Below are 56,609 nucleotides of genomic sequence, written 5' to 3' on the forward strand. Positions count from 1 at the left end.
ACCTGCTCAAGGACGGCTCGCGGCTGGCCGGCCGGTCGGGGAAGCTGGCCCGCCTGGAGGAACTGGCCGAGGAGATCGTCGAGGAGGGCGACAAGGCCCTGGTCTTCACCCAGTACACCGAGTTCGGCTCCCTCCTGCAGCCCTACCTGACCGCCCACCTGGACCGGCCGGTGCTGTGGCTGCACGGCGGACTGCCCAAGAACCGGCGCGAGGAACTGGTCGAGCGCTTCCAGCACGACGACGAGCCGATGCTGTTGCTGCTGTCGCTGAAAGCGGCCGGCACCGGCCTCAACCTGACCGCCGCCAACCACGTGATCCACGTGGACCGGTGGTGGAACCCGGCGGTGGAGAACCAGGCCACCGACCGGGCCTTCCGGATCGGCCAGAGCAGGAACGTCCAGGTCCGCAAGTTCATCTGCGTGGACACCCTGGAAGAACGGATCGACGAGATGATCGAACGCAAGAAGGCACTCGCCGACAGCGTGGTCGGCGCCGGCGAGGACTGGATCACGAACCTGTCCACCGAGCACCTGCGCGAGCTGTTCAGCCTCGGCCCGGAGGCCGTCTCGTGAGCGGGCGGGGGGCGTTCCGCGCGCCTGCCTCCGAGCCACCGGGCGAGGAGAGGGCATGAGCGGCACCGGCTGGTTCGAGGCCGCCCGGCCGATCCGGGTCGAAGGCGGCATCCGGGTGCGCAGCAAGCGGGGCTCGATCGGCGAGCAGTGGTGGTCGCGCCGGTTCATCGACATCCTTGAGCGCGTCTGCGACAGCGGAAGGCTCAGCCGGGGGCGTTCGTACGCGCGATCCGGCCAGGTCCTCGACCTGGAGCTCGCCCCCGGCCTGGTCAAGGCCCGGGTCCAGGGATCGAGGAGGACTCCTTACAAGGTCGGGGTCAAGATCACGGCCTACGACGCGGAGCAGTGGCGGGCTCTCACCGGGGCGCTGGCCGCGCAGGCCCTCTACCGCGCGAAACTGCTCGCCGGGGAGATGCCGGCGGAGATCGAGGATGTCTTCCGCCGGTGCCGCCTTCCGCTCTTCCCCACCGAGCGCGACCTGGGCATGGACTGCTCGTGTCCTGACTGGGGCTTCCCCTGCAAGCACCTGTCGGCTGTGCTGTACGTGCTGGCCGAGGCGTTCGACGACGACCCGTTCCTGGTGCTGGCCTGGCGGGGCATGGCCAAGGACGTCCTGCTCGGCGCCCTCCGCGAGACAGGCGGCTCCGGCGGGGAGGAGCCGGCCCGGCCGGGGCTGTTCGACGTGACCGACGCGCCGTTCGCCGAACGGCTGGCGGACTTCTACGCGCCCGGCGTCTCCCCCGCCCGCCTGCGAGACCGTACGGCACTGCCCGTCACCCCGCCCGACCTGCTGTTGCGCACCCTCGACCCGCCGCCGGTCACGGCGAGGCGGACCCCGATCCTGGACCTCCTCCGGCCCGCCTACCAGGCACTCGCCGAGCACGACGACGCCTGAGCCGTCGCGCCGGCCGCTCAGAGCCGGGAGCGACCCGTCACGAGCCTGTCCGGATGGTGCCGTGATCCGCCCCCACCCGGAAGCCCCGGGAACGCACCTTTTGGCAGGGTTGGATGTACGGGGTGCGTTGTGTGATGGTACGTCTATTCCCTGTGACCCGAAGGCTTCATGAGCTGGACGCGCTCCGCGGCTTCGCGGTGTGCGGGATCATGCTGGTCAACACCTGGCAGCACACCCGCGAGCAGCTCGGCGACCCGGGCCGGAACGCGGTCGACTGGGCGATCGACAACCTCCTGCAGAGCAGGTTCTATCCGATCTTCTCGTTCCTGTTCGGCCTGAGCTTCGTCCTCTTCCTGCGGTCCGCGGCCGCGCGGACGGACCACCCCCGGGTGGTGCTGCTGCGCAGGCTCGCGGTGCTGGCGTGCTTCGGCCTGGTCCACCAGCTCGTGAACCCGGGTGAGGTGCTCCTGCCGTACGCGATCTTCGGGGCGCTGGTCCTGCTGCCCGCCTCCTTCCTCCCCCGGCCGGGGGTGCCGGTGCTGGGGCTGGCCGTCACCGCCTGGGCGGTGCACGAGGGGGGCGGGATGAAGCTCATCCCGGGACTGTTCCTGCTGGGCATGGCCGTGATGGAGTATCCGCCGCCCGAGTGGCTGCTGCCCCCCTTCTTCGTGGTCACCGCCGCGCTCGCGGTGGGGCTCGGCTACCTGTGGATCCGCACCCTCGACGATTTCGGCCTCTTCTACCGGGGCACCTATCCGGCCGCCGGGCTGGCCGCCGCGGCGGCCTACTGCACCGGGCTGCTGCTGCTCCTGCGGTCCCGGCCACGCGGCGCGCTGCTGGCGGTCCTGGCCCCGCTCGGCCGGATGGCGCTGACGAACTACCTGGCCAGCACCGCGGTCATCCTGCTCGCGCTGCCGCTGCTCACCGCGGACCCGACCCGGATCACCGGGGTGCTGCTGGCCACCGGCGTGCTGGCGCTCCAGGTCGTCCTCAGCCGGATGTGGCTGGCCAGGTTCAGGTACGGCCCGCTGGAATGGGTGTGGCGCCGCCTGACATGGATGGAGCCGGTGCCGAACCGCCGGATAGGGTCGAACGCGTGACACGCATCGCCCTGTGCCAGATACCGGTCTCCGAGGAGCCCGCCGCCAACCTGCGCAGTGCCCGGCAGGCGCTGGAGCGGGCCGCCGCCGACGGCGCCGACCTGGCGATCTTCCCCGAGGCCACGCTCACCCGGTACGGCAGGCGGATCACCGACCTGGCCGAGCCGCTGGACGGTCCCTTCGTCACCGGCCTGGCCGAATCCGCCAAGGCCCACGGCCTGGCCGTGATCGCCGGAGTGTTCGAGCCGGGAGAGGACCGGGTCCACAACACCGCGGTGGCCATCGGCCCCGGAGGCGGGATCGAGGCCGCCTACCGGAAGATCCACCTGTTCGACTCCTTCGGCGCCCGCGAGTCCGAGCTGGTCGCGCCGGGCGGCGCCCCGGTCGTGGTGGAGCTGGCCGGGCTCCGGATCGGCCTGGTCACCTGCTACGACATCCGGTTCCCGGAGCTGACCCGGGCCCTGGTCGACCAGGGGGCCGACCTGTTCGCGGTGATCGCCGCGTGGGGATCGGGCCCGATGAAGGAGGAGCACTGGGTCACCCTGGTCCGGGCCCGCGCGATCGAGAACACCACCTGGGTGGCCGCGGTGGGCCAGGCGCCGAACCCGGAGGCCCGCGACGGCTTCGGGATCGGCCGGAGCATGCTGGTCGATCCGATGGGCGTGGTCCGCTCCGACCTGGGTCCCGCGCCCGCCGTGCGGACCTGCGAGCTGGACCCGCAGATCACGATTGCCACCCGGAATGCCCTACCGTGCCTGGAACACCGGCGACTGCCTCTCGGCAGATCGTAAAATGCGACCGTGAGTGAGCCACCTGGGCGTAGAACGCAGATGCAGAAGGTCATTCCGCCCCGGCTGCTCGTGCCCTATCTGGCCGGCAGGCGGACGGTGATCTCCGGATATGTCTACCGAGTGCAGGACTGTGCCCGGCTGACGACCCCCGCCGAGCTCTTCGCCGGGCTCGACCTGGGCTTCGACGGCTCGGAGCTGACGAGCACGGTCCCGGAGATCTATCTCATGCGCTGGTTCGCCCGCGACATGGACAGCTACGTCGTGCCGTACGGCCCGCACATGGGCGGCGACTGGAACGATTCACCGCCGTTCGCCGGGAACGGCTTCACGACCTCGCGCGAGCACGTCGTACCGCAGTTCCACACCACGCCGATGCCGATCCCGGCGGGAGCGGAGATCATCCACGTGACCGCCGACGAGGAGCGCCTCTTCGGCCTCTACGACGGACTGAGCTGGAGGCCGGCCTCATGAGCCCCGAGATCGAGCCGGTGGCCTCCGGCTTCGTCGCCCACTACGCCGAGCGGACCTACGCGGCCGCGCTCGGTCCCGGCGGCGACGAGGTCGTGCTGTTCAACGAGGAGGCCCAGGAGGGCTTCGAGGCCGCCTCCGGCTACTGGCGGACGGTGGTCGCCCGCGAGGAGCTCGACTGGCTGGTGCTGGTCCGCACGGTCGGCGCGTTCGGCGGCGAGCCGTGCCTCATCCTCGACGTCTCGGAGGAGAACGGCGAGGAGAGCCTGCACATCGCCTACACCGGGCACAGCGGCATGAAAGCCGAGGCGCTGGGCTACTGGATGGTCGACCACGGCGCCTACGAGGTCGTCGTCCCCCGTGACGAGGTCTTCTCCCTCCGGATCGAGCGCCTGCCGATCCCCATGGACCCCTCGCGGTCGGAGCCCTAGGGCGGGTGAACCGGCGGGACCTGTCAACCGGCGGGCCCCGCAGGTGTCTCGACAGTGTGATCGACCTTTCCGTCTCCACACCTCCCTCGTTCGCCGAGCTGTTCGCGGCGCACCATCTGTCGATGGTGCGGCTGGCCGGACTGCTCGGCGCCGACGACCCGGAGGACATAGCCCAGGAGGCGTTCGCCCGCCTCCACACACGGTGGTCGCGGCTGCGCGACGGCGGGGCGGCCCTCGCCTACGTGCGGTCCACCGTGTGCAACCTGACCCGTAACCGGCTGCGCCATCTGCGGCTGGTACGGCTGCGCCCGCTCGCCCCACCACCGGCCGCGCACAGCAGCGAGCACGTGGTCATCGTCGCCGAGAAGCACCGGGAGCTGCTGTCCGCCGTCGACCGCCTCCCACGCCGCCAGCGTGAGGCCCTCATCCTGCGCTACTGGCTGGACCTGTCCGAACGGGAGATCGCCGACGCGATGGGCGTCTCCCCCGGCTCCGTCAAGACACACACGAGCCGGGGCCTGTCCGCCCTCGGCAGGGCCCTCCGGGAGGAATCATGAGCGATCTCGAAGAGCGCCTGCGCGCCGCGCTCGACGCCCGCGCCGGCACGTACACCGCGGCTGCCGACGCCTGGCTGGGCGTGCGGCGCCGTACGCGCGGCAGGAGGCTGCGCCGCTGGGCCGCGGTCCCCGTCATGGCCGCGGTGGCCGCGGCGGCCTGGTTCGCCGCCGGCCTGCCGGCGGGAGACGGAGGTGACACGACCGCGGCGTCCGTGAGCGCTGCCGGGCAGTCGTTCGAGAAGGAGCTGCGGGACTATCCACCCATCGGAGAGGTGCTCGCGATCCCGCATCCGGACTACCCCGACGTCCCGATCCGTGCCTGGTACAGCCGCGGGAAAGAAGCCGGCCCGCTGCGCTTCTGCGGGGCGCGGCAGGTCACGGACGCGGGCGGCACCGTTTCCGTCTGCAAACCCGTCGAGCACTGGGACGGGGAGGAGGCCGGGAGGATCGGCGGCACGACCGGCAGCGTCCCCTTTCCCGCCGAGATCGTCGTCTTCGGCGCGGCCAAGGAGTCCGTCCACGCGGTCAAGGCGACCGTCGGCGGTGACCGGAGCTTCCCCGGCACCGTGATCCGCGGCCGGGGCATGCCGTTGCCCGTCTGGGCCGTCCGGTTCCCCGGCGACTCCCTCGGCACTCCTCCCGCCGTCAGCTATGTCTTCGCCGACGAGCGCGGGAAGCCGCTCCAGCGGCTGGACGACGTCATCACACCGGCCTGTCACAAGGACCGCGCTCCCGCCGGTGCGGGTGTCCCCCTGCCTGGCGGGATCAGCGCCCACCTCCACGCCGCCAACTGCCTGGTGTTCTGGCGCGACGGCATGCAGGCGGGGCTGGTCGGCGGCGACTCCCGCGCGACCTTGGGCGCCGGCTTGGAGCAGATGAAGGCCCCGGTCACCGTCTGGGTCGGTCCCGGGCAGGCGGTGGACAGCCTCTGGTACGGCTACACCGGCGCGGGGACGGCCCGGGTCGAGCTGCGGCTCCGCGGCGGCGAGCGGGTGTCCGCCGACACGATCGGCGCGTTCCCGGAGCAGGGCATCCGCCTGTTCGGGGGGGAACTTCCCGCCGGAGCCGACCCGAACCGGGACGGCGCCGTATATGTCGGCTTCGACGCGGCCGGCGACGAGCTCTGGCGGCATGAGGTGCCCCAGCGGAGACCCAGAGGAGCCCGCACACCCGCGCCCGGAGACTCCGGCCAGAACGGCCATGGTGGTCTTCGGGTCCCGCTCACCGGGACCCGATAGCGGACGATCGGCCGATCAGCCCCTGGCCGCCGTCGCCGTCGGCACCGTGGGGTTCGCCTCGGCGTGTCCTGCCATCCGGACCCGGGCGGCAGACCCCCGCACCGCCGGATGGAGAAGGCACGACAGGCAGCCGGGAGCCGACGCGATCCTCGCCGGCCACCCCCTAGACGCCGAGCCGCCGGTAGCGGGCCAGGCGGGTGGTGAGGCGGTCCGCGGGGGCCCGCCTCAGCAGGCCGGCGATCTCGTATTCGAGGGCGCCGGCCACCCGGCGGCAGAAGGCCTCCGGCTCGTAGGCGGCGTCGGGCAGCTCCGGGATGATCCGGTCCACGATGCCGTCGCGCCGCAGGTCGGTGGATTTCACGCCCTGCGCGGCGGCGATCTCCGGGGCGAAGTCCACGCTCCGGTACAGCAGCGCCGAGGACCCCTCCGGGGGCAGCGGGGACAGCCAGGCGTGCTGGGCGCAGAGCACCCGGTCAGCCGGGAGCAGCGCCAGGGCCGCGCCGCCGGCCCCCTCGCCGAGCAGCAGGCAGACGGTCGGGGCGTCGAGCACCACCAGGTCGGCCAGGGAGCGGGCGATCTCCGCGGCCAGTCCGCCCTCCTCGGCCGCCTTGGACAGCGCGGCCCCGGCGGTGTCGACCACGGTGACCAGCGGCAGGCCCAGCTCGGAGGCCAGGCGCATGCCCCGCCGCGCGACCCGGAGCCCGGCCGGGCCCAGCGGGGTCACGACGCGCCGGCGACTGCGGTCCTGGCCGAGCACGACGGCGGGGGCCGCGCCGAAGCGGGCCAGGGCGAGGAGCATGCCGGGGTCGTTCTCGCCCTCGCCGGTGCCGTTGAGCGGGGTGACGTCGGAGGCGCCGAGCTTGAGCAGCGCCCGCACGCCGGGGCGGTCGTCCCGGCGTGAGCGGCTGATCGCGTCCCACGCCTCGATCGGCTGGACGCGCTCGTCCGGCTCGGGCCCGCTCTCCAGCCCCTCGCGCGGAGCGCACAGGACGGCGAGCGCCCGGATCGCGATGCGCCGCGCGTCCTCGGCGGAGACGACCGCGTCGACCAGGCCGTGGGCGAAGAGGTTCTCGGAGACCTGCACGCCCTCCGGGAAGGGGTAGCCGTGCAGCGACTCGAACACCCTCGGCCCGAGGAATCCGATCAGCGCGCCCGGCTCGGCGGCGGTGACATGCCCCAGCGAACCCCAGGAGGCGAAGACCCCGCCGGTGGTGGGGTGGCGGAGATAGACGACGTACGGCAGGCCGGCTGCGCGGTGCGCGACCACCGCGGCGGTGATCTTCACCATCTGGGCGAAGGCCAGCGCGCCCTCCTGCATCCGGGTGCCCCCGGAGGCCGGGGCGGCCAGCAGCGGGAGCCCCTCGGCCGTGGCCCGCTCGATCGCGGCGGTCAGCCGCTCGGCGGCGGCCACCCCGATCGACCCGGCCATGAAGGAGAACTCGCAGACGACGACCGCGACCCGGCGCCCGCCGAGCAGGCCCTCCCCGGAGATCACCGACTCGTCGTATCCGGTCCTGGCCCGGGCCCTGGCCAGCTCCTCGGCGTAGTCCGACCCCGGCGCGGCCGGATCGGCGGGCGTCTCGTCCCACGACCGCCACGTCCCCGGATCGAGAACAGCGCCGATCAGCGTGCGGGCGTCGGGCCGGGTGAGGCTCATCCCCTGCCCCCGCGCGGCGGGATCCGCGTGGGACGCGCTCTCATCGTTCACGTTCCTCCAGCCACGCCAGGATCTCGTCGTTGTGCTGGCCCAGGGTGGGCGGGGCGCCGTGGCGGACGGGGGGCTCACCGTCGAAGCGGAGCGGCGGGCCGGGCAGCTCGATGGTGCCGAGCACGGAGTGGTCCACCTCGACGAGCAACCCCTGGGAGCGGGTCTGCTCCCAGGCGTAGACCTCGTCGATGGACCGGATCGCCCCGGCGGGCACGCCGATCTCGCCGAGCGCCGCCAGCCAGTGGGCCCGGTCGTGCTTGGCGAGCGCCTGCTCCATGTCGGCGATCAGCTCGTCCCGGTGCGCGAACCTCTCCCGGTTCGTCGCGTATCTCGGGATCCCGGGGTCGATGTCGAGCAGGGCGGCCACCTTCCGCCACTGCGCGTCGTTCGCCGCCGCAATCTGGATCATGCCGTCGGCGCAGTGGAACGCGCCGTAGGGGGCGATGGAGGCGTGGTGGTTGCCGTTGGCCCTGGGCACCTGGCCGCCGACCGTCCAGGCCGTGCCGTGATAGGAGTGCACGCCGGTCACGGCGGCCAGCAGCGAGGTCCGCACGACCTTGCCCCGGCCGGTCCGCTCGCGCTCGTAGAGGGCGGCGACCACGCCGTAGGCGCCGTGGATGCCGCCGAGCAGGTCGGCGATCGAGGCCCCCACCCGGTAGGGCTCGTCGGCGGACGGCCCGGTGAGGCTCATCAGCCCGGCCTCGCCCTGGGCGATCTGGTCGTAGCCTGGCCGCCCTCCCTCAGGACCGTCGTGGCCGAACCCGGTGATCGACAGGACGACCAGGCGCGGGTTGAGCTCGTGCAGCCACTCGACGGGGAAGCCCAGCCGGTCGAGGACCCCGGCGCGGAAGTTCTCGATCAGCACGTCGCTCTGCCGCACCAGGCGCTCGATCAGGGCCTTGCCCTCGGCGGACTTGAGGTCCACGGTGATCGACTGCTTGTTGCGGTTGGCGGCGAGGAAGTAGGTGGAGATGTCGCCGTCGGGGCCGACGAACGGCGGCCCCCAGCCCCGGGAGTCGTCGCCCCCGCCGGGATGCTCCACCTTGATCACGCGGGCGCCCAGGTCGCCGAGCATCTGTGCGGCGTGCGGTCCCGCCAGCGCGCGAGAGAGGTCGAGAACGACGATGTCGCCGAGTGCTCCGGGCATGATCAACCTCCTGTGGTGGTCGCCGAGCCTAGTCGAATCGGAGCGGGAAAGGCATCAGTCCCGACGTCGGCCAGCCTGCCAGGCGGCCCGCGCCGCTCCGCATCCAGGTCCGGCACGCGGGGATCCTCCCAAACGGGAGCCTCCCGTCTCCAGCCTGTCGCGCCCGTGTCCGGGCCGGAGCCCGCCGGCCCATCCCGCCCCTCCCCTTCCTCTCCGGAGGCGGGACGCCTGTCCGGCCCAGGCCGGCGCGCCTCCGTGCCCGGGATGCTGCCAGCATGAAGGGGTGGCTCTCATCGTCTCCTTCGGGGAAATCGCCGGCGCGATCCGGGAACTGCCGCCGTCGTGCGGGCCGGTCCGGGTCGTCGCGGTGGACGGTCCGGGCGGGTCGGGCAAGACGACCTTCGCCGGCCGGCTGGCGGCGGCGCTGGGCGCGCAGGTGATCCACAGTGACGACTTCCCCGTCCCGTGGGACGAGCCGCCCGTGGCGTGGTTCGAGCAGGTGGAGGAGCAGGTGCTCGGCCCGCTGGCGGCGGGGAGGCCGGGCGGGTACCGGCGCTACGACTGGGTCCGCGGCGTCTTCACCGACTGGGTGGACGTGCCGGTCGCGCCGGCGCTGATCCTCGAAGGGGTCAGCACCGCCCGGCGCGCGACCCCGGCCGCCCTCACCGTCTGGGTGGAGGTGCCCGGCGAGCTCCGGCTGGCCCGCGCCCTGGCCAGGGACGGCGCCTCCTACGCGGCGCAGTGGCGGGACTGGACACGCGCCGAGGAGGAGTGGTTCGCCGTCGACGGCACCCGCGCCCGCGCCGACCTCCTCCTCGACGGCGCCGCGGTGCCGGGCGAGTTCGTCAGGCTCACCTAGGGCTCCACCGGATCCGCCGCGCAGGGGGCGTCGCCGCAGACGTCGACCACCAGGCCGTCCCGGAGGAAGTGGGCCTTCTGCACGCGGGCGGCGGGGTCGTGACGCGGGTCCTCGTGGGGGTCGCGGCCGTACTCCGGGCCGAGCGGCGGGGTGTTGGTCGCCGGGGGCGCGGGGGCGCCGCTGTCCCAGACGACCAGCGCCGAGCCGGCGTACGGCCTGCGGGGCATGGACCTGAGCCCCCAGTACGGCGCCAGGTCGGGACTGCGCCCGGCGGCGAGGGCCGGCTGACGGATCCGGGCCCCGACCGTGCGGGCCTCCACCTCGGCCGTCACCGTGGAGACCTGGTGGTCGCCGAAGGCGACGTGCAGCAGCACGCGGTGGCGGGGCGAGCCGGCCAGCGGATCGTCGGTCAGGTGCTGGGCGTAGCCGTCCGTCTCCGCGCGATCCCAGAGCATCTGCATCAGCGCGAAGCAGATCTGCTGGGTCAGCCTGTCGGGGTAGGCGCCGTCCATCAGCCGCTGGAACGGCTGGAAGTCCACGCTGCGGTTGAGCAGCGTGCTGTAGTTCATCCCCGGCACCCCGAGCACGGCGTTGCGCACGTCGGGAGAGACGGCGACCAGCGCGCCGCCCGTGATGGCGCCCTGGCTGTTGCCGTCGTAGGCGAGATCGGCCCGCAGGTCGATCAGCGACCTGCCCCGCCCGTCCTGGAAGGCCGCGTGGCCGGCGAAACCGTCCCGGGTGATCATCGCCCGGCCGAGGAGGACGAAGTTCAGCAGGCTCTGCTGGAGCCGGTCGGTGACCGTGCCGAACCGGGAGAGGTCTCCGAACACGCTCGCCACGTGCTGGACGTCCTCGTCGGACATGCCGATCCACTTGGTGGCGCAGAACACGAAGCCGTGCTCCCCCGCCATCGCCCGCACGTTGCGGGCACGCACCTCGGTCGCCTTGCCGAGCAGGCCGTGGCCGTACAGGGAGGGGTGCGCGGGCCGCCTGAACGCCGAGCGCGGGATCTCGCACTGGTAGTGCGCCTTCACCGTGTCGCCGAGCGGGCGCGGCAGCCCGTCGGGCCCCCGGTTGAGGTTCGAGCCCGGCGGGCCGCCGGGCTTGTCGAGGTAGTTCGGGACCAGGATCTCGCCGCTGACCTCGCGGGCGATGTCGGGGTCCTGTTCGGGGGCGAGGTCGGTGACGGAGGTGACGGTGAACTTCGGCGAGCGGCCCCTGAGCGTGCGCAGTGCCCGGTCGCGCATGGTCAGGACGGGACCGGCGATGCCCTGCTCGCTGGCCACGGTGAAGTCCCAGGCCAGCTGGAGTCCCCTGGCGTCCACCCCGGCCCTGGACAGGTCTCCGAGCGTCCGGTGGAGCGCGTGCTGCCGTCCGGCGAGCGGGTCTCCGGCGGGGAGGTCGTCGGCCAGGAGCCTGGTGAAGGTCTCCGGAGCCGGCAGGTCCTCGCCCGCGGCGTTCTTCAGCCCGCGCAGGGCGACGGCGTAGCGGTGGCCCTCCTGGAAGTTCTTCGCCGGCCGGATGACGAGCGCCTGCCGGGCGGGGTCGGCGGCGCCCGCGTCGAGTTCCGCCCAGTACGGCCAGCGCTCCCCGGTCCTGGTGTCGACGATCACGATGGGGGCGTCGCGGCGCAGGGACCAGCCGATGTCGGTGACGGGTGCGGCGCCGGTCCTGGTCAGATCGACGCCGGGTAAGTGTGCCAGGAGCATGGAGCCCGGGGAGAAGCCGTCGGCCGCGTTCCACTGGGCCGGGTCGATCGGGGCGCCCGCCGCGTTGCGGGGCATGGCCTCGGCGGAGAGGTTCACCCGCAGTCCGGTGCGGGTGCGCGCGCCCGTGGTGAACCAGTCGTTGGGGAACGGCAGCAGGCACTCCGCGCCGGCGATCGGGTCGCAGCCGCCGGGGGGCGACGGGGCCGGGGTCGCGTGACCTGCGGCGGAATCGGGGCCGGCCCAGACGGGTGCGGCCGTCGCCGACGTCGCGGCCAGTACGAGAGCCGCCACCACTGTGCGCAGGCGCATGCGCCTCCTCCTCGAACCACGACTTGATCTAGCCGCAGCAGACCTCAGGAAGGCGTGCCCGTCAATGGAGGAGCGGCGAACAGGGTCTAAAACGTCACATTTCTCAGACGTCCGACGTCGTTGAGGACCCCGCCCCCGCCGCACGGAGACCGATGCGGCGGCGATCAGGGCCGGCACCGTACCGGCGAGGCTTGACGTGCGGCGGCGTCAGCCTTCATTATTTATCTACTTCATTAGTGAAAGGGTGTTGGCGGTGATCGAATTCCACCTCGACCGGGGGTCGGGGGTGGCGACATACCTCCAGCTCGTGCATCAGGTCCGGCACGCGCTCCGGCTCGGGGCGCTGCGGCCCGGCGACCGGCTGCCGACGGCCAAGGAGGTCGTGGCCCAGCTCACGATCAATCCGAACACGGTGCTGAAGGCCTACCGGGAGCTGGAGCGGGAGGATCTGGTCGTCGGGCGGCCCGGACTGGGCACGTTCGTGGAGCGGTCGCTGGGCGAGACGTCCATGAGCGACCGCGTGCGGCTACGCGCCGAGCTGGTCCAGTGGGTGCGCAACGGCCGCCAGGCCGGCCTGGGCCAGGAGGACATGCAGGCACTGATCGCCACGGTCCTGGGCGACACGTTCCGAGAGGAGATCGCGTGACCGCGCCGGCCGCGTTGGAGGCCACCGGCCTGGGCAGGCGCTACCGGCGGACCTGGGCGCTGCGCGACTGTTCGGTGGCGGTGCCGTCCGGGCGGGTCGCCGCACTGGTGGGACCGAACGGCGCGGGCAAGACGACCCTGCTCCACCTGGCCGTGGGCATGCTCGCCCCGACCACGGGCGAGGTGCGGATCTTCGGCCGGCCGGTCCGCGAGAGCATGGAGCGGATCGCGTTCCTGGCGCAGAGCAAGCCCCTCTACGCCGGGTTCCGGGTGGCGGAGATGCTGAGGTTCGGGCGCGAGCTCAACCCGCGCTGGGACGACGCCGCGGCCCGGCGGCGGCTGGCGGAGCTGGGCATCCCGCTGGAGCGGAGGGTCGGCGGGCTCTCCGGCGGCCAGCGGACGCAGGTGGCGCTGACCGTCGCGCTGGCCAAGCGTCCCGACCTGCTGGTGCTGGACGAGCCGCTGGCCGACCTCGATCCGCTGGCCCGCGACGACGTGATGCGCGGCCTGATGGCGGCGGTGGCGGAGACGGGGCTGACCGTGCTGCTCTCCTCGCACGTCGTCTCCGAGTTGGAGGGGGTCTGCGACTGGCTGGTCGTGGTCAACGGGGGCCGGGTCCAGGTCAGCGGCGACATCGACGAGCTGGTCGCCGGGCACCGCCTGCTGACCGGCCCCGCCGAGACCGCCGACGCGCTCGCCGCCCGGCTACCGGTCATCTCGCGGGGCGGGGCCGGGCGGCAGGCCACCCTGCTCGTCCGGGACGCCACGCCACCGCTCGACCCGCGCTGGACCGCCCGCCCGGTGAACCTGGAGGAGACGGTCCTGGCCTACCTCCGCGCCCCCGACCAGGCGACGCTCCCCCGGCCGTCTCTGGCCTCCGCCCGCTGACCCGTCCGGCCGGCCGCACGGACCCCCGCTCGCACGGCCGGCCACACGGAACCACCTGACCCGTACGACCGACCGCACGGAACCACCCGACCCGCACCGCCGACCGCACGGAACCACCCCGCTCACACGGCCGGCCATGCGGGATCACCCGGAACGACCGGGACACACCACCCGGAAAGGACTTCCCTCTTGCTCTGGCTGACCTGGCGGCAGCACCGCACGCAGATCCTGGTCACCGGCGGCCTGCTGCTCGCCCTGGGCCTGTTGCTGCTCGTCTCCGGCCTGCGGGCGACCGCCTACATCTCCGAACACGCCCCCTCCGGCTGCCCGGGCCCGGCCGCCGCCTGCTCGGGCGTGAACTCGACGATCTACGACGACTACTACCACCCGGTCTTCATGGTCTTCGGCCTGCTCCCCCTCGTCGGGTCCGCACTGGTGGGCACGTTCTGGGGCGCCCCCCTGCTGGCGGCCGAGTTCGAGCGCGGGACCAACGCGCTGGCCTGGACCCAGTCGGTCTCCCCCAGGCGCTGGCTCCTGGCCAAGCTCGGCCTCCTCGGCGGCATGGTCGTGGTCGCCGCCCTGGTCCTGTCCGCGATGATCAGCGCGTGGCTGCCGGTGTTCCACGGCGCGGTCGGTGACAAGACGCTGGAGCCCGGCACGTTCACGATCACCGGGGTCGTCCCGGCCGCCTGGTGGCTGTTCGCGTTCGTGCTGGGCGCCGCCGCCGGAACGCTCTTCCGGCGCACTCTCGCGGCGATGGCGGTGACCGTCGCGTTGATCGCTCTGACCATCCCCGTCGTCTTCTTCTCCCGGGACTCCTACGCCGAGCCGGTACGGACCGTCACCACCGGCTGGACGGCCCTGTACGACCGCGGCGGAAGCCTGGTCCGCGACGCGTGGGTCACCCCCGCCGGCCAGGAGGTCGTCACCCTGCCCGACGGGGTCTGCCCCCCGCCGCCCGGCGTGGACGCCCGCTCCGAGCGCGCCCAGCTGCTGAAGGACGGATGCCTGATCGGCGAGGGTTACCGTAAAGCCGTTTACCACCATCCCCCCGAGCGCTTCTGGCGCTTCCAGTGGACCGAGACCGGCATCCTGCTCACCGGCGCCCTCGCCCTCGGCGGTCTCGCCGTCACCCGCACCCTCCGCCGCCGCAACTGAGCCCGACCGGGTCCGTGTCATCCGAGCGGCAGCGCGCTATCCAAGTGACAGAGCGCACACGCACGGGTACATTAGATGTGCCGCCCCCTGCTGGGGGGAAAGGAAGTGAGCCCGGGTGGACCGCCGGACGACGGAAGCCCGGGCTTCGCGCTGTTGACCCTCAATTCACAGGGAAACGCTCGACGCCGAGGCCGCACCCCAAAGCCTTCAAGTAAGACTCCTGTCCCACCTCGGCTAGCGAAGCAGCTCCGGCGACAATGTCCGGCAACCACAGCAAGGGTTCCTCCTCCGGCGATTTCCAGGAAACACGGAGCTGGGGCGCCATCGCATGACGGCCTCGCAACGCTTCAACCATCTCCCTGTCGCGGATGTCCAGCTCACTATGCCGCCGCTCAAAGATGACATCATCGACATAGCGTCGGCCGAGCTCCCAGAGCAGGCGTTCCATGCATTTACGGCGAGCGCGTTCCTGGCGGGCGCGGTCGAGACCGGTGCCGACGATGACGATGCCGCAGGGCCGAAGGGCACCCACGGCGTCGATCAACTGGACGCGGCGCTTGTCGTTCTCGTCTCGCCAATGGAGCCGGCGCTGCCTACGCAGGAGCAACCCGCGAAGAACTGTGCGGCAAGTCTCCGCATACGTCGGAGGGACCAGGACAGCCGCCATCAGGTACAGGCCTGATGACACCCGCATCGACTCGTCGACGTACGCGGAGTGAGGGGGATTCACGCCAGATCACGCTAGCTGCGATAATCACCTAGCGTGATGTATTCATCACATGAAGTCCACCTCTGCGTACGGCAGGCCGCCCGACAGGGACGGGAAACCGGGGCCCCGGTCGAAGAAGGGCGCGCGGGCCGGCAGGAGCGCCCGCAGCTCCGCGCGGCGCAGCGCGGTGGCCTCGGCGTCGACCCGGAGGTCGTCGCGGGAGCCGTGCAGGACGACGCCGTAGTCGTCGCGGGCTCCCTCGGCCGAGACCTTGCCGTCCCGGACGTCCGCGGCCACCAGCGCGGGGTCGCGCTCCAGCGGCGAGCCCCAGCCGCCGCCTCCGGTGGTGCGCACCCGGATGACCTCGCCCGCGCGGACCGGCGAGTCGTCCACCAGGCCCTCCATCTCCCGCCCCTCGATCTCCACGACGAAGGGCCGCCCGGCACGGCCGCCGTTCACGCCCCAGCAGGACAGGATCGAGCGGTCGGCGATGGACATGAACGAGGCGTCGCGCAGCATCCGCAGATGCTTGTCGTATCCGAGGCCGCCCCGGTAGAGGCCGGGACCGCCGGAGTCCTGGGCCAGGCCGAGCCGCTCGACCCGGAACGGCCAGCGGGACTCGGCGAACTCGACCGGGATGTTGCGCGAGTCGGGGACGACGTGGATGGTGTCCTCTCCGTCGGCGTACCACCGGCCGCCGGAACCCCCGCCCAGGACCTCCCGCATCAGGTACGGCGTGCCGCCGGCGTCGTCGCCGTAGACGCCGGTGTAGCGGATGGTCTCCTGGTCGGCGGGCATCCTGCCGCCGGTCGCCTTGGCCAGCACCCCCGCCAGGACGCCCAGCAGCCGCAGGATCACGAACGTCCGGGCGTTCGTGGGAGCCGGGAAGATCGGCGTGAGCAGCGTCCCCTTCTCCGGGAACCTCATCTCGATCAGCGGGACGACGCCCTCGTTGACGTCCAGCTCGGCCATCCGCTCCGGCGTCTCGGCCAGGTTGCGCAGGATCGGCGCGAGCCACTTCTTCAGGAACACCCCGTCCGCGTAGTCGCCCGCGTGGTTGATCGGCCCCTTGGCCTGCGGGGACGTGCCCGTGAAGTCGATGACCAGCGGCACCTGCGCGGAGTGGTCCACGGTGAGGGTCATCCGCTGGGTGTGCAGGCGGGGCTCGTCCACGCCGTCGTGCTCGGCGTAGTCCTCCCACACGTGTGTGCCCTCGGGGATCCTGGCCAGCAGCTCCCTGCGGAACGTCTCGGTGGTCTTGGAGATGATCGCGTCGAAGCAGTCCTCGACCGCCTCGCGCCCGTAGCGGTCGAACAGCTCCCCCAGCCGCCGCGCGCCCATCAGGCAGGCCGAGCACTCGGCGTCCAGGTCTCCGGCGAGCGAGTCGGGCATCCGCGAGTTCCGCGTCATGATCGTGAGCGCCGCCCGGTTGGGCACGCCCCGGTCCCAGAGCTTGATCGGCGGGACCATCAGGCCCTCCTCGAACACGCTCCGCGCGTGGGAGGGCATCGACCCGGGGACCGCTCCGCCGATGTCGTCGTGGTGCCCGAACGCCTGCACGAAGGCGACCACGGCGCCGTCGTGGAAGACCGGGACCGTCACGCACAGGTCGGGCAGGTGCCCGATGCCGCCCTCGGACAGGTAGACGTCGTTGTGGAAGAACACGTCGCCGGGGTTCATCCCGGCGACGGGGAAATCCCTGACGACGGGCTGGACCAGCGCCGAGTAGGACCTGCCGGTCAGCTTGCGCAGCCGTACGTCGTGGATGCCCGCCCGGAAGTCGTGCGCGTCGCGGATCATCGGCGAGCGGGCCGTGCGCGCGATGGCGGTCTCGACCTCCTTCTCCACCGACGCGAGCGTGCCCTCCACGATCTCCACCAGCACCGGGTCCGCGCTGTGCACCGGCCGCTCACCGTCCTTCCTCCGCGCCCGCTCAGCCACGGCGCACCTCCAGGTTCCCGAACTCGTCCACGGTGGCCGTGAAGCCGGGGTGGAGCGGCAGCGTGGAGCCGTACTCCTCGATGACGGCCGGGCCGGAGAGCACCGACCCGGCGGTCAGGTCGGCGCGGCGGTGGATCGGCGCCGGCCCCCACTCGTCGTAGAAGACCTCCCGGGCCGCCGCCGGCCCGCCTCCCGCCGCGCCGTACGGCCTGCGCCCGACGGCCGGACGGGTGATGGGGCCGATGCCGGAGACGCGGAGGTTGACCCATTCGACGCCGTGCCGGGGGTCGTCGCGGTAGCCGTACCCGTAGAGCTTCCGGTGCGCCTGGTGGAAGCGGTCCAGCACCTCGGCGCGCCAGGCCTCGTCCAGCGGCCCGGCCGGGGCGGGCACCCGCACCTCGTAGGCCTGGCCGTAGTAGCGCAGGTCGGCGCTGCGGGCGTAGACGTGCCGGTCGGCGGCGAACCCCTCGCGGTCGAGGGCCTCGGCCGCCTGGGCCTCCAGGTCGCCGAAGATCTCGGCGGCGGCGTCGAGGGCGAGCTCGCGGGTGACGAAGGTGCGCACGTAGTCGTTCTTGACGTCCACGGTGAGCAGGCCGAACGCCGAGACGTTCCCCGGGTCGGGCGGGACGATCACCGACGGCAGGCCGAGGATGTCGATCAGCCGGCAGACCAGCAGCGGTCCCGAGCCACCGAAGGCGACCATCGGGAAGTCGCGCACGTCCAGACCGCGCTTCACCGTGATCTGGCGGATCGCGTTGGACTGGTTGAACGCGCTGATCTCCAGGATGCCGGCCGCGGTCCGCTCGGGGCTCAGCCCGACCTTCCCCGCCAGCGCCTCGATCCCCTGCCGGGCGGCGTCCGCGTCGAGCGGGATCTCCCCGCCGAGCAGGTGCGGGGGGACCCGCCCGAGGAAGACGTGCGCGTCGGTGACGGTGACCTCGGTGCCGCCGCGGCCGTAGCAGAGCGGGCCGGGGTCCGCTCCGGCCGAGGTGGGGCCGACCTTCAGCGTGCCCTCCGGCGAGATCCACGCGACGGACCCGCCACCCGCGCCCACGGTCACGATGTCGATCATCGGGATCTTGCACGGGTAGCGGCCGACGCTGCCCTCGGTGGTCAGCGACGGCTCCCCGTCGACCACCACCGCGACGTCGGTCGAGGTGCCGCCGCCGTCCAGCGTGATGACCGACGGGTGCCCGGCGGTGGAGGCGATCAGCGCGGCGCCGAGCGCGCCCGCCGCCGGCCCGGAGAGCACGGTCGTGATCGGCTGGTGCACGACCTCCGCGGCGGACAGCACCCCGCCGTTGCTCTTCATCACCGAGAACGGCATGCCGAGACGGTCGGCGAGGTTGGCGATGTAGCGGCGCATGGTCGGCTTGACGGCGGCGTCCACGAGGGTCGTCACCGACCGCTCGTACTCGCGGTATTCGCGCAATACGTCGCTGGAGATCGAGACGACCGCCTCGGGGTGCTCCCGTTCGATGACCTCGCGCATGCGGAGCTCGTGCCCGGGGTCGGCGTAGGAGTGCAGGAAGCACACGCCGATCGCGGTGATCCCCCGCTCCCGGAACCACCGGGCCGCCGCCGTGGCCTGGGCCTCGTCGAACGGCCGGACCTCGGCCCCGGTGTGGTCGAGGCGCCCGCCGACGGTCCTGACCCGGTGCACGGGGACGATCCGGGGCGGTTTCACCCAGAAGTAGGAGTTGCCGTAGCCGTCGGGGACGCTCTGCCTGGCGATCTCCAGGATGAACTCGAAGCCCTCGGTGGTGACGAAGCCCAGATCGGCGATGCGGTCCTCGAGGAGCTGGTTGGTCGCGACGGTGGTGCCGTGCACGACCGCCGACACGGTCTCCACGCCCGCCTTCCGCAGGACCTTCCGCACTCCCTCCATGAACCCGTCAGCGGGGTTGGCGGGTGTGGAGGGAGTCTTGGTAGTGGTGATCTCACCGGTCTGTTCGTCCACCGCGACCACGTCGGTGAACGTGCCCCCGGTGTCGACACCTATACGGACGCTACGCATGCCCCCGTGTCTACCCAGTCCTGCGGAGCCGGCAAATCGGCGGACCCTGCCGAAGCTGGGCCGCGTCCTTGGGCACTGTTAGCGGCGCCGGGGACCCATGGTGGAGCCGATCACCGCGTCGGCGTCGTGCGCGTGGACCTTCGCGGCGAGCCGGATGGCCATCTCGTTGGTACGGCGCAGCTCGGCCTCGACCCGGTCCTTGCCCGACTGGCCGACCTGCACGCCGAAGTAGGCGCCGATGATCGCGCCCGAGACGCCGACCAGGCCGGCGAAGGGGGCCGCGGACTCGCCGTTGCGCAGGGCGATCACCACGAAGGCGATCAGGAGGACCAGCAGGCCCGTGACGACGACGTAGAACCCGTAGCGCCAGCGGGCCGCCTCCGCCTGGGCGGCGACGGCCTCGTCCTCGCTCATCATCGCCGCGAGCGCGACGGGCATCTCGGCCGTCTCGGCCGCGGACGGCATGGCCGGGGACGTAGCCGCAGGGATCTTGTTGAGGGGTGGGGCAGAGTTTGGAGCAGGGGTTTTGGTAGTCGTCATAGACTCTCCCTCTTTCCGATAGGCCAACACGAATCTCCCACGCTTTTCACAATCAAGCCAAGTCAGGCTATGTCACGCGGGGTCCACCATCCTCTACCAGGACACCGCCTGCCCAAACACTCACAGCTGACCCACTAGGCTGACCCCCCGTGACCGAACTGTCCGCGCTCTCCGCCGTCCCCGTCGGGTCCCGTGACGGGGTGCTGCGCTTCTACTTCGGCCCGATGGACTGCGGCAAGTCCACGCTGGCCCTGCAGATGAACTACAACCACCGCCGTCAGGGCAGGCGCGGCCTGGTGCTGACCAAGCACGACCGCTCCGGCGGCCCCCAGGTCACCAGCCGGATAGGTCTGGGCAGCGAGGCGATCGAGGTCGTCGACGACCTCGACCTGGTGGCCCTGGTCCGCGAGCACGAGCGCATCGACTACGTGATCTGCGACGAGGCGTGCTTCTACACCGTCGGCCAGATCGAGCAGCTCGCCGACCTCACCGACCACTTCGGCGTCGACGTCTACGCCTTCGGCCTGGCCTCGGACTTCCGGTCACAGATGTTCCCCGCCGCCCAGCGCCTGTTCGAGCTGGCCGACGAGATCAGCCGCCTCCAGGTGGAGGTGCTGTGCTGGTGCGGCCGTCCCGGCCGGCTGAACGCCCGCGTGGTCGGCGACAGGCTGGTGCGCACCGGCGAGCAGGTGATGATCGGCGACACCGGCGACGCCCCGGTCCGCTACCAGGTGCTGTGCCGCCGCCACCACCGCGCCGGCGACCTCGGCCTGACCGGCTGACCCCTCGCCCGGTCCCCGGCGGGAGCTTCGAACGGCGCGGCGGGCGGCGGCGTCCGCCGTCCCGCCCGGCCCGCCCTTTCGCCATACGTTTCGGAGGATGTAACTTCGTTTCCAATATCCCCGAGCCTTCGGAGAAAGCGCGTGGGACCTCATCCTCATGGCTGGTGGATCGTGCTCCACCTCCTACTGTTCGTCTTCTGGCTGGGCGGAGACCTGGGCGTCTTCTACTCCAGCAGGTATGTGCTGCGACCGGCGCTGTCCCCCGAGGCCCGCTCCACCGCACTGAAGATCATGAGTGGGCTGGACCTGGGGCCGAAGATCTGCCTGGTGCTGTTCCTGCCCAGCGGGGTCACGCTGATGGCGCTGGAACCTCACGGGGCCGAGCTCTTCGGCGCGCGGCTCCTCTCACCGTGGCCGGTGGCGGCGGTCTGGGTCCTCGCCCTGGTCTGGCTGGCGCTGACCGTGGCCGACCACCGCACCCACGGCAGGTTTCCCCTGGCACGGCGGGCCGACTGGACGATCAGGATCGCGCTGATCGCGGTGATCGCACTGGCGGCGGGCTACACGCTGCTCGCCTCCCGGCCCTTCGGGGTGGACACCAACCCCCGCTGGCTGGGGGCCAAGCTGGCGCTCTACGCCCTGGCCATCGCGGCCGGGCTGGGCATCCGGCTCAGACTGCGCCCCTTCGGCCCCGCCTTCGGGGCTCTGGCCGCGTCGGGTTCGACCCCGGAGGTGGAGCGGACGCTGCGCGGCTCGGTCGACGGCTGCCTGCCCTACGTGTGGGTGATCTGGGGCAGCGTGCTCACGGCGGCAGTGCTGGGCGTGCTCAAGCCGGGGGCGGTCCTCTGACGGGGCCGCCGCAGGGCCGCCCACCGGCGCCGGGCTGCCGTCCGGCGGGCTAGCGGTGGTAGCCGAGCTGGGCCGACAGGCGGTCGGCCGCCTCGACGAGCAGGGGCGCAGACTGCTGCATGTGCGACTTGAAGCGGGTGCTCGGCCCGGAGACGCTGATCGCCGCGATCAGGCCGCCGTCGTGGTCGAACACGGGCGCCGCGATCGACGCGGCGCCCTCCTGGCGCTCGCCCAGGGAGGTCGCGTACCCCCGGCGGCGGATCGCGGCCAGCTCGGCCCGGAGCTTCGCCTGGTCGGTGATGGTCCTGGCGGTGAGCGCCGCCAGCCTGTGGCGGGTCAGGTAGCCCTCGATCTCCTCCTCCCGCAGGAACGCCAGGATCACCTTGGAGGAGCTGCCCGCGTGCAGCGGGTAGGGGATGCCGAGCGAGACCTCCATCCTCAGCTCCTGCTCGGGGACGACCTGCTCCACGTACAGGCGGGTGTCGCCGCGCCGTACGGACAGGGTCGCGGTCTCCCCCGCGTGGGCGGCCAGGCGGCGCAGCTCCGGTCCCGCCATGGCGCGCAGGTCGGTGCGGGCCATGTAGGCGCGGCCGAGTGAGATCGCGGCGTGCCCCAGGGAGTAGCGCCTGGTGACGGGGTCGGCCGCGATGAGCTCGCGGCTGCGCAGCGCGGTCAGGATGCGGTGCACGGCCGCCTTGGTGAGCCCGAGCTCGGTGGCGATCTCGGTCACCCCCAGATCCGGGCGGGCGCTGCGGCCGAAGAGCAGGAGCACGTCCATGGCGCGCTCCACGGCCGCGATGGACCGGCTCTGGCCGTCGCCCTCGTCCGCGGCGTCCACCACCCGTGCACTGGTCTTGGCCTGGGCTGGCACCTGGCCCCCTCGTTCGCTGAAGACTTCTCGGCAGGGATCCACTCTACGGCGAAGCATTTCCCCAAGGGAAACGCCGTCACGTTGACACCACCATCGCGCCTCGTTACCTTCAGCGTGACAGTGTTTCCATCAATGAAACAGTGGAGAGCAGTGGCGGCCGACGCCGACTCCTTCCGCGGTCATGGCCCGGCGGCAGGGCCGGCCACGCCCCACATCCTTCTGCCGGAAGGACGCCGCATGACCGACAAACTGACGGGCGAGCGTCTCGTCGACGACATGACCGACGCCGAGCGCGACCGTGCCGCCCGGGTCGAGACCGTGCTGCCCGCGCTGCGCGCCGCCGCCGCCAGGGCCGACGAGGAGGCCCGCTTCCCGGTCGAGCACGTCGCGCTGCTGCGCGGGGCCGGGCTGCTCGGCCTGGTGGTGCCCGAGAGGTACGGGGGGCTCGGCGGCACGCTGCGCGACCTGGCCGCCGCCACGTTCGCGATGGGCACCGCCTGCCCGTCCACGGCGCTCGCCTACTTCTTCCACAACACCAGCGCCTCCCGGGGGCTGCTGCCGCTGGAGGCGATCGACGCGGGCCTGTTCACCGGCGAGGAGGTCCCGGCCGTGCGGGCCTTCGCCGAGAAGGTGCTGACCCGGATGGCCTCCGGCACGTGGCTGGCCAACTTCGCCTCCGAGTCGGTCAAGAGCTCGAACGCCAACATCACCATCGCCACCACCGCCCGCCGTACCGGCGGCGGCTGGATCCTGGACGGCGAGAAGTCGTTCGGCTGCGCCACCGGCGTCGCCGACCACTACCTGACCACCGCCAAGCTGGAGGGCCACGACACCGCCGAGGGCCTGGCCACGTTCTTCGTCCCGCGCGAGGCCCCCGGCGTCTCCGTCCGGGCCCCGTGGGACGGGCTCGGCATGCGGGCGACGGCCAACAACGGCATCCGGCTCGACGGGGTGTTCGTCCCCGGCGACGAGGCGCTGACCATACCCGGCGCGTTCACCCGCATGCTGCGGATGAGCCGGGGCAGCTTCGTCGGCAACCAGCTCGCCATCGCGGCCGTTTACACCGGCTGCGCGCAGAACGTCTACGACGCCGTCGTCGAGGAGCTCACCAGGAAGACGTTCGCCGACACCGGCCGGCCGATCGCCTCCGGCCCGACGCACCAGGTGCTCTTCGGCGACATGACCGTGCAACTGGAGACCGCCTACCTGTGGCTGCGCCGGCAGCTACGCCTGGAGACCTCCGAACCACCGCTCCGGCCCAAACCCGAGGTGTACCGGCAGTGGCGGATGGGCAAGGGCGCGGTCACCGAAGCCTGCTTCCAGGTCGCCCTCGGCGCGTTCAAGGCCTCGGGCACCTCCGGCGCCATGATGGGCGGCGTCGTCGGCCGCGCCCTCCGCGACCTGGCGATGGGTCTGGTGATGACCTTCCCCGCCGAACGCGGCAGGCTGGAGGCCGCCCAGATGGTAACGGAGGCCAAGGAGAACGAGCTGTTCACAACCGCGGACCGCGCATGACCCGCGCCGTCACAGCCGGGCCGGCGAGCGGGTGCCCGGCGGGGAGGAATCCGTGATCGACATCCCCGAGTCCCGGGACCTGGTCGACGGCGCGTGGTCCGCCTGCGCCGAGGACCTCGGCTTCGACCTGGAGGATCCCGCGAGCGGCGAGGCGGCCGTCCGGGCACGCGGGACGTCGCCCGGCCGGGTCGCCGCGGCCCTCGCCGCGGCGGAGCGGGTGGCGGCCCCGTGGGCGGCGACCGCACCGGAACGCCGCGCCGACCTGCTCGACGCCGTGGCCGATGGGCTCGACAGGCGGATCCCGGAGATCGTCGCGCTGGAGTCCTTCGCCACCGGGGTGCCGATCCGGCAGACCACCCCGCTGGGATCGATCGTCGGCGGGTCGTTCCGGCTGGCCGCCGCGCAGCTTCGCGAGGGCGGGCTGCGCACGACGGTGATCCGCGAGGACGGCCGCGCCGTCGAGGTGCACCGGCTCCCCCGGGGCCCGGCCCTGTGCCTGGTGCCGTGGAACGCCCCCGCCCCGATGGCCGCGCACAAGACCGCCAGCGCGCTCGCCGCCGGATGCCCGGTGATCCTCAAGGTGAGCGAGTACGCGCCCTACGGCTCGCAGGTACTGGCCGAGGTCCTGCACGAGGTGCTGCCGCCCGGCGTGTTCCAGTTCGTGCAGGGCGGTCCCCGGACGGGCGGGCACCTGGTCGGCGACCCCCGCGTCCGCGCGGTCTCGTTCACCGGCGGGCCGGTGGCGGGCCGGGCGGTCGCCGCCGCGTGTGTCACCGGCTTCCGCCCCGCGCAGCTGGAGCTCGGCGGCAACAACCCGCTGCTGGTCCTGCCCGACGCCCCCGTCGAGGTCGCCGCACGGGCCGCCGCGGACCTGCTCACCACGCTCAACGGCCAGTGGTGCCGGGCGCTGGGCCGTCTCCTCGTGCCCCGCGACCGGCTCGACGAGCTCGTCGCGGCCACCGGCGAGCGCCTGACCGCGCTGCGCGCCGGGGACCCGCTGCGGGAGGGCACGGACTTCGGCCCGCTGGTCCACTCCACGCACGTGCGACGGGTGCGGGAGGCGGTCGCCGCCGCGGGCGGCCGGGCCGTGCCGTACGGCGTCATGCCGGAGACCGGCAACTTCCTGGCGCCCACACTGATCACCGGAACCGACCTCGCCGAGGAGGTCTTCGGGCCGGTCGCGGCGGTCGTCCCGTACGACACCGTCGAGGAGGCGGTGACGCTGGCCAACGCCACGCCGTACGGGCTGGAGGGCTACGTCGTGGGCGCGGACGAGGAGCGGGCGCTCGCGGTCGCGCGGCGGGTGCGGGCGGGCGAGGTGAAGGTCAACGGCTCCAGCGTCATGAGCCTGCACCTGTTCACCCCGCGCCCGGCCTGGGGCCTGTCCGGCCTGGGCGAGGAGGGCACCCGCGAAACGCTCCGGTTCTTCACCAACGCCCGGGTGGTCGGCGTCGAGGGCGGCTTCTCCCTGCACGGGAGACAGCGGTGAGGCGCCCACCCGCCCGCCTCACCGCCGCCGAAGGCGGACGGCGGTGAGGCGCGTCCTGGTGGCCGGGGCCGGGCCGGTGGGGTTGACCGCGGCGCTCACCCTGGCCCGGGGCGGTGTGCCGGTCACCGTGCTGGAGGCGGGCCCCGGGCTGGCCGTCGAGTCGCGCGCCTCCACCTTCCACCCGCCCACGCTGGAGATGCTCGCCGGGCTGGCGGTGCTGGACGAGCTCATGGCCCGCGGCCTGGTCGCCCGCACCTTCCAGTACCGCGACCGATCCGGCGGGCCGATCGCCACCCTCGACATGGGCACGCTCGCCGGTGAGACCCCCTACCCGTTCCGGGTGCAGTGCGAGCAGAGCAAGCTCACCCCGATCCTGCTGGGCCATCTGCGGCGGCACGGCGGGGAGGTGGTCTTCGGGCGGGAGGTGCGGTCCGTACGGTCCCACCCGGACGGAGTGGTCGCGACCACCGCCGGAGGCGACGCCTTCACCGGTGACTGGCTGATCGGCGCGGACGGCGCCCACTCCGCGGTACGGCGGGCACTGGGCATCCCGTTCGAGGGCCTCACCTACCCCGAACGCTTCCTCGTCGCCTCCACGGAGGAGGACGTGGAGGACCTGCTGCCGGACATCGAACCGATCAACTACGTCTTCGATCCGGAGGAGTGGCTGGTGCTGCTCCGCACCCCGGACAGCTGGCGGGTGCTGCTGCCCACTCCCCCCGGCACGCCCGACGAGGCGGAACTGGCCCGGCTGCCCGCCCGGCTGCGCGCGGTGGCCGACCCCGGCCGGGACTGGCGGGTCGCCCACGCGTCCCTCTACCGGGTGCACCAACGGGTCGCCGCCCGTTTCCGGCAGGGCCGGACGCTGCTCGCCGGAGACGCCGCCCACGTCAACAATCCGCTCGGTGGCCTGGGCATGAACAGCGGCATCCACGACGCGGTCCTCCTGGCCACCGCCCTGCTGACCGGCCGCCCGCCCGCGGCGCGGCAGGGCCGGGAAGCTCCGCGTCCCGCGGCGCCGCACCGACGCCGGGAGGACCGGCCCTCACGCCGGGAGGAACCCGCGCTCCCGGGCGGGACGGTCGACGAGGTCGCCGCGCGGCGGCGGGAGGTCGCGCTGACGCATGTGCGGCCGATCAGTCACGGGAACTGGGAGCGGCTGAGGGCCGCCGACCCCGCGGCCCATCACGAGGAGTTGCGTGCCCTGGCCGCCGATCCGGCGGCCACCCGCGCCCACCTGCTGCGCACCTGCCTGATCTCGTCTCTGCGCGAACCCCCGTGACCATCGGGGTGGGACGGCGCGTCCCGCGCGAACACCGGAGGGCCCCATGGATCTGATCACCCGGGAGAACCCGGCGCGCGTCGCCGAGATCGTCGGGAGCGTGCCCGTCACGGACCCGGCGGCGGTGGACGCGGCGGTGCGCCGGGCGGACGACGCCTTCCGCGGCTGGTCGGGGCTCCCGGTCGCGGAACGCGTCGCCGCTCTCCGGCGCGGCGCCGACACCGTGGCCGGCCGACTGGAGGAACTGGCGCCGCTGCTGGCCCGCGAGTCGGGCAAGCCGCTGGCCGACTCGCGCGGCGAGATCGGCTTCGCGGTCGCGTTCCTGCGCTGGGTCTGCGACGAGGCGCCGGCGGTGCTGGCCGCCACGGAGGTCGACGACGACGCCGGGCGGCTGGTGGTGCGGCGCAAGCCGTACGGGGTGGTGGGGTGCGTCACGCCGTGGAACGCCCCGGTCATCCTGGCGATGCTCAAGCTCGGGCCCGCGCTGGCGGCGGGCAACACGGCCGTGCTCAAGCCGTCGCCCCTGGCCCCGCTGACGATCACCGAGGTGGCGGCCGCGCTGCCCGCCGTGCAGGTGATCCACGGCGGCGCGGAGACCGGCCGGGCGCTGGCCGGTCATCCGCTCGTCCGCAAGGTGGCCTTCACCGGCGGCGACGCGGCGGGGCGGGAGATCGCCGCGACGGCCGGGGCGATGATCACCCCGGCGGTGCTGGAGCTGGGCGGCAACGACCCCGCCGTGTTCCTGCCGGACTTCGCGCTGTCGGACGCCGACTACGAACGCCTGGTCATGGCGTCGTTCGCCACCGCCGGGCAGGTCTGCATGGCGGCCAAGCGGCTGTACGTGCCGCGGGCGCGGACCGCCGAGTTCACCGAGGCGTACCTCGCGGCGGCGGAACGCGTCCTCGTCGTCGGCGACCCCCTCGACCCGGGGGTCACCATGGGCCCGGTCATCTCGGCCGCCGCCGCCGCCCGGATCCGCGCGCTCGTGGCGGACGCGGCGGGCGGCACGGCGGGCGGCACGGCGACGCCGCTGGGGAGGAGCGCTCCCGGGCATGACCCGGCGTCGGGATACTTCGTGACCCCGCACCTGGTCACCGGCCTGGACGACCACGCCCCGCTGGTGGCGCAGGAGCAGTTCGGCCCCGCGGTGCCCCTGCTCGCCTACGACACCGAGGAAGAGGTCCTGGTCCGCGCCGACGCGGGCGAGCTCGGCCTGGCCGCCTCCGTCTGGTCCGCCGACGAGGAGCGGGCCTTCGCGCTGGCGGGGCGGCTCGGCGCCGGATTCGTCTTCGTCAACACCCACAACCGCACCGGCATGTCCCTGCGGGCTCCCTTCGGCGGGGTCAAGCGCAGCGGCTACGGCCGCGAGTACGGGCGGGAGGGCCTGCTGGAGTACGTCCAGTCCGCGGCCGTCCACGTCCCGGCCGCCTTCCGCCCCGGCGGCCCCGGCATGGCCCCCGGCGCGTATCCCGGCGGTGTCCACGACGAGCCCCCGCGATCCGCCGGGACCGGCCGGCCCCCGCCCTGACCCTCATCCGCCGTCGCGGCCGCCCGTCGCCGCGATGGCGGCGATCAGTACGGCTTCGCCCGCGTTTCCCAGGATGGGCCACGCCACGGCGGCGCCCGCGGTCGCCAGGAGCACGGCCGCGCCCAGGAAGAGCCAGGGCGTGCGCCGCCGTACCCACAGCGCGACACCCGCGGCCAGCAGGATCACCGTGGTGACCAGCGCCGCGATCGGCGGCCCCGACGGATCCGCGGAGACGTGGCGCAGGGTGTCCGACCACCACCGGGGTTCCAGCCGCAGATCCGCCAGGCCCACGGCGTCGAAGACGACCAGCGCGCCCGCCAGGCCCCACGCCGCAACGACGAGTCCTCGGCGCACGAGGACGGCCGCGTGGACGATGAGCAGCGGGGTGAGGACGGCGTGGGCGGCGAAGCGGCCGGTGCTGAGCGCCTCGAGTCCCGGCCCCTCACCGATCAGCCGCCCGGCTCCGACGACGGCCGAGTCGTAGGCGACGCCCACCGCGACCGCGGACGGGATCCACAGGCCGGATCGTGCCAGCCGTACGGCCAGCGCCGCCTGGATCAGGGCGAGCGCGCCGTACAGGGCCGAGATCACGACTCGTGGTCGACGACGGCTCTGGCGGCGAGCCGGGGCCGGATCCAGTCCGCCACCTCCAGGTGGGCGGGATGGTCCTGGTAGCCGCGCAGGTCGTCGGCCGACTCGTGCACCGTGACCAGGCACAGGTCGTAGGAGAGCGCGGACCCGGTGGTGTCCAGGCCGACGGTGAGTTCCCGGATCTGCCCGATCCGGCCCTTCAGTCCTTCGAGCAGGTCCCTGGCCGCGGGGGCGTCCTCGGGATCGGAGAACTTCATCAGCACGACGTGGTTCAGCACGATCGCCTCCTAGACATTTGCTCCGGTTTCGCGAGATCCTAATCCTTGGAAACGTTGTTTCTCTAGACGTAACAGGAGCGTGCATGGTGCGCGTCGCCGCGGTGCAGTTCGCGACCGGCCTGGATGTGACCGCCAACCTCGCGACCTGCCTGCGAATGATCGACTCCGCCGCCGGGCAGGGGGCCGAGCTGATCGTGCTGCCCGAGTTCTGCAACCACCTGTCCTGGTACGAGAGCCGTGAGCACGCGCGCCGCCTGGCCTGCCGCCACGGAGACCCGTTCCTGAACGCCGTCGCCGGGCGCGCCGCCCGGCACCGCGCGCACGTCAAGCTCGGCGTCACCCTGGCCCGCGAGGACGGCCGCGTCACGGGCGCCTCCCTGCTGTACGGACCGGACGGCGCGCTGCTCGGCGAGGCCGACAAGCAGGTGCTGATGGGCGCGGAGAACGACCACCTGGACCCGGGAACGGCCGTGGGCCCGGTGGTGGCGACCGCGGTCGGCCGGCTCGGCATGTACGCCTGCATGGAGGGCGTGATCAGCGAGATCACCCGCGGGCTGGCGCTGCGCGGCGCGCAGGTCCTGCTCAACAGCCTGAACTCCTTCGCCGTGGACGAGGCGAGCCTGCATGTCCCGGTCCGCGCCGCGGAGAACAGGGTGTGGGTGATCGCCGCCAACAAGGTCGGGCCGCTGCTGCCCGCCGACAGGATCGAGCTGATCGCCGCCGGGCTCGGCGTCCCGCCCGAGTGGCTGCACGGCGCGGGTGAGAGCCAGGTCGTCGCCCCCGACGGCACCGTCGTGGCCAGGGCGCCACGGACCGGTGAGGCCGTCGTGGTGGCCGACGTCGACGTGGCCCTGGCCGACGACAAGGTCCGGCCCGACGGCACGGACGTGCTGGCCTCCCGCCGCCCCGCCCTCTACCGGCCGATCGCCGCCGAACCCCGCGGCCGTACGGCTCCCGCCGGAGCGGGCAGCGTGGCCGTGGCCGTGGTCAGGCCGGGCGCGAGGCCCGCAGGCGCGACGGAGCTGATCAGGCGGACGGCCGAGAGCGGGGCGGAGCTGATCGTGCTGCCCGAGCTGTGCGGGGTGACGGCCGGGGAGGCGGCGCGGGCCGTACGCGGGACCACCGCGCACGTGGTGCTCAGCGAGATCCGCGACCGGGCGCACGACGGGCTGCTGGTCTCGGCCGAGGGGGTCCTGGGGCGGCAGCGCAAGCTCCACCCGTCGGCGCGGCAGGCGGGGCGGGTCACCGTGTTCGGGGACGGGCTGGAGGTCTTCGAGCTGCCGTGGGGAAGGCTGGCCATCATCGTCGGCAATGACACGATATTTCCGGAAACGTTCAGGCTGGCGGCGCTGGCCGACGCCGATGTCGTCGCGGCGCCCTTCACCCCGTCCGAACCCTGGGAACTCCAGTCCGGCCTGCTGGAACGAGCCGCCGAGAACCGGCTCAACATCGTCGCCGCCGGACACGACGGGCCCGACGGCCTCGCCGGCGCCATCCTGGCCGCGCCGCGGGACTTCACGCTCTGGACCGCCTGGGAAGGCCCGTTCACCGGCCGCATCAGCCACCCGATCGTCACCCCGGTCAAGAACGACGACCGCGTGGTGTGCGCCGACGTCCACCCTGCGCAGGCCGTCAACCGGCACGTCTCACGCGGCACCGACCTGGTGGACGGCAGACCGTGGCGGCTCGTCGGCGCGCTCCTGGAAGGAGACAGGTGAAGGAAACACTCCAGCACGTCGAGCAGATGCTCGACGGGTCACCGGTGGTCGACGTCACCGAGACGTTCGAGCAGTTCCGCGACATGCTCGCCGCCCTCAAAGCCAAGATCGACGCGCGGTTCGAGCTGACCGCCGATCCCAGCTCGCTCGACGCCTACGGCACCTACCCCGACGGGCCGGGCGGCCGGATCGAGACCTACTCGGGCCCGGAGGTCGACTGGATGGTCCACTCCTGGCTGGGCGACCCGGCCGCGAGCTTCGCCAACCTGCACCTCACCGTCTGGCTCGGCCCGCAGGTCGACGTGCCGCACCTGGGCATCGCGCTGCTGGTCTGGCCGCAAGGATGGTTCTACCAGGACTACATCCCCCGGGTGAACCTGGTCGAGCGCGGCGACCACTACGACCGCCACTACGCGCCGCTCGACGCGGACTGGCTGCGGTTCAGGGAGGAGAACCCGGACTTCACCTGGTTCACCAGCCGGGCCGGGTTCATCCGCGCCGGCCTGTCGCCCAACGCCTACTGCTACTCCTTCCCCCGCGCGCGGCGCAACGTCGACCTGGTCGGCGAGCTGCTCCACGCGCGGGTCGACCGCTGGCTGCGCTGGGTGGACGAGGCCGAACCCGTGCCGGAGGCGGACCGGGCGGCACTGGCCGCGACCGACCTGGCGATCCGCAGGAACATCGCCGACCGCGACCCGGCCAACGTGATGGGCGTGCGCTACTTCGGCCAGGAGCTGACCGATCGGCTGGTCCGCGCGCTGTGGGGCGGCGACCGCGTGCTGCCGAGACCCGCGTGATCCGCTCGCCGCGGCGGGCGGCGCCGGCGCAACTGATGATCGCCTTTCTGGGAACTCATCTGTACGGCGGCACTCGGGCACGAGCCGTACCGGACGGCCCGCCCGGCCCGCGGCGCCGGTAGGAGGAGACCATGCTCAAGAACTTCTGGTACGCGGTGGAGTTCGGCCACGCGGTCGGCCGCCGCCCCCGCAAGGTCACCTGCCTCGGGCAGGACTTCGTCATCTGGCGGCGCCGCGACGGCCGGGTCGCGTGCCTGTCCGACCTGTGCGTGCACCGGGGAGGCGCGCTGTCGATGGGCACGCCGGCCGGCGACGACTCCATCGCCTGCCCCTACCACGGCTGGGAGTACGAGCCGGACGGCAGGTGCGTGAAGATCCCGGCCAACCCGCCGGGCCGGGGCATCCCCCTCAAGGCACGGGTCGACGCCTACCCGGTGATCGAGAGGTACGGGATGGTCTGGGCCTTCCTCGGCGACCTGCCCGAGGAGGAGCGTCCGCCGATCCCGCACATCCCCCAGCACGAGGACCCGGCGTTCCGGGCGGTCTACTGGGAGACCACGGTCGACGCCAACTACGAGCGCACGCTGGAGAACGTGGTCGACGCGGCGCACACCCCGTTCGTGCACGGCACCGCGTTCGGCAACCCGGACAGGCCGGAGATCCCCGACTACGAGATCACCGGCGACGACTGGCACGCCGAGGCCGACATCCTGCTCAGCCCCCCGTTGCCGAAGGGCCTGTGGGGGGCACTGGCCCGGCGCGGACCCCGCGCGGAGCACGTCGTGGTCTCCAACGGCTGGTACCTGCCCAACATCGTCAAGCTGCACGTGCGGCTGCCCTTCGGCGACCTCGTCCTCTACGACCACAACATCCCGCTCGGGCAGAACCGCACGCTGGTGAAGATCGTCGGCTACCGCAACTTCTTCACCGGGAAGTGGGCGGACGGCAACGCGGTCAAACGCATCGAGAAGATCTTCGAGCAGGACCGCCCCGTCGTCGAGAACCAGCGGCCCGAACTGCTGCCCTTCGACCTCTCGGCCGAGCTGCACATCCGCAGCGACGCCCTCCAGGTCGCCTACCGGCGCCGCCGCCGGCAGCTCATGGACCAGGGCTGGTGGGTCGGCGGCGACGACATCGTCACCGGCGACGCGCCACGTCGCGAGGCCACCGTCATCCCCTCGCCCGCCCGCCGCGACAACCCCGACCTCGCCCGCGCCTGGGTCCACCGATCCCGAGGAGAGAGCATCGATGAGCCTGCCCGCAGCGCTGAGTGAGCGCACCCTTGACCGCCTGCTCGCCACCACCGGCCTGTCCTCGTCGGCGCACGCCGAGCTGACCAGCCCGATGTCCCCCGTCCCCGTCGGCGCGCTCCGCGTCTTCCGTCCCCCCATGGCGGCGCGCGCGGACGACGCGCGACCGGCGAAGGCGGTGACGGTCAGCCTGGTGGTCCCCGCGATCGGGCTGGACAGTCACATGATCTTCGCGTTCACCCGGCCGGGGTCGGCGGTGCCGCACTTCACCCTGGACTCGGTCGCCTCGGCCGACTACCACGCGATGCACCTGGACCTGATCCCCCGCGTGGAACTGGCCACCCACCTGGCCTACCTGGACGCCGTCCACCTGCCCCTCACCCCTGCGCTGGAGGCGGCCTGGGAGATCGACGGCGTCTCCCCCGCGGCGGTCGGCCCCCGCCAGCGGGCGATGATGTCCCCCTGGATGCTGGTCTGCCGGGCGACCGAGGACGCCTTCGAGAAGCTCGGCCCGACCGTCGACGCCTATCTCGACCACTGGCTGACCCTCCTCGGCGGGGGCGTTCCCGCCGTGGACGACACCGACCTGGCCGCCCGTGACGCCGTCAACCGCGCCAACCTGTTCAGCCCCGACGTGGACCCGGTCTGGCACCAGGTCACCCGCCTGCTCGGCGCCGACCAGACCGACCGGATCCGCTGGGAGCTCCTGTCCTGACCTCCTCCCCACAGCCGAAGTCCGGGTTCTCCACGCTTGAGGAGGTTCAGATGAGTACGGCACAGCCCAGTGAGTGGCAGCGGCGCATCGCCGGAGAGTGGCACGGCCGCCCCTCGTTGTTCGACGCCACCGGCACCTGGCAGGGCTACGAGGACATCCGCCGCTCGTCCGTCTTCGAGGACGGCGTGACGACCTACTACATGGACGGGGGCATGGAGGGCGGCGGCCCGCTGGCCGGCCGGTTCCGGCTGGGCGCGCCCTTCGCGTTCGGCGTGGCCGACTCCGACACCGACCGGGTCTACACCGGCCCCGACTTCTTCGGCACCGGCCGGCCGTACGGCTCGTTCGTGGACGCCCACTACTACGGCCCCGGCTGGCAGGTCGACCTCAACACCTGGAACCAGGTCCTGCCCGACGGCGAGACCCAGGTCTACTCCTCGCTCCTCTACCAGGGGCCCGCCGTGGTGGGCTGCTTCAACGGCCTCTACACCCGCGACCCCGCCAAGGTGGCGGACTGGCCGGCGGCCGAGACCGGCAACGGTCCGGTGCCGCACATCCTGCCGACCAAGACCCCCGGCGCCTTCTCCGGCTCCTGCGAGGTCTTCGGCGCCGACCAGAAGCCGCGCGGCGCCGTCGAGATCACCGTCGAGCTGGAACCGCTGGACCTGCTGCGCACGCGCCGGCACGTGACCTGGTCCGGCGCGCTGGACCGCCGCTACACCGCCGACGTGCGCCGCGACGGCTTCCGCTCCTTCCACGAGGGCCCGGACGCGTGGGGCAACGCGCAGGCGTACGGCCGCGCGAACCACCCGAGCCTGCACTTCCGCGACGTGTGGAAGCTCAAAGGCCGGGAGTTCATGATCGACGCTGTGCCCGGGATGGCCGCCGGGTCGACCATGGCGGTCGCCTACGAGCTGTTCGAGGGCAACGTCCTGTCCGCGGTCGTCCACGGGGTGCTGAGATGGTCATAGTCGTCACCGGCGGCACCCGCGGCCTCGGCCTCGGCCTGGTCAGGGCGTTCCTCGACCGGGGCCACCAGGTCGCCTTCTGCGGCAGCCGCCCCGAATCCGTCGACGGGGCGCTGGCCGCGCTGGAGGCCGGGCGGGTGTGCGGGGTGGTCGCCGACGTCACCGACCGGGCCCAGGTCCAGGCGCTCTGGGACGCCGCCGTGGACCGCTTCGGGAAGGTCGACATCTGGATCAACAACGCCGGGGTCTCCCACTCGCGCAAGCCGCTGTGGGAGCTCCCGGCCGCCGAGACCGCGACGGTCGTCGGCGTCAACCTCACCGGCGTGCTCAACGGCAGCGCGGTCGCCCTGGCCGGGATGGCCGGGCAGGGCCACGGCCACGTCTGGAACATGGAGGGGCTCGGCAGCGACGGCCGCGCCGTACCCGGGCTGTCCGTCTACGGCGCGACCAAGCGGGCGCTCACCTACCTCACCCGCGCCCTGGCCGGGGAGGTCCCCGACGGTGTCTCCGTGGGCCTGCTGAGCCCCGGCATGGTGGTCACCGACCTGCTCGTCCACGACTACTCGCCGGAGGAGCTGGCCCGAGCCGCCCGGATCTTCAACATCCTGGCCGACCGCGTCGGGACCGTGGCTCCCTGGCTGGCCGGACAGGCGCTGTCGCGGACCCGCAACGGCGCCCACGTCCGCTGGCTGACCAGGCGCAAGGTGTTCGCCCGCTTCGCCGCCGCCCCCTTCGGGAAGCGCCGGGTGATCCCGTGACGTATCCCGTGGCACTGGCCGCCGAGGACTTCGTCCCCGTGGTGCTGACCGTGACGGGCGTGTGCCTGCTCGGCCGGTACGCCGGCGCCCGGCACCGGCCCGGCGTGCTCCTGGCGGCGGCCCTCATCGGGGCGGGCGGGCTGTCCAAGGCCGGCTGGAAGCTCATCGTCGCGCTCGGCGGCCCGGACCTTCCCTGGCTGGAGCTGATGCTGTTCCCGCTGCTCACAGCCGGGTTCGGGCTGCTGGCGTGGATCCTGACCGCCCGCCACGACGGCTCGGCGCCCGGCTGGATCCCGCCGCTGGTCATCGGCCTGCCGGCGCTGTGCGCGGGCGGCGCCGTACTGGCCGGGAGCACGTTGCCGCTGCTGGTCAGCACCATGGTCTTCGCGACCCTCAGCGGCGTCCACCTGATCCTGGCCGCCCGGCGGCGCGGCGACACGCTCGCCGCCGCGCTCTTCGGCGTCCAGCTGCTCGGCTTCTTCGTCCTCAGCCCGCTCGCCGCCCGCCCCGACCAGACGGTCGCGCTGCAGTGGGTCGAGCAACTGTCCAACACCGCCGCCCAGGGGGCGTTCGCCGTCGCCGCGTTCCGGCTGGGCCGTACCCGGCAGGAGGTCTCGCCATGACCGACGCGCTCGGCTGGCGCCGTAAGTTCGGCGTGATCGCCCCGTCCACGAACACGATCGTGGAGCCCGACTTCTACCGCATGACCGTCCCCGGCGTGACCGCGCACTTCGGCCGCATCCACATCCGCGACCAGAACATGGCCGGGAACGAGGGCATGGAACGGCTGCTCGACCAGATCCGCGAGGAGATCGGCGCCGCCTGCGAGCGGGTGCTGACCTGCGAGCCGGACTACATGGTCATGGGCATGTCCGCCGAGACCTTCTGGGGCGGCGTCGAGGGCAACCGGCGGTTCGTCGAGCAGATCCACGACATCACCGGACTGCGGGTGGCCACCGGCGCGGAGGCGTGCGAGCGGGCCCTGAACCTGTACGGCGCGCGCAGGATCGGCGTGGTGACCCCCTACCAGCCGGTGGGCGACGAGAACGTGGTGCGGTTCTTCTCCGAGATCGGCTTCGACGTCGTCGCGATCAGAGGTCTGAAGTGCCCGACGGCCGTCTCGATCGCGCATGTCACCGAGTCCACGCTCCGGGGGGCGCTGGCCGAGCTCGACCTGGCGGGCGTGGACGCGATCGTGCAGTGCGGGACGAACCTGTCCATGGTCGGCCTGGCCGACGAGGCCGAACGCCGGCTCCGCAAGCCGGTCATCGCCATCAACGCCGCCACCTGGTGGATGGCGCTGCGCGACAACGGCATTCAGGACAAGGTGTACGGCGCCGGCCGCCTCCTGCGCGAGCAGTAGCTCTCAGTGGTTCGTTTCCCGCGATCGGTACCCCCTGGAGGAAACATGGCCCCATCGACCAGACCCGTCTATCGGCTGCGTGCCGTGCTGGCCGCCGTGGCGCTCGCCGCGGGGGCCGTGACGGCGCCCACGGCGGCTCTCGCCGACGGCGTCGCGGCGCCCGCCGCGACGTCGCCCGGCTGGGTCGGCCGGTACGAGACCCGGATCGGCGACGACCCGGCCACCGTCTACTACCCGGCGGGCCGCCAGTCCGTCCCGGTCGCCCTGCTGCTGCAGGGCGCCAACGTCCCCGGGGCGAGCTACGACAGGTTCGCCGGGATCGTCGCCGGTTTCGGCTTCGCGGTGGCCGTCCCCGACCACCGGCGCGCCGTCGGCCCGGTCTCCGGGCTCTTCCCCGAGCAGCTCCAGATCAACACCGCCGCGGCGTGGGCCGAGGCGGAGAACTCCCGCGAGGGCTCCCCGGTCGCCGGGCGGCTGGACGCCGGCCGGCTGGTGCTGCTCGGCCACTCCTTCGGCGCGGCCGCGGGGCTGTTCGCCGTCGGCAACACCTGCACGGTCCCGTTCTGCTTCGGCCCCGTCTACCGGCGCCCCGCGTCCCTGCGGGCCGCGGTGTTCCACGGGGCCGGCACCGCGGCGCCCGGCGGCGGGACCGTGCCGATCGACAACAGCGGGGTGCCCGTCGCCCTCGTCCAGGGAGGCCTGGACGGGATCAACCCGCCCGCCACGGCACGGGCGACCTACGACGGCCTCGGCTCGGCTCCCAAGGCGTTCGTCACGCTGACCGGAGCCAACCACTACGGCCTCACCGGCACCCAGACCCCGCCCGGGGCACTGCCCGACCCCTCGCCGCAGACCCTGCCGCAGGACAAGAGCATCGACGCGTCCGCCAGGTGGAGCGCGCTGTTCCTGCGCGCCTCCCTCGGCGACCCGCTGGCCGCGGCCTACGTCTACGGTTTCGGCGACGCCTCCGACGACGACGTCACCGTGATCTCCCAGCGCTAGTTGTATACATTCACCGGCGAAATTCCCGACCTCCATCGATAATCATGGGCTCATTGCATACACTTCTGAGACATGTCTTCTGCGAACGCGCACATCGTCGAGGTGGGGCCGAGGGACGGGCTGCAGAACGAGTCCGTTCCGATCGGCACCGACGCCAAGGTGGCCTACATCGAGGCGCTGGCGGCCGCCGGCCTCACCCGCATCGAGGCGGTCAGCTTCGTCCACCCCCGCCTGGTCCCCCAGATGGCCGACGCCGAGCAGGTGATGGCCCGTGTGCCACGCCGCGACGGGCTCAGCTACATCGGCCTGATCGTCAACGCGCGCGGCCTGGACCGCGCCCTCCACGCGGGAGTGGACGAGGTCAACGTCACGGTCGTCGCCACGGAGACCTTCTCCCTGCGCAACCAGGGCATGACGGTCGCCGAGGCACTGGACTCGTTCGGCGCCGTCGCCGGGCGCGCCCACGCGGCCGGACTGCGCGTCACCGCGACCGTCGGGGCGAGCTTCGGCTGCCCCTTCGAGGGCGAGGTGCCACCCGGCCACGTCGCCGAGATGGTGCGGCGGTGCGCGGACTCGGGGGCCGACGAGATCGCCCTCGCCGACACGATCGGCGTGGGCGTCCCCGCCGACGTGCGGCGCCTGACCGGAGCCGTGCGCGAGGTCACCGGCCTGCCGCTGCGCTTCCACTTCCACAACACCCGCAACACCGGCTACGCCAACGCGCTGACCGCCGTCGAGGAGGGCGCCACCGCGCTCGACGCCAGCGGCGGCGGGATCGGCGGCTGCCCGTTCGCCCCCGCCGCGACCGGCAACATCGCCACCGAGGACCTCTCCTACGCGCTGCGCCGCTCGGGTGTGGACACCGGCGTCGACCTCGACCTGCTGTTGTCCGCGGCCGCGTACATCGGCGAACGGCTCGGCGCCCCGCTGCCCGCCCTGCTCGGCAGGGCGGGCGACTTCCCCCCGAGGCCCAGCCTCTGCCCTCCGACCACCACCGCGCGGACGGCGCCCGGACGGCCCCTCGGCTGACGGCGGCTCGCGCGACACGCCTCACCTCATCGGAACGGCATTTCCTCACCCGCAACAGGAGGGCCGATGCACATCGCGGACGGGATCCGCGGATTCGCCGCAGCCTCCCCCGGGGCGCCCGCCGTGATCGACGGCGACCGCACGTTGACCTACCGGGCTCTGGACGACCGCTCGAACCGGCTGGCGAACGCCCTGCTGACCGCCGGGCTGCGGCCGGGCGAGCGGGTGGCGCTGCTGCTCGGCAACCGGATGGAGTATCCCGAGATCGCCTGCGGCATCGCCAAGGCGGGGCTGGCCATGGTGCCGCTCAACCCCCGCCTCACCCCCGGCGAGGCCGCCTACGTGCTGGGCCACTCCGGCAGCCGGGCCCTCGTCCTGGACGACGCGCTGGCCCCCGCGGTCGACGGCGTCGAGCTGCCCGGCACGGTCCTGTCCGTGGGCGGCGCCCGGCTCGGGCCGTCCTACGAGGCGGCGCTGGCCGCGGCGCGGTCCGCCGACCCCCGGATCGAGACGGACGAACGGGAGCCGTTCTGCGTGGCCTACACCTCGGGCACCACCGGCAGGCCCAAAGGGGTGGTGATCAGCCACCGGTCGCGCTCGCTCACGTTCTACGCCGCCGCCCTGGAGTGGGGTCTCGGCCTGGGCCGCCGCACGATCGCGGTCGCGCCGATGTACCACGGCGCCGGGTTCGCCTTCGGCTACGCCCCGGTCCACACCGGCGGCACGGTCGCGATGCTGCGGTCCTGGGATCCCGAGCGGCTGCTGGCGATGATCGAGCGGGAGCGCGCCCAATCGGTCTTCCTCGTTCCCACGCACGCCCACATGCTGCGCGCGGCCGGGCTGGGGAGACACGACCTGTCCTCGCTCGACACGCTCTACTTCAACGCCGCCGCGCTGCCGGGGCCGTTGAAGGAGTGGGTGCTGGAGGCGTTCCCCGGCGTCGGCGTGCACGAGCTGTACGGCTCGACCGAGGCGGGGATCGTCAGCACCTGCCGCCCGGCCGACGCCCGGCGCGGGATCGGCTCGGTCGGGCACCCCTGGTTCATGACCGAGGTCAGGGTCGTCGACGACGAGGGGAACCCGGCGCGGCGGGGCGAGCTGTTCAGCCGCTCGCCGTACCTGATGAACGGCTACCTGGACGACCCCGCGGCCACCGCCGCCTGCACCACCCCCGACGGCTTCCTCACCAGCGGCGACATCGCCGAACGCGACGAGGAGGGGTACCTCTACATCGTCGACCGCAAGAAGGACATGATCGTCTCGGGCGGGGTCAACATCGCCCCCCGCGAGGTCGAGGAGGTCGTCGCCGCCTTCCCCGGCGTCGCCGAGACCGCCGTCGTGGGCCTGCCCGACGAGCGGTGGGGCGAGAGGGTGACGGCGTTCGTGGTCGTCCTGCCCGGCGCGTCGGTCGACGCCGAGGCCCTGGCCGCGCACTGCCGCGCCCGGCTGGCCGGGCCCAAGCTCCCCCGGCGGGTGGAGTTCGTCCCCGCGCTGCCCCGCAACGCCGCAGGCAAGATCCTCAAGCGCGAGCTGCGCGACACACACTAAGGAGGGCCGTCCATGCGACCGCATGTCGAACTGATCCACGAGGGCGACTACGTCTGGCACGCCGCCGAGCTGGTCGGCGGCGAGGGCCGGGCCGGCGAGCGGCGGCTGTCGGTCGACGAGGAGGACGGCTCCTCCTCCCTCCGGATCGACTTCCGCACCGACTGGGGGCGCGGCCCCGGCGTCCACCACGCCGACACCGAGTACTACGTGCTCCAGGGCACGATGACGTACGGCGGGCGCCGTCTCGGCAGGGGCGGCTACGTCCACGCGCCCCGGGGCGTGCCCACCGAGGCGATCACCTTCGCCGAGGGCACGCGGATCCTGCACTACCGCGAGTACGGCGACGCCGGCTTCGACCTCCACGCCCCCCGCCGGCCCGGCGCCCGCGACGACGTCGTCGTCCTCGACACCGAGGCCATGCGCTGGGACGCCGTGCCCAACCCCGGCCCCATGCCCGGCCTGTTCATCAAATACCTGCGGGTCGACCCGGTCACGGGTTTCTACACCCGCCTCGTCCACGCCCAGGGCGGCTGGTCCGACCACCGCCTGGCCCATCACCCCTGCTACGAGGAGGCCTACACCGTCCAGGGGCACATGGAGTACAACTTCGGCACCCTGGACCTAGGCACCTACTTCTTCAGGCCGGCCCGCGTCAAGCACGGCCACTTCACCACGATGGAGGGCGGCGCGACCTGGCTGCTGCGCTCCGACGGCGAACTGCACAACTGGTACACCCAGAACGCGTGGGTGCGCTGGGGCGGCGAGGCCGTCAACTACGGGGGGACCGGCGGCGGCCGCATGCGCTGGTCCCAGTCCGCTCACGACCTGGGCAGGGGCTCGGACCGGCGGAGCGCGCGCGACCTGGCGGACCTGCGGGCCTCCCTGGCGTACGCCCGCTCCCGGGGCGCGGCCGACGCCGACCACGTCCCGCACGGTCACGGCGCCGACAGGAGCCTGCTCGCCATCGCCAAGGCCCTCGACGCGGCCCGCCTCCAGGGCGGCCACGGCGACCACGTTCACGACCACGCGGACGGCCGTCACGGCGACCACGACCACGACCACGCGAACGGCCCTCACGGCGACCACGACCACGGTCACGCCGACGCCCCTCACGAGCACGGTCACATGGACGGCCCTCACGACCCCCACGGCCTGGCCGCCGACTGGGGAGCCGACCCCCGATCGCTCGAACACCCCGGAGAGCGCACCGACGCCGGCGCCCACAACCGGGGCCACGGCCGCGCCTGGAAGCAGGGCGACCCCGTCCCCGCCCCCATCCTCTCCAGCCTGCCGGTCCGCAGCCGCTCCCGCGGCCGGTGGGACGCCGACGGCATGTGACCCGCCCGTTCCCCTCTGGGCCCGCCCCGTCCGGCGGCCATCGACCCCGGACGTCGCAGATCATGGAATTGTATGCAGATGATTGCCAAAAACCCGCTTATCTTCCATGATTAGCCGGAGAAACCCATAAGGATGTATACATGTCGACAGTCGATGACCTTCGCGGCCTGATCCTCGTCGGCCGATACGCGTCAGGCGACCGGTTGGGCGAGGTCGAGCTGGCCGAGACGCTCGGCGTCAGCCGCACCCCGGTCCGCGACGCGCTGCGACAGCTCCAGGCCGAGGGGCTCGTCGAGATCACCGCCAACAGGGGCGCCAAGGTCATGGAGTACCCCCGCGCCGACCTGGAGACGATCTTCGAGCTGCGGGCCGGGATCGAGGGCCTGGCCGCCCGGCGGGCCGCGACCACCGCGACCGAGCAGGACGCCGAACGGCTGCGCGAGGTGGCGGTGACCCTCGGGGAGCACGCCCGCCGCCACGACCTCGACGCGGTCTACCGGCTCAACGCCGAGTTCCACCAGACGCTGGTACGGCTCGGCGGCAGCGCCGTACTCGCCCAGTCGATCAGCTCGCTGGTCCACTCGCCCGTGCTGCTGCGCACCTACAGCGCCTTCGACGAGGAGGCCATGCGGCGCAGCGTCGACCACCACATCGAGATCGCGGCGGCCGTGCGGGCGGGCGATCCGGACTGGGCCGAGGCGGTGATGCGCGCCCACCTGTTCTCGGCGCGCGCCTCGCTGCTCGGCCCGAGGGAGAGGCGTTGACATCCTTCCCACGGCTGAAGACCGGGGTCCGCACGCTCAAGGAGAGGCGATGAGAGGACTTCCCCTCGGCGACGTCCGCGTCGTCGAGCTCGGCCAGCTGCTCGCCGGGCCGTTCTGTGGCCAGTTGCTGGGCGACTTCGGCGCCGAGGTGATCAAGGTGGAGGACCCCGGCAGGGGCGACCCGATGCGGCAGTGGGGCAGGGAGAAGCCGTACGGGCAGTCGCTGTGGTGGCCGGTCGTCGCCCGCAACAAGAAGTCGGTCACCTGCGACCTGCGCACCGAGGAGGGCCAGGATCTGGTCAGGCGGCTCGTCGAGCGGGCCGACGTGCTGCTGGAGAACTTCCGGCCCGGCACGCTGGAGCGCTGGGGCATGTCGCCCGAGCGGCTGCACGAGCTCAACCCCCGGCTGGTCGTCACCCGCGTCACCGGTTTCGGCCAGACCGGCCCCTACGCCCCCCGCGCCGGATACGGCTCGATCGGCGAGGCCATGGGCGGCATCAGGCACGTCACCGGCGACCCCGACCGGCCGCCGTCGCGCACCGGGATATCGCTGGGCGACTCGCTGGCGGCCACCCACGCCTGCGTCGGCACGCTGGTGGCGCTGCACGAGCGGGAGCGCAGCGGGCGGGGCCAGGTCGTCGACTCGGCCATCTACGAGGCGGTGCTGGCGATGATGGAGTCGATGCTGCCCGAATGGCAGCAGGCCGCCTACCAGCGCGAGCGCACCGGCCCCGTGCTGCCCAACGTCGCGCCCAGCAACGTCTACCCGACCGGGGACGGCGACTCCATCCTCGTCGCCGCCAACCAGGACAGCGTCTTCTCCCGCCTGGCGGCCGTGATGGGCAGGCCGGAGCTGGCCGCCGACGAGCGATACGCCACCCACGGCGCGCGCGGCGGGAACGCGGCCGAACTCGACGAGATCATCGCCGCCTGGACCGCGTCGATCCCCGCCGAGGACCTGCTCAGGGCACTGCACGAGGGCGGCGTTCCCGCCGGGCGCGTCTACACGGCCAAGGACATGTTCGAGGACCCGCACTTCGCCGCCCGCGAGGCCATCGTCCGCGTGCCGCACCCCGACTTCGGCGAGCTGGCCATGCAGAACGTCGTCCCCAAGCTCTCGGCCACCCCCGGCGGCGTCCGCACGGCGGGACCCGCGCTCGGCCAGCACAACGACGACGTCTACCGGGGGCTGCTCGGCCTGACCGCCGAGGAGATCGCCGCCCTGTCGGCCGCGGGAATCATCTGACACGAGGAGCCTCCATGCGCCGTCCGCCCGTCCCCCGCTCCCCCGCCCGCGCATGATCAGGGACCACGACGAGGTGTTCGGACGCTCCCTGCCGTTCGGGGAGCGGCCCGCGCTGATCCTCATCGACCTGATGCGCGCCTACTTCGAGCCCGGCGGCGAGCTGTTCCTGGGCTCCCGCGACTGCCTGGAGTCGGCGGCCCGGGTTCTGGCCGCCGCCCGTACGGCGGGCGTCCCGGTGATCCACACGCGGGTCGCGTTCGGCCCGGGCGGCGTGGACGGCGGGCTGTTCTTCCGCAAGGTCGCCCCGCTGCGCCACCTCGTCGGCGACGGGCCGCTCGGCCGGCTGATGCCCGAGGTGGCCCCCGGCCCGGAGGAGGTGGTGATCGTCAAGCAGTACGCCAGCGCCTTCTTCGGCACCACGCTCGCCTCGACGCTCAACGCGCTGCGGGCCGACACTCTCGTCATCACGGGCGTGTCCACCAGCGGCTGCGTGCGCGCCAGCGCCGTCGACGCGGTGCAGCACGGCTTCGTGCCGATCGTGGTCCGGCAGGCGGTCGGCGACCGCGCCCCCCGGCCGCACGAGGCCGGCCTGTTCGACATCCAGGCCAAGTACGGCGAGGTGTGGGACGAGGCGGCCGTGACGGAACGGCTCGGCGGGAGCGGCCTCCCTCAGGCCGTGACGGAACGGCTCGGCGGGGGCGGCCTCCCCCGGGCCGGGAACGGACCGCCGGCCGCATGAGGATCACCTACGGCCCCTGGGGCGAGACGCTCGGCGAGCTGGCCGCCGCAGCCAAGGCCGCCGAGGACGCGGGCGCCGAGGCGGTGTGGGTGCCCGAGCTGCACCGCAGCGCGACGGTGAGCGCCGCCGCGCTCGCCGGGGCCACCACCCGCGCCCGGGTCGGCACGGCCGTCGCCCTGGCCTTCACCCGCAGCCCGATGACCCTCGCGCTGGAGGCGCTGGACCTGGACGAGCTGTCGGGCGGCCGGTTCGTCCTGGGCCTGGGCAGCGGCGTCCGCCGCCTCAACGAGGACTGGCACGGCGTGCGCTGGGACAGGCCGGTGGCCCGGCTGCGCGAGACCGTCGCCGCGATCAGGGAATTCGTCGCGCGCTGCGGCACGGGGGAGCCGATCGACGCGCCGGGCCTGCTGATCAGGGGCTACCGGCGGCCCTTCCCCGCCGCCCGCGACCGCATCCCCGTCTACCTGGCGGCCGTCGGGCCCGCGATGACCCGCCTGGCGGCCGGGATCGGCGACGGCTGGATCTCGCACGAGCTGTGCTCGCCGGACTACCTGCGCGACCGGCTGCTGCCCCGGATCGGCGAGGGCCTGGCCGGGCGCGCGCGCTCCGATCTCGACGTCGTGGTCTCCGCCTGCTGCTCCATCGACGAGGACCCGAGGGCCGCCCGCCGCAGAGCCGCCGGAGGGGTCGGCTTCTACGCCACCGTGCGCGCCTACGCCGGCCTCTTCGACTTCCACGGCCTGGCCGGGGAACAGGCCCGGGTGGTCGAGGCGTTCCGGAGCGGCTCGGGCGCCGGCGACCTGGCCGGGGCCGTACCCGACCACATGGTCGGCGCCCTGACCCTGTCCGGCACGGCGCGGCAGGTCCGCGAGCGGCTCCGCGCCTACGAGGGGCTCGCCGACACGGTCAAACTCACCCCGCCCACCCACGGGATCCCCGCCGAGGAGACCCGCCACGCCCAGGACCGCATCATCGAGCTCATCGGAGACCTGACGTGAGGCCGCTGGAAGACATTCGGATCATCAGCCTCGAACAGTACGGCGCGGGCCCCTTCGGCTCGCTGCACCTGGCCGACCTCGGCGCCGAGGTCATCAAGATCGAGGAACCGCGTTCGGGCGGCGACGTCGGCCGCTACGTGCCGCCCTACGCCGACGGCGGGGACTCGCTCTTCTTCGAGGCCTTCAACCGCAACAAGCGGTCGCTGTCGCTGGACCTCGCCACCCCCGGCGGCCGCGAGGTGTTCGAGGACCTGGTGCGCGGCGCCGACGCGGTCTACTCCAACCTGCGCGGTGACGTGCCGCGGAGGATGGGCCTCACCTACGGGGCGCTCAAGCACCTCAACCCGCGCATCGTGTGCTGCTCGCTCACCGGCTTCGGCATGACCGGGCCGCGAGCGGCCGAACCCGGCTACGACTACATCCTGCAGGGCCTGGCCGGGTGGATGGACGTCACCGGCGAGCCCGAGGGGCCGCCGGCCAAGTCGGGCCTGTCGATGGTCGACTACTCCGGCGGGTTCGTCGCGGCGCTGGCCCTCATGGCGGGGCTGCACGCCGCCCGGCGCGACGGCGTGGGGACGGACTGCGACGTGTCGCTGTACGACACGGCCGTCTCGCTGCTCACCTATCCCGGGGTCTGGCACCTCAACGCGGGCTACACCCCGGCGCGCACCCGGCACTCGGCGCACCCCTCGCTGGTCCCCTTCCAGGTCTTCGAGACCGCCGACGGCTGGATCGTGGTCGGCTGCGCCAAGGAGAAGTTCTGGCGGCGGCTCGCCGAGGCCGTCGGCCGTCCCGAGTGGGCGGGGCCGGACTCCCCCTACGGCACGTTCGCCCGGCGCGCCGAACGCGCCGGGGAGCTGCTTCCCCTGCTGGAGGAGATCTTCCGATCCCGTACGGCCGCGCGCTGGCTGGCCCTCCTCACCCCCGCCGGAGTGCCCTGCGGGCCGGTCAACACGGTCGAGCAGGCGCTCGCGGAGCCGCACACGGCCGCGCGCGACCTCGTCGTGGAGACCGAACACCCCCGTTACGGCACGCTCCGCAACCTGGCGTCCCCGGTGCGGGTCGGCGGGGAACGCCCCTCCTACCGCCGGGCTCCGCGCCGTGACGAGGACGCCGGCTACGTGCTGCGCGAGGTGCTCTCCTACGATGCCCCCCGGATCGCCGCCCTGCGGCGGGGCGGCGCCTTCGGGCCGCAGGAGCCGGCGCGATGACCGTCGCGGCCGAGCTGGCCCGCTGGGCGCTGGACCTGCGGGGGGTCCCCGGCGACGCGGCCCCGGCGGTGCGGCGGCACCTGCTCGACGGGCTGGGCGCCGCGGTGGCCGCGGCCCGGTCCGGAGCCGCGCGGCCGGCCGTCGACGTCGCGTCGGCGCTCGGCGGGCCGCCCGAGGCCACGATCATCGGCGTCGCCGGGAGGGTGGGCGCGCCGGCCGCCGCGCTGGCGAACGGCACGCTCGTCCACGCGCTCGACTTCGACGACACCCACGCCGGGGGCCTGGTGCACGCGACCGCGCCCGTGCTGCCCGCCGTACTGGCCGTGGGAGAGGAGGTCGGCGCGAGCGGCGCCGAGGTCGCGGTCGCGCTGGCCGCCGGGCTGGAGACGATCTGCAGGCTCGGCGCCGCCGTACCGCACGGCTTCCACGCGCGCGGCCTGCACGCCACCTCCGTCTGCGGGGTGTTCGCCGCGGCGCTGGCGGCCGCGCGGCTCTACCGGCTCCCGCCCGAGCAGGCGGTGAACGCCCTGGGCATCGCGGGCAGCCAGGCGGGCGGGCTGCTGGAGTCCGTCGGCACGGGCGCGTCCACCAAGCAGCTGCACCCCGGTCTGGCCGCCCAGGGCGGGGTGCTGGCGGCGCGGCTGGCCGCCGCGGGAGCGACCGGGCCGGCGAGCGTGTTCGAGGGGCGCTACGGGCTGTACGGCGCGCTGGCCGGCCGGCCGGTCGGGGGCGCGGCCGTCCTGGCCGGGCTGGGGGAACGGTGGGAGCTGACCCGGATCACGATCAAGCCCTACCCGGTGTGCCAGCTCAGCCACGCCGCCCTGGACGCGGCCGTCAGGCTGCGCCCGAAGCTCGGCGGGCGCGACGTCGACGAGATCGTCGTCGAGATCCATCCGGACGCGGCGCAGTTCGTGTGCGGGCCGGGCAGGGAACGGCCCGCCTCGGCGTACGCCGCCAAGTTCTCCCTGCCCTGGTGCCTGGCGGCGCTGCTCGTCGACGGCGCGCTGACCGTGGCGACCTTCGACGACCTGGACCGGCCCGAGGTGGTGGCGCTGGCCGCCAGGGTGCGCCACGAACCGGTCGATTTCGGCGGAGTCGCCGCCTGCCAGCCGGGCCGGGTGAGCGCCCTGCTCGCCGACGGCTCCCGGGTGGCGGCGGCGGTCGAGCACAGCGGCGGCGGGCCGGACGATCCGGCCCTGGACGAGCTGGTGCGCGCCAAGGCCGCCGCCAACCTGGGGGACGAGACGATCGCCGCGACGGTCGACGAGCTGGAGCGCCTGCCCGACCTGACATCCCTGATGGCCGCGTTGAGAGGACCCTATGACCGTTCACCTGCCCGCCGTACCCGGATATGAGGGTGCGGCGGCCCTGCTGGACACGGCGGGGCTCGCCGTGGGCGACCTCGTCCATGTCGTCGAATACGTCACCGCCGGGGCACTGGACGACTACGCGAGCGTGAGCGCGGCCCGGGAGGGGTTCCTCGGCGGGCACGCCGTGCCGGTGGCGACCGTCGCGGTCGCGGGGCTCCTCGGGCCCGGCCCCTACGCGGTGGAGCTGACCGCCTTCCCCGGCGGCGGCGACCTGGTCGTCGCGCACCCCGACGCCGGTTTCCACCGGGGAAGCCTGCGCGTCGCCGGCGAGGTGGTCTACCTGCCGGGGATCCAGCCGTGCGACGCCGAGGGCCTGGTCCACGCGGGCGACTTCCGGGCCCAGTACCGATACTGCCTGGACCGGGCCGCGGAGCTGCTCAAGGCCGCCGGGCTGGGACCCGGCGCGCTGGTGCGGACCGTCGACTACACCGCGACCGCGACCCGGGCCCAATACCCCCGCTGCGGCCGCCCCCGCAGGGAGCTGCTCGGCGGCACCGGCGCCGACGGCCTGCCCGTCTTCCCCGGCGCGGCGGGAATCCTGGTGGACCGGCCCGTGCTGGCGGGCGCGATGGCCTCCCTGGACGCGCTCGGCTCGACCGCGCCGCCGCGTACGGTCAACCCGGGGTGGAGCCGGTACGAGACGCTGACCTACCGGCCCGGTGTCGCGGCCGGGGACACGCTGTTCATGTCGGGCTTCGGGGCACTGGACCCGGCCACCCAGAAGGCGGTCTTCGACGGCGACCTGGCCGCCCAAGCCGAGTTCGTCTACGCGGGGATCACGGCGGTCCTCGCCGAGGCCGGGCTCCGCGGCGCGGACGTCGTGCGGCTGGTCGAGTACGTGACCCCCGCGGGCGTCGCCGCCCACCCGGACCTGGCCGCCCTCCGGACGCGCCACTTCGGCCGGGCGCCGGTCAGCGCGGTGGTCTGCTCGGCGCTGCTGCGCCCGGAGTTCCTGATCGAGGTCGTCCCGATGGCGGTGCGCCCGTGAACCTGCCCGTCGAGGAGATCAGGGAACTGGTCGGCAGGGAGGTCGCCTACACGGCGCCCGAGCCGCTGGGGCGGGCGGCGCTGCGCTACTTCGCGCTGGCGGTCGGCGACGACAACCCGCTCTACACCGACGCCGGCCACGCCAGGGCGCACGGCTACCGGGACGTCGTCGCCCCGCCCACGCTGATCTGCGAGACCAACCAGTACGCCGGGCTGCCCATGGACGCCGACGGCTACGCGGGGCACTCCTGGCACCTCGACGTGCCGGGCGCCCGGCTGGTGCGCGGAGGCAACGACTACACCTTCCACCAGCCGGTCCACCCCGACGATGTGATCACCGCGACCTGGCGGATCGAGAGCGCCGAGGAGAAGGCGGGGAAGCTGTTCGTGATCTCCCGGGCCACCTACACCAACCAGCGGGGCGAACTGCTGGCGGTCAACGAGGAGACGCTGATCTACGTGGAGATCCCGTGAAGGCCGGAGACGAGGTCCCGGCGCTGGAGCGCACGATCGGGGCGGCCGACATGATCGCCTACGCGGGGGCCACCTGGGACTGGCACCGGCTGCACCACGACGCCGCCTATCTCCGGGCCAGAGGGCTCGACCGCCCCGTGGTGGACGGGCAGCTGTTCGGCGCGCTCCTCGCCGAGCAGGTGCAGGACTGGCTCGGGCCGGACGCCCGGCTGCGGCGGCTGCGGTTCCGCCTGCTGTCCATGGTGTTCGCCGGGGAGAGCGTCCGGGTGACCGGCGTCGTCACCGGCGTCGAGGGGCCGCTGGTCACGGTCGAGCAGAAGGTGCTCGTCGCGGACCGGGTGGCGGCCGGCGGGACGGCCCAGGCGGTGCTGCCGTGACCGGCGTGGCGATCGCCGGAGCCGCCGAGTCCGATCTCGGGATCACCGGCGAGTCCGTCCTGACCCTGCAGGCGCAGGCCGTCACCAGGGCGCTGGCCGACGCCGGACTCGTCCTGTCCGACGTGGACGGGCTCGCCACCTGCGGCGTGTCCCGTTTCTCCGCCACCCAGGTCGCCGACTACCTGGGGCTGCGGCCCGTCTGGACCGAGTCCACGTTCGCGGGGGGCTGCGCCTTCGAGATGTACGTCGCGCGCGCCGCCCAGGCCATCGAGGCCGGGCAGTGCCGTACCGTGGTGATCTCCTACGCCTCGAACCAGCGCTCGGCCAGGTCGCGGTCGCTGGCCGGGGTCGTCGAGGAGCACACGCCCGAGGCGCTGTTCGAGGCGCCCTACGGCCCGCTCTACCCCTTCTCCTACTACGCGATGGCCGCGCAGCGGTACATGCACGTCTTCGGCGTGAAACGCGAGGCGCTGGCCGAGGTGGCGGTCGCCGCGCGGGACTGGGCGCTGCTCAACCCCAAGGCCTACCGGTACGGAAGCGCGCCGCTGACCGTCCGGGACGTGCTGTCGGCCCCCATGGTCTCCTCCCCTCTCACCACGGCCGACGCCTGCCTGGTCACCGACGGGGGCGGCGCCGTCGTGCTGACCTCGCTGGAGCGCGCCCGCGACCTGCGGCGCGCGCCGGTGCGCGTGCTCGGGTACGGCGAGTGCGTCACCAACACCTCCATGGCCGCCGCCGACGACCTCACCGTCACCGGCGCCGTCCACTCCGGAGCGGCGGCCTTCGCCCGCGCGGGGCTCGTCCCCGGCGACGTGGACGTCGCCCAGATCTACGACTCCTTCACGATCACGGTGCTGCTCACCCTGGAGGGGCTCGGCTTCTGCGGCGCGGGCGAGGCGGGCGACTTCGTCGCCGGCGGCCGGACCGGACCGGGCGGCGCGTTCCCGGTCAACACCAGCGGCGGCGGGCTCTCCTACAACCACCCGGGGCAGTACGGCCTGCTGCTCCTGGTCGAGGCGGTCAGGCAGCTGCGCGGGGAGTGCGGCGACCGGCAGGTCCCCGGCGCCGAGGTCGCGCTGGCGCACGGCACCGGCGGCATCCTGTCCGCGCACGCCACCGTCCTGCTGGGGGTGGACCGGTGACCGAGGATTTCCGGGAGGCGACCAGTGGACCGGTGACCGAGGAGTTCTGGGAGGCGACCAGGCGACGGCTGCTGGTCGTCCAGCGCTGCCTCGCCTGCGGCCGGCGCCAGCACTACCCGCGATGGCTCTGCACGGCCTGCGGCGGCACCGAGCTGGAGTACGCCCCCGTGTCGGGGCTCGGCGTGGTGGACTCCTTCACCGTCGTCCACCGCGCTCCCGCGCCCGGCTTCGAGCCGCCCTACACCGTCGCCCGGGTCCGGCTCGCCGAGGGGCCCATCCTGCTCACCCACCTGGTCGGCGACACCGACTGGACCTGCGACCTGCCGGTACGCGTGGCCTGGCAGCCCCTGCCCGACGGCCGGCACCTGCCCGTGTTCCGGCCGGCGCGGGACTGGCCGAGGGCTCCGGGAAGGTGACGCGGGTCCCGGGGTGACGACGCGGACTCCGGGCCGACGACGCAGGTCCCGAAGGCCCCGGGGGCGGTGAGGGGCGGCGGGGCGGGCTCCGGGGCGGCGAAGGGGGTCCCTCGGGTGATCGGGCGCGCGGCCCGGCTCATCCGAGGCGGGCCAGCCCGGCGCACGAGGGTGACGTGGCCAGGGCGGCGATGCGGCTGTCGAGGGCGGCCACCTCCCACGCCGGCAGGGCGCGGGCGGCGTTGAGCCGGAACTTCAGCGCCAGCTCGCCGGGCGACAGCGGGTTGTCCGGACCGCCTCTGGAGGAGTCCACCCGGTGGGTGAGCGTGGCCCCGCCCCTGACGCGCACCCGCAGGACGGCGCCGAAGCTCATGGGGAACAGCTCGGAGGCGCGCTCGTCGGCGACGCACCTGACCCGCGCGGCCAGGGCCAGCCGTCGCGGGTGGAGCTCGGCGAAGTCGTCGAGGTAGACCCCGAGGCCGCCGCCGCCCAGGAGGGCCGTCGCGACCGTGTAGGGGCCGGAGAACTTCGCGTGGTACGGCGAACGCGGGCGGATCTTCTCCTCGTGCGGTTCGGCGATGGTGCGCAGCGCGGGGGCGGGCGCCCCCAGCTCGATCTCCTCGATGTCGTCCGGGTCGAGTCCCCGCGCGCGCAGGGCCAGCGCGCAGTCGATGGCCGGGTGGGTGAAGTGGTTGGCCGGATAGGGCTTGTAGGCCGTCCGGACGACCTCCCAGCGCTCGCCGAGCCCGGCCAGCAGGGCGTCCGCGTCGTGGCGGCCGTCGAGGTAGGCGGCGAAGAACCCGAAACGGCCCTCCAGCACGGTGGGCGGGCCGGTCAGCCCCTCACGGGCGAGCGTCGCCGCCGTCACGCCCGCGTGCGCCGCCCACCCGCAGTGGACCCGTTTCACCGTCCCGCCGGTCCGGTTGGCCTCCAGCAGCCCGGCGCCCATGCTGGCGGCGACGCCGATCGCCGAGGCGATCCCTTCCGCGTCGAGCCCGTAGAGCAGCCCGGCGGCCACGGCGGCGCCGATCGTGCCGCAGATGGAGGTGGCGTGCAGGCCCTTTTCGAAGAACAGGGAGTTGCGCAGCTCCGGCAGGTAGGAGGCCATGCCGAGCCGTACGCAGACCTCGTCGCCCGCCGCCACGGCGGCGAGCAGGGCCGCGCCGCCCGCGCCCGCGTCCTCGGCGGCGGCCAGCGCGGCGGGCACGACCGAGGCGCTGGGATGCAGGACGGACGGCAGGTGGGTGTCGTCGAAGTCGAGGGCGTGGGCGAGCGTCCCGTTCACCAGCGCGGCCGAGGGGGCGGGCAGGCCGTACGGCAGGCCGATCGCCGCCGCGCCCGCTGTGCCGCCCCAGCCGGCGACCACGCGGCGCACCGCCGCCACCGGGCCGCCCGGCCCGCCCCCGGTCTCCTCCGCGTGCGCGGCCAGGCAGTTGCCCAGCACGTCACGTACCCGGCCGACGGCGTCGCGGACCACCTCGGCGGGCAGGCCGCCGTCCCGGCAGCCGGCGGCGAACCGGGCCAGACGGTCCGCGAGCGTCGTCACCGGGCCACCGCCAGCGGCCTGACGGGGGAACCGGTCGCGCCGACCACGGGCAGGGGGTTGACGACGAGCAGGAACTCGCGGACGCCGGAGTCGAGCAGCTCGTCCAGGCGCATGGTCTCGACGATGTTGATCCCTTCCTCCACGAGGAGCAACCGGTGCACGGGGAGCGCGGCATGGCCGCGTCCCGGGGCGACGTGCTCGAAGGCGACGGTCTCCGCGCCCACCAGCCGAGGGTTCCGGTCGGCCAGCCACCGCCCGGCCGCCGCGCCGGGGCCGGGGACGCCGTGGGACTGGCCGGTGAAGACCTCGGGCTCCGGCCAGCGGCGCGACCAGCCGGTGCCGACCAGGACGGCTTCCCCCGGCCCGATGTCCAGCCCGGCGGCGGCCCGGTCCAGATCCTCCGGCGTGACCTCGTATCCGGCGGGCAGCGTCGCGACGCCGTGCACGGCCGCCACGTCGAGCAGGACGCCCCGGCCCACGTAGGGGGCGAAGGCGTCGATGCCCAGCGCGGAGAAGCCCCGATGGCTCTGCAGGTCCGCCGCCCGCCTGCCGCCGTGCAGCAGCCCGTCGTGGGAGACGTGCGCGAGCGCGTCGACATGGGTGCCGACGTGCCCGCCGGTGACGATGATCTCATTGGCCGCCGAGCCGCCGTCGGCTCGGACCACGTCGCCGTGCCGGCGCTCCAGCAGCATCCGGAACGGCGGGTGGTTGGGCGACTGGGGCATGCCGGTGCTCATCGGCTGGGCCAGGTCGAACACGCGGGCGCCGGCCACCGCCTCCCAGGGTTCGCGCATCAGAGGGCACCTTTCGCGCGCGGCTCGTCGAGGTCTCCGGCCGGCGGCCGGGTCGCTCCCGGAGAGTCTCGCCGCCGCCGGTTCCGTGCGCCGGGCGGGGTGGCGGCGCCCGGGACGGCCTGGGCACCGGTCACGCGACCTCCGGAGGGTGTTCCAATTATCGGAAAGCTGTTCCAAACTGTACTGCGCGAGCCGGACGATGTCTCGGGTCGGACGGCGCGGGTTTCCGGGGAATCGTGGTGAGATCTCCACGACACCGGAACCGTCACCGACCCGCCCGTGCCCGTGATCCGCGACGCAGGCGGGAAGGAGCACCGATGAGCCCGTGCCCAGGGCCGGCGCCGCAGGCCGGAAGGGGCACCGATGAGCCCGTGCCCGGGAGGCCGGCGCCGCAGACCGGAAGGGGCGCCGATGAGGGAGAACGCCATATGCCGACCGATATCTCCGAGCCGCCTCACCATGGCGTCGACACCTCCGAGCAGCCGCGCCGCCGCGGCTCGGAAGGCGCCAGCCAGACCGCCGCGACCGTCGAGCGCGCCGCCGACGTGCTCGTGCTGTTCGCCGATCCCGGGGCGCTCACCCTGGGCGTCACCGAGATCGCCGAGAGGCTCGGCCTGTCCAAGGCGGCCGTCCACCGCATCCTGGCCTCGCTGCGGCTGCGCGGCCTGGTCGAACTGGACGAGGAGACCCGGCGCTACTCCCTCGGCCTGACCACGATGCGGCTCGGCCTGGCCTACCTCGACCGGCTGGACATCCGCCGCCTCGCCGCGCCCGAGCTGGCGCGCCTGTCCCGGACCCTGTCCGAGACCGCCACGCTGTCCGTCCGCACCGGGTCCTCGCGGGTCTACGTCGACCAGGTGACGCCGGGCCGCGAGGTGATCATGTCGGTCACCCTCGGCGTCCCCTACCCGCTGCACGCGGGCGCCTCCTCCAAGGCGTTCCTGGCCTTCCTGGCCGACGAGGAGATCGACACCTACTTCAGGACGGTCCCGCTGACCCCGCTGACCGAGCGCACGCCGGTCCGGGAGGACGTCCTGCGCGAGGATCTGGCGGCGATCCGCCGTCGCGGCTACGCGCAGTCGAACGCCGAGCGCCAGCCCGGCTCGGCCTCGGTCGCCGCCCCCGTCCTCGACCACCACGGCCGACCCGCAGGCGTCATCAGCGTGTGCGGCCCGCTGGAGCGTTTCCGGGGTGAGGCGCGGGAGTGCGCCGAAGCCCTGCTCGAAGCGACCGATCGTCTCTCGGCCCTGATGGGTCACACCTCACAAGGAAGCTCTCGGCCCTGATGGGCCACACCTCACCAGGAAGGGGGTGACGGCCGGCCCCCACCGGCCGCACCATGACGCGATACGACCTGCTTGTAAAGAACGGCACCCTGGTCCTCCCCTACCACGGGGAGATCCGCGCCGACCTCGCCGTCTCCGGCGGCAGGATCGCCGCGCTGGGCGAGGATCTCGACGGGGCGGAGGAGGTGATCGACGCCACCGGCAAGGTCGTGCTGCCCGGCGCGGTGGACGCCCACTTCCACCTCGGGATCTATCGCGACATGGCGCTCGACGCCTTCGAGGAGACCCGCTCCTCGCTCGTGGGCGGGGCCACCACCGTGCTGTCGTACTTCCGCACCGGCCGGCACTACCTCGACCGGACCGGCCCCTACCGGACGATCTTCCCCGAGGCGCTGGCGGCGGTCGGCGGCCGGGCCTGGACCGACTACGGCTTCCACCTGGCCCCGATGACGGTCGAGCAGATCGAGGAGATCCCGTGGCTCGTCGCCGAGCACGGGATCACCTCCTACAAGTACTACATGTTCTACAAGGGCTTCGACCTGGCCGCCAACAGCCGCGACGCGCGGGCCTTCACCATGGGCGACGAGTACGACCTCGGCCACCTGTTCCTCATCATGGAGAAGCTCGCCGAGGTCCAGCGCTCCCGTCCGGACCGGCGGCTGTCGCTGTCGCTCCACTGCGAGCAGTCCGAGCTGATGCGCGTGTTCATCGACCGGGTCCGCAGCAGCGGAGCCGTACAGAACCTGCGCGCCTACAGCGAAGGCCGCCCGCCGCTCACCGAGCAGGTCGCCATCGCCGAGGCCGCCGTGATCGCCGCGCACACCGGCGCGGACGTCAACTTCCTGCACCTGTCCAGCGCCGAGGCCCTCGACGCGGCGAGCCGCGTGCCGGGCAGGCGGGAGACCACGCTGCACCACCTCTGCCTGGACCACGACGACCTCGACGCCCGAGGCGGGACCGGCGGGAAGGTCAACCCGCCGATCCGCACCCGCGACCACAACGAGGCGCTGTGGGAGGGCGTGCGCGACGGCCGGATCGACTGGGTGGCCTCCGACCACGCCTGCTGCATGGAGGAGCACAAGGGCGACGACCTGTGGCCGGCCCACCCCGGCTTCGGTGGTACGGCGCTGCTCTACCCCGTGCTGTTCTCCGAGGGACACCTGCGCCGGGGCCTGCCCCTGTCGAGGATCGCCGAGGTCGCCTCGGCCAACCCGGCCAGGGCCTACAACCTGTGGGGGCGCAAGGGCAGCCTGGCCGTCGGCTTCGACGCCGACCTCACCGTGGTCGACCCGTCGGCCACCAGGACCGTGACCACCGATCTGCTGCTCTCCGGCCAGGACCACTGCCCCTTCGAGGGGGTGGAGGTGACCGGCTGGCCGACGACCACGGTGGTCGGCGGCCGGATCGCCTTCCACGACGGCGAGACGGCCGGCCCGCCGTCGGGCTCCTACCTCCACCGCGGCTGACCGCGTCCCCGGCGTTTTGGCATTTGCCTAGTCCGCGTCCCTCCACTGTTGCCATAGGGGAACCATTGTTTCCAAAATCCGGGTAACAGTGTCCCGCGTGAAAGCTGGTGAAGCATCATGCGCTCCTGGTCGATCAGGGTCTGCGCGATCCTCCTGATCCCGTTCCTGTTCCTCACGGCCGCCCCCGCCGGGGCCTCCGTCGACCTGTCCGCCGACCTGTCCGCACCGGGCTCGTACGCCGTCGGCTACGCCGATGTCAGCGTCTCCGCCTCCGGCCGCTCGTTCGGCGCCCGGGTCTACTACCCGGCGACCTCGGCCGGAAGCGGCACGGCCGTCGCCTCCGGGCAGTTCCCGGCGGTGGCCTTCGGCCACGGGTTCTTCCAGAGCATCAGCAAGTACGCCTCCCTCGGCGGCCACTGGGCCTCCTGGGGCACCATCACGAT

56 protein-coding genes (1 of these 56 running past the window's edge) are annotated in these 56,609 nt (G+C 73.3%); 44 read left to right on the top strand and 12 right to left on the bottom strand.

Annotated elements, in window-relative coordinates; all coding sequences use genetic code 11:
* The 8 genes from BM085_RS35060 to BM085_RS35095 all read left to right on the top strand — a co-directional run.
* Positions 1–572: DEAD/DEAH box helicase (locus BM085_RS35060; RefSeq protein ID WP_143121194.1), on the top strand; the 572-nt coding region annotated here is incomplete at its 5' end.
* Positions 573–627: 55 nt separating this feature from the next.
* Positions 628–1,467 (top strand): SWIM zinc finger family protein, encoded by an 840-nt coding sequence (locus BM085_RS35065; protein WP_093891095.1) that lies wholly within the window; start codon positions 628–630, stop codon positions 1,465–1,467.
* 152 nt (positions 1,468–1,619) lie between these two features.
* Positions 1,620–2,567, top strand: a complete 948-nt coding sequence (locus tag BM085_RS35070; RefSeq protein ID WP_245789880.1) for a DUF418 domain-containing protein — start codon at positions 1,620–1,622, stop codon at positions 2,565–2,567.
* A complete protein-coding gene (locus BM085_RS35075; protein WP_177245430.1) occupies positions 2,564–3,358 on the top strand; it encodes a carbon-nitrogen hydrolase family protein in 795 nt (264 codons plus the stop codon). Before BM085_RS35070 ends, BM085_RS35075 begins: the two co-directional genes overlap by 4 nt.
* A 9-nt stretch (positions 3,359–3,367) precedes the next feature.
* Positions 3,368–3,829 (top strand): hypothetical protein, encoded by a 462-nt coding sequence (locus BM085_RS35080; RefSeq protein WP_245789881.1) that lies wholly within the window; start codon positions 3,368–3,370, stop codon positions 3,827–3,829.
* A complete protein-coding gene (locus BM085_RS35085) occupies positions 3,826–4,257 on the top strand; it encodes a hypothetical protein (RefSeq protein WP_093891099.1) in 432 nt (143 codons plus the stop codon). Before BM085_RS35080 ends, BM085_RS35085 begins: the two co-directional genes overlap by 4 nt.
* Positions 4,258–4,313: 56 nt before the next feature.
* Complete coding sequence (locus BM085_RS35090) at positions 4,314–4,814, top strand: SigE family RNA polymerase sigma factor (protein ID WP_093891100.1); 501 nt, start codon at positions 4,314–4,316, stop codon at positions 4,812–4,814.
* Positions 4,811–6,052, top strand: a complete 1,242-nt coding sequence (locus tag BM085_RS35095) for a hypothetical protein (RefSeq protein ID WP_093891101.1) — start codon at positions 4,811–4,813, stop codon at positions 6,050–6,052. Before BM085_RS35090 ends, BM085_RS35095 begins: the two co-directional genes overlap by 4 nt.
* A gap of 163 nt (positions 6,053–6,215) precedes the next feature.
* On the opposite strand, the gene BM085_RS35100 is transcribed toward BM085_RS35095, so the two are convergent.
* Together BM085_RS35100 and BM085_RS35105 are read right to left on the bottom strand one after the other, a co-directional pair.
* The gene (locus BM085_RS35100) at positions 6,216–7,709 is read right to left on the bottom strand and encodes a carboxyl transferase domain-containing protein (protein WP_093891163.1); all 1,494 of its coding nucleotides are present in this window, start codon (positions 7,707–7,709) and stop codon (positions 6,216–6,218) included.
* Positions 7,710–7,749: 40 nt separating this feature from the next.
* Positions 7,750–8,907 (bottom strand): CaiB/BaiF CoA transferase family protein, encoded by a 1,158-nt coding sequence (locus BM085_RS35105; protein ID WP_093891102.1) that lies wholly within the window; start codon positions 8,905–8,907, stop codon positions 7,750–7,752.
* Positions 8,908–9,190: 283 nt separating this feature from the next.
* On the opposite strand from BM085_RS35105, the gene BM085_RS35110 reads away from it, so the two are divergent.
* Entirely contained in the window at positions 9,191–9,766 is a 576-nt protein-coding gene (locus tag BM085_RS35110; RefSeq protein ID WP_093891103.1) for a uridine kinase family protein, read from the top strand.
* Here BM085_RS35110 and BM085_RS35115 read toward each other — a convergent pair.
* Positions 9,763–11,784, bottom strand: coding sequence for a hypothetical protein (locus BM085_RS35115; protein ID WP_093891104.1), 2,022 nt, complete (start codon positions 11,782–11,784; stop codon positions 9,763–9,765). The two genes, BM085_RS35110 and BM085_RS35115, sit on opposite strands and share 4 nt — an antisense overlap.
* Positions 11,785–12,037: 253 nt before the next feature.
* Between BM085_RS35115 and BM085_RS35120 the strand changes: the two genes are divergently transcribed.
* The 3 genes from BM085_RS35120 to BM085_RS35130 all read left to right on the top strand — a co-directional run bounded on the left by BM085_RS35120 (position 12,038) and on the right by BM085_RS35130 (position 14,475).
* The gene (locus BM085_RS35120) at positions 12,038–12,430 is read left to right on the top strand and encodes a GntR family transcriptional regulator (protein ID WP_093891164.1); all 393 of its coding nucleotides are present in this window, start codon (positions 12,038–12,040) and stop codon (positions 12,428–12,430) included.
* Positions 12,427–13,317, top strand: coding sequence for an ABC transporter ATP-binding protein (locus BM085_RS35125; RefSeq protein ID WP_093891105.1), 891 nt, complete (start codon positions 12,427–12,429; stop codon positions 13,315–13,317). Before BM085_RS35120 ends, BM085_RS35125 begins: the two co-directional genes overlap by 4 nt.
* A 189-nt stretch (positions 13,318–13,506) precedes the next feature.
* Positions 13,507–14,475, top strand: coding sequence for a hypothetical protein (locus BM085_RS35130; RefSeq protein WP_093891106.1), 969 nt, complete (start codon positions 13,507–13,509; stop codon positions 14,473–14,475).
* 160 nt (positions 14,476–14,635) lie between these two features.
* On the opposite strand, the gene BM085_RS43735 is transcribed toward BM085_RS35130, so the two are convergent.
* The 4 genes from BM085_RS43735 to BM085_RS35150 all read right to left on the bottom strand — a co-directional run bounded on the left by BM085_RS43735 (position 14,636) and on the right by BM085_RS35150 (position 19,607).
* Complete coding sequence (locus tag BM085_RS43735) at positions 14,636–15,082, bottom strand: hypothetical protein (protein ID WP_143121195.1); 447 nt, start codon at positions 15,080–15,082, stop codon at positions 14,636–14,638.
* Between the two features lie 168 nt (positions 15,083–15,250).
* On the bottom strand, positions 15,251–17,125 hold the full coding sequence (locus BM085_RS35140; RefSeq protein WP_093891108.1) for a hydantoinase B/oxoprolinase family protein: 1,875 nt from the start codon (positions 17,123–17,125) through the stop codon (positions 15,251–15,253).
* Positions 17,118–19,142 carry a hydantoinase/oxoprolinase family protein gene (locus BM085_RS35145; protein ID WP_093891109.1) on the bottom strand — a complete coding sequence of 675 codons (2,025 nt, stop codon included), beginning with the start codon at positions 19,140–19,142 and terminating at the stop codon, positions 17,118–17,120. Before BM085_RS35145 ends, BM085_RS35140 begins: the two co-directional genes overlap by 8 nt.
* Before the next feature lie 78 nt (positions 19,143–19,220).
* Positions 19,221–19,607 (bottom strand): hypothetical protein, encoded by a 387-nt coding sequence (locus BM085_RS35150; protein WP_148269736.1) that lies wholly within the window; start codon positions 19,605–19,607, stop codon positions 19,221–19,223.
* Between the two features lie 224 nt (positions 19,608–19,831).
* Between BM085_RS35150 and BM085_RS35155 the strand changes: the two genes are divergently transcribed.
* Positions 19,832–20,464 (top strand): thymidine kinase, encoded by a 633-nt coding sequence (locus BM085_RS35155; RefSeq protein ID WP_245789882.1) that lies wholly within the window; start codon positions 19,832–19,834, stop codon positions 20,462–20,464.
* A 141-nt stretch (positions 20,465–20,605) separates the two neighbouring features.
* A complete protein-coding gene (locus BM085_RS35160; protein WP_093891110.1) occupies positions 20,606–21,313 on the top strand; it encodes a hypothetical protein in 708 nt (235 codons plus the stop codon).
* Positions 21,314–21,362: 49 nt separating this feature from the next.
* Here the strand turns inward: BM085_RS35160 and BM085_RS35165 are convergent, their stop codons facing one another.
* Entirely contained in the window at positions 21,363–22,184 is an 822-nt protein-coding gene (locus BM085_RS35165) for an IclR family transcriptional regulator (protein WP_093891111.1), read from the bottom strand.
* A gap of 237 nt (positions 22,185–22,421) precedes the next feature.
* Between BM085_RS35165 and BM085_RS35170 the strand changes: the two genes are divergently transcribed.
* Genes BM085_RS35170 through BM085_RS35185 form a run of 4 tightly spaced genes read left to right on the top strand, consistent with a single transcriptional unit; the run spans position 22,422 to position 27,998 of the window.
* Entirely contained in the window at positions 22,422–23,699 is a 1,278-nt protein-coding gene (locus BM085_RS35170; protein WP_093891112.1) for an acyl-CoA dehydrogenase family protein, read from the top strand.
* A 52-nt stretch (positions 23,700–23,751) separates the two neighbouring features.
* A complete protein-coding gene (locus tag BM085_RS35175; RefSeq protein ID WP_093891166.1) occupies positions 23,752–25,188 on the top strand; it encodes an aldehyde dehydrogenase family protein in 1,437 nt (478 codons plus the stop codon).
* Between the two features lie 43 nt (positions 25,189–25,231).
* Positions 25,232–26,470, top strand: coding sequence for an FAD-dependent oxidoreductase (locus BM085_RS35180; RefSeq protein WP_093891113.1), 1,239 nt, complete (start codon positions 25,232–25,234; stop codon positions 26,468–26,470).
* Positions 26,471–26,516: 46 nt separating this feature from the next.
* Positions 26,517–27,998 (top strand): aldehyde dehydrogenase family protein, encoded by a 1,482-nt coding sequence (locus BM085_RS35185; protein ID WP_093891114.1) that lies wholly within the window; start codon positions 26,517–26,519, stop codon positions 27,996–27,998.
* A 3-nt stretch (positions 27,999–28,001) separates the two neighbouring features.
* Here the strand turns inward: BM085_RS35185 and BM085_RS35190 are convergent, their stop codons facing one another.
* Both BM085_RS35190 and BM085_RS35195 read right to left on the bottom strand, forming a co-directional pair.
* Positions 28,002–28,589: a hypothetical protein gene (locus BM085_RS35190; protein WP_093891115.1), complete on the bottom strand. Its 588-nt coding sequence runs from the start codon at positions 28,587–28,589 to the stop codon at positions 28,002–28,004.
* Complete coding sequence (locus tag BM085_RS35195) at positions 28,586–28,867, bottom strand: Dabb family protein (RefSeq protein ID WP_093891116.1); 282 nt, start codon at positions 28,865–28,867, stop codon at positions 28,586–28,588. Before BM085_RS35195 ends, BM085_RS35190 begins: the two co-directional genes overlap by 4 nt.
* An 83-nt stretch (positions 28,868–28,950) precedes the next feature.
* On the opposite strand from BM085_RS35195, the gene BM085_RS35200 reads away from it, so the two are divergent.
* From BM085_RS35200 to BM085_RS35310, 23 genes are all read left to right on the top strand, one after another.
* Positions 28,951–30,585, top strand: coding sequence for a nitrilase-related carbon-nitrogen hydrolase (locus BM085_RS35200; protein WP_093891117.1), 1,635 nt, complete (start codon positions 28,951–28,953; stop codon positions 30,583–30,585).
* A complete protein-coding gene (locus BM085_RS35205; RefSeq protein WP_093891118.1) occupies positions 30,582–31,382 on the top strand; it encodes an oxidoreductase in 801 nt (266 codons plus the stop codon). Before BM085_RS35200 ends, BM085_RS35205 begins: the two co-directional genes overlap by 4 nt.
* A gap of 131 nt (positions 31,383–31,513) precedes the next feature.
* Positions 31,514–32,656: an aromatic ring-hydroxylating dioxygenase subunit alpha gene (locus BM085_RS35210; RefSeq protein WP_093891119.1), complete on the top strand. Its 1,143-nt coding sequence runs from the start codon at positions 31,514–31,516 to the stop codon at positions 32,654–32,656.
* A complete protein-coding gene (locus BM085_RS35215; RefSeq protein WP_093891120.1) occupies positions 32,631–33,347 on the top strand; it encodes a hypothetical protein in 717 nt (238 codons plus the stop codon). The genes BM085_RS35210 and BM085_RS35215 overlap by 26 nt, the downstream gene beginning before the upstream one ends.
* Positions 33,348–33,397: 50 nt before the next feature.
* Positions 33,398–34,318, top strand: coding sequence for a hypothetical protein (locus tag BM085_RS35220; RefSeq protein WP_093891121.1), 921 nt, complete (start codon positions 33,398–33,400; stop codon positions 34,316–34,318).
* Positions 34,309–35,073 carry an SDR family oxidoreductase gene (locus tag BM085_RS35225; RefSeq protein WP_093891122.1) on the top strand — a complete coding sequence of 255 codons (765 nt, stop codon included), beginning with the start codon at positions 34,309–34,311 and terminating at the stop codon, positions 35,071–35,073. Before BM085_RS35220 ends, BM085_RS35225 begins: the two co-directional genes overlap by 10 nt.
* Positions 35,070–35,696 carry a hypothetical protein gene (locus BM085_RS35230; RefSeq protein ID WP_093891123.1) on the top strand — a complete coding sequence of 209 codons (627 nt, stop codon included), beginning with the start codon at positions 35,070–35,072 and terminating at the stop codon, positions 35,694–35,696. The genes BM085_RS35225 and BM085_RS35230 overlap by 4 nt, the downstream gene beginning before the upstream one ends.
* Positions 35,693–36,436 (top strand): maleate cis-trans isomerase family protein, encoded by a 744-nt coding sequence (locus BM085_RS35235; RefSeq protein ID WP_093891124.1) that lies wholly within the window; start codon positions 35,693–35,695, stop codon positions 36,434–36,436. Before BM085_RS35230 ends, BM085_RS35235 begins: the two co-directional genes overlap by 4 nt.
* Positions 36,437–36,481: 45 nt before the next feature.
* On the top strand, positions 36,482–37,438 hold the full coding sequence (locus BM085_RS35240) for a poly(ethylene terephthalate) hydrolase family protein (RefSeq protein ID WP_093891125.1): 957 nt from the start codon (positions 36,482–36,484) through the stop codon (positions 37,436–37,438).
* A 72-nt stretch (positions 37,439–37,510) separates the two neighbouring features.
* On the top strand, positions 37,511–38,467 hold the full coding sequence (locus BM085_RS35245) for a hydroxymethylglutaryl-CoA lyase (protein ID WP_093891126.1): 957 nt from the start codon (positions 37,511–37,513) through the stop codon (positions 38,465–38,467).
* Between the two features lie 66 nt (positions 38,468–38,533).
* Positions 38,534–40,015 (top strand): class I adenylate-forming enzyme family protein, encoded by a 1,482-nt coding sequence (locus BM085_RS35250; protein WP_093891127.1) that lies wholly within the window; start codon positions 38,534–38,536, stop codon positions 40,013–40,015.
* A 12-nt stretch (positions 40,016–40,027) separates the two neighbouring features.
* On the top strand, positions 40,028–41,353 hold the full coding sequence (locus tag BM085_RS35255) for a DUF4437 domain-containing protein (protein WP_093891128.1): 1,326 nt from the start codon (positions 40,028–40,030) through the stop codon (positions 41,351–41,353).
* Between the two features lie 140 nt (positions 41,354–41,493).
* Positions 41,494–42,117, top strand: a complete 624-nt coding sequence (locus tag BM085_RS35260; protein ID WP_093891129.1) for a GntR family transcriptional regulator — start codon at positions 41,494–41,496, stop codon at positions 42,115–42,117.
* A gap of 49 nt (positions 42,118–42,166) precedes the next feature.
* A complete protein-coding gene (locus BM085_RS35265) occupies positions 42,167–43,363 on the top strand; it encodes a CaiB/BaiF CoA transferase family protein (protein WP_093891130.1) in 1,197 nt (398 codons plus the stop codon).
* A gap of 52 nt (positions 43,364–43,415) precedes the next feature.
* The gene (locus tag BM085_RS35270; RefSeq protein ID WP_093891131.1) at positions 43,416–44,102 is read left to right on the top strand and encodes an isochorismatase family protein; all 687 of its coding nucleotides are present in this window, start codon (positions 43,416–43,418) and stop codon (positions 44,100–44,102) included.
* Positions 44,099–45,100: an LLM class flavin-dependent oxidoreductase gene (locus tag BM085_RS35275; RefSeq protein WP_093891132.1), complete on the top strand. Its 1,002-nt coding sequence runs from the start codon at positions 44,099–44,101 to the stop codon at positions 45,098–45,100. Before BM085_RS35270 ends, BM085_RS35275 begins: the two co-directional genes overlap by 4 nt.
* On the top strand, positions 45,097–46,311 hold the full coding sequence (locus BM085_RS35280; RefSeq protein WP_093891133.1) for a CaiB/BaiF CoA transferase family protein: 1,215 nt from the start codon (positions 45,097–45,099) through the stop codon (positions 46,309–46,311). Before BM085_RS35275 ends, BM085_RS35280 begins: the two co-directional genes overlap by 4 nt.
* Positions 46,308–47,666 (top strand): MmgE/PrpD family protein, encoded by a 1,359-nt coding sequence (locus tag BM085_RS35285; protein ID WP_093891134.1) that lies wholly within the window; start codon positions 46,308–46,310, stop codon positions 47,664–47,666. The genes BM085_RS35280 and BM085_RS35285 overlap by 4 nt, the downstream gene beginning before the upstream one ends.
* Positions 47,632–48,669, top strand: coding sequence for a RidA family protein (locus BM085_RS35290; RefSeq protein WP_093891135.1), 1,038 nt, complete (start codon positions 47,632–47,634; stop codon positions 48,667–48,669). The genes BM085_RS35285 and BM085_RS35290 overlap by 35 nt, the downstream gene beginning before the upstream one ends.
* The gene (locus BM085_RS35295; protein ID WP_093891136.1) at positions 48,666–49,142 is read left to right on the top strand and encodes a MaoC family dehydratase; all 477 of its coding nucleotides are present in this window, start codon (positions 48,666–48,668) and stop codon (positions 49,140–49,142) included. The genes BM085_RS35290 and BM085_RS35295 overlap by 4 nt, the downstream gene beginning before the upstream one ends.
* Positions 49,139–49,519, top strand: a complete 381-nt coding sequence (locus BM085_RS35300; RefSeq protein ID WP_093891137.1) for a MaoC/PaaZ C-terminal domain-containing protein — start codon at positions 49,139–49,141, stop codon at positions 49,517–49,519. The genes BM085_RS35295 and BM085_RS35300 overlap by 4 nt, the downstream gene beginning before the upstream one ends.
* Positions 49,516–50,661: an acetyl-CoA acetyltransferase gene (locus BM085_RS35305; protein WP_093891138.1), complete on the top strand. Its 1,146-nt coding sequence runs from the start codon at positions 49,516–49,518 to the stop codon at positions 50,659–50,661. Before BM085_RS35300 ends, BM085_RS35305 begins: the two co-directional genes overlap by 4 nt.
* Positions 50,658–51,077 (top strand): Zn-ribbon domain-containing OB-fold protein, encoded by a 420-nt coding sequence (locus BM085_RS35310; protein WP_245789883.1) that lies wholly within the window; start codon positions 50,658–50,660, stop codon positions 51,075–51,077. Before BM085_RS35305 ends, BM085_RS35310 begins: the two co-directional genes overlap by 4 nt.
* A 136-nt stretch (positions 51,078–51,213) precedes the next feature.
* Here BM085_RS35310 and BM085_RS35315 read toward each other — a convergent pair whose 3' ends face one another.
* Together BM085_RS35315 and BM085_RS35320 are read right to left on the bottom strand one after the other, a co-directional pair.
* Positions 51,214–52,620, bottom strand: coding sequence for an MmgE/PrpD family protein (locus BM085_RS35315; RefSeq protein ID WP_093891140.1), 1,407 nt, complete (start codon positions 52,618–52,620; stop codon positions 51,214–51,216).
* Positions 52,617–53,414, bottom strand: a complete 798-nt coding sequence (locus BM085_RS35320; protein WP_093891141.1) for a cyclase family protein — start codon at positions 53,412–53,414, stop codon at positions 52,617–52,619. Before BM085_RS35320 ends, BM085_RS35315 begins: the two co-directional genes overlap by 4 nt.
* Before the next feature lie 428 nt (positions 53,415–53,842).
* Here BM085_RS35320 and BM085_RS35325 point away from each other — a divergent pair, with 428 nt between their 5' ends.
* From BM085_RS35325 to BM085_RS35335, 3 genes are all read left to right on the top strand, one after another.
* Complete coding sequence (locus tag BM085_RS35325; RefSeq protein ID WP_093891142.1) at positions 53,843–54,700, top strand: IclR family transcriptional regulator; 858 nt, start codon at positions 53,843–53,845, stop codon at positions 54,698–54,700.
* Between the two features lie 53 nt (positions 54,701–54,753).
* Complete coding sequence (locus BM085_RS35330) at positions 54,754–56,166, top strand: dihydroorotase (RefSeq protein WP_093891143.1); 1,413 nt, start codon at positions 54,754–54,756, stop codon at positions 56,164–56,166.
* A 117-nt stretch (positions 56,167–56,283) separates the two neighbouring features.
* Positions 56,284–56,609: the 5' portion of an alpha/beta hydrolase family protein gene (locus BM085_RS35335; RefSeq protein ID WP_093891144.1), read on the top strand. 592 nt of this gene lie beyond the right edge of the window; the window shows 326 of its 918 coding nt (coding positions 1–326); the start codon lies at positions 56,284–56,286; the stop codon falls past the right edge of the window.

Origin of the sequence: Streptosporangium canum (assembly GCF_900113865.1) — a bacterium.
In the GTDB taxonomy this organism is placed as follows: domain Bacteria; phylum Actinomycetota; class Actinomycetes; order Streptosporangiales; family Streptosporangiaceae; genus Streptosporangium; species Streptosporangium canum.

Bases quoted from the DNA above. Each gene is read 5' to 3' on its own strand.
- BM085_RS35065 (WP_093891095.1), top strand. From the start codon at position 628: ATGAGCGGCACCGGCTGGTTCGAGGCCGCCCGGCCGATCCGGGTCGAA.
- BM085_RS35085 (WP_093891099.1), top strand. From the start codon at position 3,826: ATGAGCCCCGAGATCGAGCCGGTGGCCTCCGGCTTCGTCGCCCACTAC.
- BM085_RS35095 (WP_093891101.1), top strand. From the start codon at position 4,811: ATGAGCGATCTCGAAGAGCGCCTGCGCGCCGCGCTCGACGCCCGCGCC.
- BM085_RS35100 (WP_093891163.1), bottom strand. From the start codon at position 7,709: ATGAGCCTCACCCGGCCCGACGCCCGCACGCTGATCGGCGCTGTTCTC.
- BM085_RS35105 (WP_093891102.1), bottom strand. From the start codon at position 8,907: ATGCCCGGAGCACTCGGCGACATCGTCGTTCTCGACCTCTCTCGCGCG.
- BM085_RS35115 (WP_093891104.1), bottom strand. From the start codon at position 11,784: ATGCGCCTGCGCACAGTGGTGGCGGCTCTCGTACTGGCCGCGACGTCG.
- BM085_RS35145 (WP_093891109.1), bottom strand. From the start codon at position 19,142: ATGCGTAGCGTCCGTATAGGTGTCGACACCGGGGGCACGTTCACCGAC.
- BM085_RS35150 (WP_148269736.1), bottom strand. From the start codon at position 19,607: ATGCCGTCCGCGGCCGAGACGGCCGAGATGCCCGTCGCGCTCGCGGCG.
- BM085_RS35170 (WP_093891112.1), top strand. From the start codon at position 22,422: ATGACCGACAAACTGACGGGCGAGCGTCTCGTCGACGACATGACCGAC.
- BM085_RS35185 (WP_093891114.1), top strand. From the start codon at position 26,517: ATGGATCTGATCACCCGGGAGAACCCGGCGCGCGTCGCCGAGATCGTC.
- BM085_RS35200 (WP_093891117.1), top strand. From the start codon at position 28,951: ATGGTGCGCGTCGCCGCGGTGCAGTTCGCGACCGGCCTGGATGTGACC.
- BM085_RS35210 (WP_093891119.1), top strand. From the start codon at position 31,514: ATGCTCAAGAACTTCTGGTACGCGGTGGAGTTCGGCCACGCGGTCGGC.
- BM085_RS35215 (WP_093891120.1), top strand. From the start codon at position 32,631: ATGAGCCTGCCCGCAGCGCTGAGTGAGCGCACCCTTGACCGCCTGCTC.
- BM085_RS35220 (WP_093891121.1), top strand. From the start codon at position 33,398: ATGAGTACGGCACAGCCCAGTGAGTGGCAGCGGCGCATCGCCGGAGAG.
- BM085_RS35225 (WP_093891122.1), top strand. From the start codon at position 34,309: ATGGTCATAGTCGTCACCGGCGGCACCCGCGGCCTCGGCCTCGGCCTG.
- BM085_RS35235 (WP_093891124.1), top strand. From the start codon at position 35,693: ATGACCGACGCGCTCGGCTGGCGCCGTAAGTTCGGCGTGATCGCCCCG.
- BM085_RS35240 (WP_093891125.1), top strand. From the start codon at position 36,482: ATGGCCCCATCGACCAGACCCGTCTATCGGCTGCGTGCCGTGCTGGCC.
- BM085_RS35245 (WP_093891126.1), top strand. From the start codon at position 37,511: ATGTCTTCTGCGAACGCGCACATCGTCGAGGTGGGGCCGAGGGACGGG.
- BM085_RS35250 (WP_093891127.1), top strand. From the start codon at position 38,534: ATGCACATCGCGGACGGGATCCGCGGATTCGCCGCAGCCTCCCCCGGG.
- BM085_RS35255 (WP_093891128.1), top strand. From the start codon at position 40,028: ATGCGACCGCATGTCGAACTGATCCACGAGGGCGACTACGTCTGGCAC.
- BM085_RS35260 (WP_093891129.1), top strand. From the start codon at position 41,494: ATGTCGACAGTCGATGACCTTCGCGGCCTGATCCTCGTCGGCCGATAC.
- BM085_RS35265 (WP_093891130.1), top strand. From the start codon at position 42,167: ATGAGAGGACTTCCCCTCGGCGACGTCCGCGTCGTCGAGCTCGGCCAG.
- BM085_RS35270 (WP_093891131.1), top strand. From the start codon at position 43,416: ATGATCAGGGACCACGACGAGGTGTTCGGACGCTCCCTGCCGTTCGGG.
- BM085_RS35275 (WP_093891132.1), top strand. From the start codon at position 44,099: ATGAGGATCACCTACGGCCCCTGGGGCGAGACGCTCGGCGAGCTGGCC.
- BM085_RS35285 (WP_093891134.1), top strand. From the start codon at position 46,308: ATGACCGTCGCGGCCGAGCTGGCCCGCTGGGCGCTGGACCTGCGGGGG.
- BM085_RS35290 (WP_093891135.1), top strand. From the start codon at position 47,632: ATGACCGTTCACCTGCCCGCCGTACCCGGATATGAGGGTGCGGCGGCC.
- BM085_RS35320 (WP_093891141.1), bottom strand. From the start codon at position 53,414: ATGCGCGAACCCTGGGAGGCGGTGGCCGGCGCCCGCGTGTTCGACCTG.
- BM085_RS35325 (WP_093891142.1), top strand. From the start codon at position 53,843: ATGCCGACCGATATCTCCGAGCCGCCTCACCATGGCGTCGACACCTCC.
- BM085_RS35330 (WP_093891143.1), top strand. From the start codon at position 54,754: ATGACGCGATACGACCTGCTTGTAAAGAACGGCACCCTGGTCCTCCCC.